This window comes from Microcoleus sp. AS-A8, assembly GCA_039962225.1.
Classification (GTDB): Bacteria; Cyanobacteriota; Cyanobacteriia; order Cyanobacteriales; family Coleofasciculaceae; genus Allocoleopsis.
The window spans coordinates 1-57,671 of sequence record JAMPKV010000027.1 but is presented as its reverse complement, the minus strand read 5'-3'; the positions used below and the strand labels follow the sequence as shown (position 1 = coordinate 57,671).

Annotated in this window: 53 protein-coding genes, 1 tRNA gene, 1 pseudogene and 1 CRISPR repeat array; of the genes and pseudogenes, 17 read left to right on the top strand and 38 right to left on the bottom strand. The window is 46.3% G+C overall.

Features of this window, described 5'->3' with window-relative positions:
- Positions 1–18: 18 nt before the first annotated feature.
- Positions 19–197: a CRISPR direct-repeat array (repeat unit 36 nt; unit sequence TTTCAACCCACCCAGAGGCGGGAGGGTTAATGAAAC).
- Between the two features lie 307 nt (positions 198–504).
- Complete coding sequence (locus NDI48_27265; GenBank protein MEP0834867.1) at positions 505–705, top strand: hypothetical protein; 201 nt, start codon at positions 505–507, stop codon at positions 703–705.
- Here the strand turns inward: NDI48_27265 and cas12k are convergent.
- From cas12k to NDI48_27245, 4 genes are all read right to left on the bottom strand, one after another.
- On the bottom strand, positions 702–2,876 hold the full coding sequence (cas12k, locus tag NDI48_27260) for a type V CRISPR-associated protein Cas12k (GenBank protein ID MEP0834866.1): 2,175 nt from the start codon (positions 2,874–2,876) through the stop codon (positions 702–704). The two genes, NDI48_27265 and cas12k, sit on opposite strands and share 4 nt — an antisense overlap.
- 88 nt (positions 2,877–2,964) lie before the next feature.
- The gene (locus NDI48_27255; GenBank protein MEP0834865.1) at positions 2,965–4,809 is read right to left on the bottom strand and encodes a DUF262 domain-containing protein; all 1,845 of its coding nucleotides are present in this window, start codon (positions 4,807–4,809) and stop codon (positions 2,965–2,967) included.
- A gap of 119 nt (positions 4,810–4,928) precedes the next feature.
- Positions 4,929–5,231 (bottom strand): helix-turn-helix domain-containing protein, encoded by a 303-nt coding sequence (locus tag NDI48_27250; GenBank protein ID MEP0834864.1) that lies wholly within the window; start codon positions 5,229–5,231, stop codon positions 4,929–4,931.
- Positions 5,232–5,242: 11 nt separating this feature from the next.
- Positions 5,243–5,575 (bottom strand): hypothetical protein, encoded by a 333-nt coding sequence (locus tag NDI48_27245; protein MEP0834863.1) that lies wholly within the window; start codon positions 5,573–5,575, stop codon positions 5,243–5,245.
- Positions 5,576–5,650: 75 nt separating this feature from the next.
- On the opposite strand from NDI48_27245, the gene NDI48_27240 reads away from it, so the two are divergent.
- Entirely contained in the window at positions 5,651–6,166 is a 516-nt protein-coding gene (locus NDI48_27240) for a hypothetical protein (GenBank protein MEP0834862.1), read from the top strand.
- A 14-nt stretch (positions 6,167–6,180) separates the two neighbouring features.
- Here the strand turns inward: NDI48_27240 and NDI48_27235 are convergent, their stop codons facing one another.
- From NDI48_27235 to NDI48_27180, 12 genes are all read right to left on the bottom strand, one after another.
- Positions 6,181–8,073 carry a putative DNA binding domain-containing protein gene (locus NDI48_27235; GenBank protein ID MEP0834861.1) on the bottom strand — a complete coding sequence of 631 codons (1,893 nt, stop codon included), beginning with the start codon at positions 8,071–8,073 and terminating at the stop codon, positions 6,181–6,183.
- Between the two features lie 140 nt (positions 8,074–8,213).
- Positions 8,214–9,611, bottom strand: a complete 1,398-nt coding sequence (locus NDI48_27230; GenBank protein MEP0834860.1) for a restriction endonuclease subunit S — start codon at positions 9,609–9,611, stop codon at positions 8,214–8,216.
- A gap of 13 nt (positions 9,612–9,624) precedes the next feature.
- Positions 9,625–11,403, bottom strand: a complete 1,779-nt coding sequence (locus NDI48_27225) for an N-6 DNA methylase (GenBank protein ID MEP0834859.1) — start codon at positions 11,401–11,403, stop codon at positions 9,625–9,627.
- A gap of 66 nt (positions 11,404–11,469) precedes the next feature.
- On the bottom strand, positions 11,470–12,840 hold the full coding sequence (locus tag NDI48_27220) for a hypothetical protein (GenBank protein MEP0834858.1): 1,371 nt from the start codon (positions 12,838–12,840) through the stop codon (positions 11,470–11,472).
- 55 nt (positions 12,841–12,895) lie between these two features.
- The gene (locus tag NDI48_27215) at positions 12,896–13,690 is read right to left on the bottom strand and encodes a DEAD/DEAH box helicase family protein (GenBank protein ID MEP0834857.1); all 795 of its coding nucleotides are present in this window, start codon (positions 13,688–13,690) and stop codon (positions 12,896–12,898) included.
- Positions 13,691–13,983: 293 nt separating this feature from the next.
- Positions 13,984–14,418, bottom strand: coding sequence for a hypothetical protein (locus NDI48_27210; GenBank protein MEP0834856.1), 435 nt, complete (start codon positions 14,416–14,418; stop codon positions 13,984–13,986).
- Between the two features lie 407 nt (positions 14,419–14,825).
- Positions 14,826–15,398, bottom strand: a complete 573-nt coding sequence (locus tag NDI48_27205; protein MEP0834855.1) for a TniQ family protein — start codon at positions 15,396–15,398, stop codon at positions 14,826–14,828.
- A 42-nt stretch (positions 15,399–15,440) separates the two neighbouring features.
- The gene (locus NDI48_27200; GenBank protein MEP0834854.1) at positions 15,441–16,412 is read right to left on the bottom strand and encodes an ATP-binding protein; all 972 of its coding nucleotides are present in this window, start codon (positions 16,410–16,412) and stop codon (positions 15,441–15,443) included.
- A 6-nt stretch (positions 16,413–16,418) separates the two neighbouring features.
- On the bottom strand, positions 16,419–18,320 hold the full coding sequence (locus NDI48_27195; protein MEP0834853.1) for a DDE-type integrase/transposase/recombinase: 1,902 nt from the start codon (positions 18,318–18,320) through the stop codon (positions 16,419–16,421).
- Positions 18,321–18,785: 465 nt separating this feature from the next.
- A complete protein-coding gene (locus tag NDI48_27190; GenBank protein ID MEP0834852.1) occupies positions 18,786–19,130 on the bottom strand; it encodes a ribulose bisphosphate carboxylase small subunit in 345 nt (114 codons plus the stop codon).
- A gap of 72 nt (positions 19,131–19,202) precedes the next feature.
- Positions 19,203–19,592 carry a chaperonin family protein RbcX gene (locus NDI48_27185; GenBank protein MEP0834851.1) on the bottom strand — a complete coding sequence of 130 codons (390 nt, stop codon included), beginning with the start codon at positions 19,590–19,592 and terminating at the stop codon, positions 19,203–19,205.
- 84 nt (positions 19,593–19,676) lie between these two features.
- Entirely contained in the window at positions 19,677–21,107 is a 1,431-nt protein-coding gene (locus NDI48_27180) for a form I ribulose bisphosphate carboxylase large subunit (GenBank protein ID MEP0834850.1), read from the bottom strand.
- A 542-nt stretch (positions 21,108–21,649) separates the two neighbouring features.
- On the opposite strand from NDI48_27180, the gene NDI48_27175 reads away from it, so the two are divergent.
- From NDI48_27175 to NDI48_27165, 3 genes are read left to right on the top strand one after another with little or no spacing between them, the layout of a single operon-like run.
- A complete protein-coding gene (locus tag NDI48_27175) occupies positions 21,650–22,771 on the top strand; it encodes a transcriptional regulator (GenBank protein ID MEP0834849.1) in 1,122 nt (373 codons plus the stop codon).
- A 46-nt stretch (positions 22,772–22,817) separates the two neighbouring features.
- Positions 22,818–23,603, top strand: a complete 786-nt coding sequence (gene panB / locus NDI48_27170; GenBank protein ID MEP0834848.1) for a 3-methyl-2-oxobutanoate hydroxymethyltransferase — start codon at positions 22,818–22,820, stop codon at positions 23,601–23,603.
- 31 nt (positions 23,604–23,634) lie between these two features.
- Positions 23,635–24,213, top strand: coding sequence for a Uma2 family endonuclease (locus NDI48_27165; protein ID MEP0834847.1), 579 nt, complete (start codon positions 23,635–23,637; stop codon positions 24,211–24,213).
- Positions 24,214–24,312: 99 nt separating this feature from the next.
- On the opposite strand, the gene NDI48_27160 is transcribed toward NDI48_27165, so the two are convergent.
- The 5 genes from NDI48_27160 to NDI48_27140 all read right to left on the bottom strand — a co-directional run bounded on the left by NDI48_27160 (position 24,313) and on the right by NDI48_27140 (position 27,393).
- Positions 24,313–25,656 carry a GUN4 domain-containing protein gene (locus NDI48_27160; protein MEP0834846.1) on the bottom strand — a complete coding sequence of 448 codons (1,344 nt, stop codon included), beginning with the start codon at positions 25,654–25,656 and terminating at the stop codon, positions 24,313–24,315.
- Between the two features lie 59 nt (positions 25,657–25,715).
- Positions 25,716–26,060, bottom strand: a complete 345-nt coding sequence (locus NDI48_27155) for a hypothetical protein (GenBank protein MEP0834845.1) — start codon at positions 26,058–26,060, stop codon at positions 25,716–25,718.
- Between the two features lie 147 nt (positions 26,061–26,207).
- A complete protein-coding gene (locus tag NDI48_27150) occupies positions 26,208–26,756 on the bottom strand; it encodes a ComEA family DNA-binding protein (protein ID MEP0834844.1) in 549 nt (182 codons plus the stop codon).
- Positions 26,757–26,761: 5 nt separating this feature from the next.
- A complete protein-coding gene (locus tag NDI48_27145) occupies positions 26,762–27,154 on the bottom strand; it encodes an NINE protein (protein MEP0834843.1) in 393 nt (130 codons plus the stop codon).
- A gap of 47 nt (positions 27,155–27,201) precedes the next feature.
- Complete coding sequence (locus NDI48_27140) at positions 27,202–27,393, bottom strand: hypothetical protein (GenBank protein ID MEP0834842.1); 192 nt, start codon at positions 27,391–27,393, stop codon at positions 27,202–27,204.
- Between the two features lie 208 nt (positions 27,394–27,601).
- On the opposite strand from NDI48_27140, the gene NDI48_27135 reads away from it, so the two are divergent.
- Positions 27,602–27,925 carry a DUF1825 family protein gene (locus NDI48_27135; GenBank protein ID MEP0834841.1) on the top strand — a complete coding sequence of 108 codons (324 nt, stop codon included), beginning with the start codon at positions 27,602–27,604 and terminating at the stop codon, positions 27,923–27,925.
- A gap of 183 nt (positions 27,926–28,108) precedes the next feature.
- On the opposite strand, the gene NDI48_27130 is transcribed toward NDI48_27135, so the two are convergent.
- On the bottom strand, positions 28,109–30,025 hold the full coding sequence (locus tag NDI48_27130) for a penicillin-binding protein 1A (protein MEP0834840.1): 1,917 nt from the start codon (positions 30,023–30,025) through the stop codon (positions 28,109–28,111).
- 871 nt (positions 30,026–30,896) lie between these two features.
- Here NDI48_27130 and tyrS point away from each other — a divergent pair.
- The 3 genes from tyrS (at position 30,897) to NDI48_27115 (ending at position 33,603) form a co-directional block, all read left to right on the top strand.
- Positions 30,897–32,090: a tyrosine--tRNA ligase gene (gene tyrS / locus NDI48_27125; protein ID MEP0834839.1), complete on the top strand. Its 1,194-nt coding sequence runs from the start codon at positions 30,897–30,899 to the stop codon at positions 32,088–32,090.
- A gap of 94 nt (positions 32,091–32,184) precedes the next feature.
- Entirely contained in the window at positions 32,185–32,907 is a 723-nt protein-coding gene (gene pyrF / locus NDI48_27120) for an orotidine-5'-phosphate decarboxylase (GenBank protein ID MEP0834838.1), read from the top strand.
- 18 nt (positions 32,908–32,925) lie between these two features.
- Positions 32,926–33,603: a hypothetical protein gene (locus tag NDI48_27115; protein MEP0834837.1), complete on the top strand. Its 678-nt coding sequence runs from the start codon at positions 32,926–32,928 to the stop codon at positions 33,601–33,603.
- A 5-nt stretch (positions 33,604–33,608) separates the two neighbouring features.
- Here NDI48_27115 and lepB read toward each other — a convergent pair whose 3' ends face one another.
- Complete coding sequence (gene lepB, locus NDI48_27110; GenBank protein MEP0834836.1) at positions 33,609–34,247, bottom strand: signal peptidase I; 639 nt, start codon at positions 34,245–34,247, stop codon at positions 33,609–33,611.
- Between the two features lie 184 nt (positions 34,248–34,431).
- Here lepB and NDI48_27105 point away from each other — a divergent pair, with 184 nt between their 5' ends.
- From NDI48_27105 to NDI48_27095, 3 genes are all read left to right on the top strand, one after another.
- On the top strand, positions 34,432–35,838 hold the full coding sequence (locus tag NDI48_27105; protein ID MEP0834835.1) for an S-layer homology domain-containing protein: 1,407 nt from the start codon (positions 34,432–34,434) through the stop codon (positions 35,836–35,838).
- 113 nt (positions 35,839–35,951) lie between these two features.
- Positions 35,952–36,977, top strand: a complete 1,026-nt coding sequence (locus NDI48_27100; GenBank protein ID MEP0834834.1) for an SGNH/GDSL hydrolase family protein — start codon at positions 35,952–35,954, stop codon at positions 36,975–36,977.
- Between the two features lie 62 nt (positions 36,978–37,039).
- Positions 37,040–38,089: a M42 family peptidase gene (locus NDI48_27095; protein ID MEP0834833.1), complete on the top strand. Its 1,050-nt coding sequence runs from the start codon at positions 37,040–37,042 to the stop codon at positions 38,087–38,089.
- Between the two features lie 87 nt (positions 38,090–38,176).
- Here NDI48_27095 and NDI48_27090 read toward each other — a convergent pair whose 3' ends face one another.
- The 3 genes and pseudogenes from NDI48_27090 to NDI48_27080 form a co-directional block, all read right to left on the bottom strand.
- On the bottom strand, positions 38,177–39,478 hold the full coding sequence (locus NDI48_27090) for a transposase (GenBank protein MEP0834832.1): 1,302 nt from the start codon (positions 39,476–39,478) through the stop codon (positions 38,177–38,179).
- Between the two features lie 57 nt (positions 39,479–39,535).
- Positions 39,536–39,640 (bottom strand): annotated as a pseudogene (locus tag NDI48_27085) (transposase).
- A 179-nt stretch (positions 39,641–39,819) separates the two neighbouring features.
- On the bottom strand, positions 39,820–40,392 hold the full coding sequence (locus NDI48_27080; GenBank protein ID MEP0834831.1) for an ATP/GTP-binding protein: 573 nt from the start codon (positions 40,390–40,392) through the stop codon (positions 39,820–39,822).
- 413 nt (positions 40,393–40,805) lie between these two features.
- Between NDI48_27080 and NDI48_27075 the strand changes: the two genes are divergently transcribed.
- Complete coding sequence (locus tag NDI48_27075; GenBank protein ID MEP0834830.1) at positions 40,806–41,039, top strand: hypothetical protein; 234 nt, start codon at positions 40,806–40,808, stop codon at positions 41,037–41,039.
- Between the two features lie 98 nt (positions 41,040–41,137).
- Here NDI48_27075 and NDI48_27070 read toward each other — a convergent pair whose 3' ends face one another.
- From NDI48_27070 to NDI48_27055, 4 genes are all read right to left on the bottom strand, one after another.
- Positions 41,138–41,509 (bottom strand): roadblock/LC7 domain-containing protein, encoded by a 372-nt coding sequence (locus tag NDI48_27070; protein ID MEP0834829.1) that lies wholly within the window; start codon positions 41,507–41,509, stop codon positions 41,138–41,140.
- Positions 41,510–41,738: 229 nt separating this feature from the next.
- Positions 41,739–42,209 (bottom strand): hydrocarbon-binding protein, encoded by a 471-nt coding sequence (locus tag NDI48_27065; GenBank protein ID MEP0834828.1) that lies wholly within the window; start codon positions 42,207–42,209, stop codon positions 41,739–41,741.
- 941 nt (positions 42,210–43,150) lie between these two features.
- Complete coding sequence (locus NDI48_27060) at positions 43,151–43,522, bottom strand: roadblock/LC7 domain-containing protein (protein ID MEP0834827.1); 372 nt, start codon at positions 43,520–43,522, stop codon at positions 43,151–43,153.
- Between the two features lie 232 nt (positions 43,523–43,754).
- Entirely contained in the window at positions 43,755–44,222 is a 468-nt protein-coding gene (locus NDI48_27055) for a hydrocarbon-binding protein (protein MEP0834826.1), read from the bottom strand.
- Positions 44,223–45,796: 1,574 nt separating this feature from the next.
- On the opposite strand from NDI48_27055, the gene NDI48_27050 reads away from it, so the two are divergent.
- The gene (locus NDI48_27050) at positions 45,797–45,958 is read left to right on the top strand and encodes a hypothetical protein (GenBank protein ID MEP0834825.1); all 162 of its coding nucleotides are present in this window, start codon (positions 45,797–45,799) and stop codon (positions 45,956–45,958) included.
- Positions 45,959–46,109: 151 nt separating this feature from the next.
- Here the strand turns inward: NDI48_27050 and NDI48_27045 are convergent, their stop codons facing one another.
- Positions 46,110–47,471, bottom strand: a complete 1,362-nt coding sequence (locus NDI48_27045; protein MEP0834824.1) for a UDP-N-acetylmuramoyl-tripeptide--D-alanyl-D-alanine ligase — start codon at positions 47,469–47,471, stop codon at positions 46,110–46,112.
- A gap of 371 nt (positions 47,472–47,842) precedes the next feature.
- On the opposite strand from NDI48_27045, the gene NDI48_27040 reads away from it, so the two are divergent.
- Positions 47,843–49,126: a hypothetical protein gene (locus NDI48_27040; protein MEP0834823.1), complete on the top strand. Its 1,284-nt coding sequence runs from the start codon at positions 47,843–47,845 to the stop codon at positions 49,124–49,126.
- An 81-nt stretch (positions 49,127–49,207) separates the two neighbouring features.
- Here NDI48_27040 and pth read toward each other — a convergent pair whose 3' ends face one another.
- Positions 49,208–49,828, bottom strand: coding sequence for an aminoacyl-tRNA hydrolase (gene pth, locus NDI48_27035; protein ID MEP0834822.1), 621 nt, complete (start codon positions 49,826–49,828; stop codon positions 49,208–49,210).
- Between the two features lie 272 nt (positions 49,829–50,100).
- Positions 50,101–50,325, bottom strand: coding sequence for a DUF2811 domain-containing protein (locus NDI48_27030; GenBank protein MEP0834821.1), 225 nt, complete (start codon positions 50,323–50,325; stop codon positions 50,101–50,103).
- Positions 50,326–50,551: 226 nt separating this feature from the next.
- Here NDI48_27030 and NDI48_27025 point away from each other — a divergent pair, with 226 nt between their 5' ends.
- Positions 50,552–50,815, top strand: coding sequence for a hypothetical protein (locus NDI48_27025; GenBank protein MEP0834820.1), 264 nt, complete (start codon positions 50,552–50,554; stop codon positions 50,813–50,815).
- A gap of 64 nt (positions 50,816–50,879) precedes the next feature.
- Here NDI48_27025 and NDI48_27020 read toward each other — a convergent pair whose 3' ends face one another.
- Positions 50,880–52,580, bottom strand: coding sequence for a GAF domain-containing protein (locus NDI48_27020; protein MEP0834819.1), 1,701 nt, complete (start codon positions 52,578–52,580; stop codon positions 50,880–50,882).
- Between the two features lie 332 nt (positions 52,581–52,912).
- Positions 52,913–53,050: a hypothetical protein gene (locus NDI48_27015; protein ID MEP0834818.1), complete on the bottom strand. Its 138-nt coding sequence runs from the start codon at positions 53,048–53,050 to the stop codon at positions 52,913–52,915.
- Between the two features lie 376 nt (positions 53,051–53,426).
- Between NDI48_27015 and NDI48_27010 the strand changes: the two genes are divergently transcribed.
- Positions 53,427–53,513 (top strand) — tRNA-Ser (locus NDI48_27010).
- 100 nt (positions 53,514–53,613) lie between these two features.
- Here NDI48_27010 and NDI48_27005 read toward each other — a convergent pair.
- Genes NDI48_27005 through glyQ form a run of 3 tightly spaced genes read right to left on the bottom strand, consistent with a single transcriptional unit; the run spans position 53,614 to position 57,352 of the window.
- Positions 53,614–55,947 carry a ComEC/Rec2 family competence protein gene (locus tag NDI48_27005; GenBank protein MEP0834817.1) on the bottom strand — a complete coding sequence of 778 codons (2,334 nt, stop codon included), beginning with the start codon at positions 55,945–55,947 and terminating at the stop codon, positions 53,614–53,616.
- Positions 55,944–56,426: a DUF4079 domain-containing protein gene (locus NDI48_27000; GenBank protein MEP0834816.1), complete on the bottom strand. Its 483-nt coding sequence runs from the start codon at positions 56,424–56,426 to the stop codon at positions 55,944–55,946. The genes NDI48_27005 and NDI48_27000 overlap by 4 nt, the downstream gene beginning before the upstream one ends.
- A gap of 44 nt (positions 56,427–56,470) precedes the next feature.
- Entirely contained in the window at positions 56,471–57,352 is an 882-nt protein-coding gene (glyQ, locus tag NDI48_26995; GenBank protein ID MEP0834815.1) for a glycine--tRNA ligase subunit alpha, read from the bottom strand.
- Between the last annotated feature and the right edge of the window lie 319 nt (positions 57,353–57,671).

Here is a 57,671-nt window from a genome sequence, read left to right as displayed (position 1 = left end):
CAACTGATGAACTGGGTATTTCAACCCACCCAGAGGCGGGAGGGTTAATGAAACTCTGTCTACTGATTATTTTGAGGGAGAGTACGAGCTTTCAACCCACCCAGAGGCGGGAGGGTTAATGAAACTTTTTCAGTAGAGCTTGAGCTTGATTATAGAGGAGCTTTCAACCCACCCAGAGGCGGGAGGGTTAATGAAACCGCGCCCGCTGAAACCCTTACCTACACAAGCTGACAAATACCTGACTGTCGGCTGATTTGAAATTGTTCATTTCAGCTCTCTCCCAAGGAGAAATTTAACTGCGGTGAAAGCCTCAAATCAATATCAGATAAGGGTTTTGAAGTTTTGACGGCTCTCTGGGGTTTTGGCCCCCGCTTTCAGCCGTCAGAAAAAGATGAGGGAGGATTCCTTCTTGCTCGAAGGCGATGGGGTAGCTGCCACGACACGTAAGCCTGTATCCTTATAACCAGAGGCTCTAAACCACTGTTATAAAAACATTGCCCTCTGATGCTAGGCGCGACCCTGCACCGTATCTGCGGACAAGTTCCGCAGAGAGAAGCGGACAACTACCAAGGGCGGAAAGCAATTAAACTGCCCTTACACTTATCATCTGTTCGCGAGGAACGAGACGCGCTATTGAATCAATATTATCTTGTCAAGGTACAAATGCTGGATGATGTAAAGAATCATCAAGTTTCAGTCTTCTAGGAAGATAAAGCAATGGCTATTGCTTTTTGCTGCAAATCTCCTTGGGAGGACTGTTTCCTTTGGACGACGGCGATACCCTCTCTTTTGGCGCACTCTCTAATACACTCACATAGTCTTGCATAGCTCCAACGATGGAAGCTGGCTCGATAATGCAAAGCATATTCTTTTTGGCGTTCCTTCTCATTAGGGAACAGTCGCTGTGCTTGCGCTCGAATGCCGCTCTCAACGCTTTCACGAATGCCCTTGAGTTGGGGGATGGCAATGGTTCCTGCTTTACTTTTCAGGGCCAGCTCGACTATTTGAGCCGCGATGAGTCGGTCAACGTAGAGTCCTAGATTGGAGTCGGAGTTGTCCTCCCGATAACAGTTTTGCTGCTGCTGTTTAGCCCTTTGTCGAGCATTCTGTTGATGTCGTCGATGGAGTTGCTGAACCAGGCGATAGGGTTTCCCTTGAACGCGCTTTCTTTTCCTGATGTAGAGCTTGCCGCCATTGGGATGCCGCTTTTCGATGCCATCTTTTAACATCGGTTCCTTCGAGCCATGTCTCCAGATAAATTGGGCTTTTCCCCCGTTCAAGAGTTGCTTGGCACTCTTGCACTGTAGAACTTGTTGTTTGGCGATATCTACAACAGCAATTGCTACAGGTTGATGACGACTAAAACTGACTCCAACTGAGATATCAGGTTGCCCTTCATAAGGTACGGTGTGAGGCCGAGGTGGGGGTGAATGATTCTCCAGACGGTTTAATGTGGAGCATTTGCGTTTAACGGAGCTAATCTGTTGCTGAGTTAGTCCTAATTCATCCAAGTCTTTCTGTTCAAGCTTTTCTTTTCCTTTAAGTTCTTTAATGATTGCCTGTTTTTTTTCTGCTCGTATTTGCTCGGTTCCCTCGGCTGTTAACAGAGGTCTGCTCACAGTGCAATGAAGATAAAGACGATGAGTATTCCAAGGCTCTAGTTGGTCTCCTGGTTGGTCTGCTCCTATTTTCTTTTTGCTCCTGTGTCCACTTTCATCCTTACGCCAAATTAGGCAGGCTGAGCGCAGAGCAAAGAGTCCTTCAGAGAAACGTTCTTCTGTGGGCAATTGAGTATAAGTCTGATAATCAATCAGAAACCGTCGAAATAAGGGGAGCTGACGACGATCACACTGAATCTTAAAGGTATAGTTTTTGCCTTCCTCGGATTTGTTTTTTTGGGGTTCGGCTCCTTTGAATTTAACGCAAATTCTTTCTTTGGGTCGCGGAGAATGCGGCTTATTACTCTTTAATAACTCTGAATGAATCCCATTTTCCGGGTTAGAAGGATTGGATGTATCTTGAGACTGAACAGACCAATACAAGTCACCCGAACTATAAAAGAGAATTGGGTAAGGTAATTCGTTGAACAGAGGCAGTTGCTCTTGAAAAGTCAGTGTATCTAGTTCCGCTTCCAGCTTCTGGGGGTCATCTCTCAATTCAGGAAGAGTACTGATGTGAGCCAAAATCTGTAAGTATCGCTGTCCGGTTGGGTCTCTTCCTTTTGGAAGTCGGCTTTTTAGCTGCTCTTCAAGTCGCTTAATTTGTACTCTTTTTTTGTCTAGACGCTCGGAAAGCGCCGTGAGATTAGGTTCTTCTTCGCTGACTTGAAGTTCATTAATGAGCAGATGATTAATCGCACGACGATTTAGAGGGTCTTCGGCAGTATCATCATGCATGTTCAACAAAATTCCTATGAGATTTCTCGGCTGACTGCTGTTCCTGTTCAGCATCTCTATTGCCTTTTCCAGAATTTCACCAGCTTGAGTACGAACCTCATCAGGATTAAAATCAGTGGTTGCTGACAATTCCAATTCACTTTCTACTGCCTCTAACCAACGCTGCTTGCCCAGGAGTCGAAGCTGTCGTTGTTGCTGTAAGGCTAACCAAGACTTATAGGTGTCACAGGAGATTAACTCAGCGGATGTATAAAACCGTTTTGGTAGTCCTGAATATTGGGGATTCTCTTTGAGGGCATTGAGAATTTTTCGTACCGCTTCGCGAGAAATATCGCCCTTTTTCTGCCATTCCTGAAACTGGAGATGTTGAGCAATCTTTTCGAGCAATTCATTCACTAGAAGGGTGTATTTTTCCATCCATTGCCAAAAGTCTCGACGTGTCTGTTCACTGGCAGAAAGACGGCATTGAATCGTATACATTGACATATTCATCAGATAGACACTCCCAGTCGTCAGGATTTAGTTTTTCAATGGCACCACAGTCACTCATCTCAGAAATTGGCAAGGCTTAATAATTAAGGGGTGTGATTCGTTCGAGTATATGGTGGTGGCCGTTTTCGTACTTCCAACAATTCCCTTCAAAGGGTTTAACAGGGAAATGCTTACCCATTGCCTGGGCGATTAACTCCATTAACGCTTCAATTCGTGCCACGTAAAATCCCTCAAAATCGTCAGAGCGCAGCATCATTGGGTCAATCGCATGAGAGCGTAACATCTCATCAAGTCGAGTGGGTGATGTCCCAGACATCTCAAACTGTTTGAGGTAAACCGAAGGGGCTTTGCCACCAATTTTTTTGTTGGTTTTTGCCGCCAGAGGTGTGCGGTTGACCAAACTGTTGTATTTTTGCGGCTTAATGCCTCGCTTTTTACACCAAGATACTGGAAAGATGTGGTGAGACTCAACCCGTTGTTCAAAATAAAGCACGTCATTAATTTCTTCCCCCGTACTCCAATCAATGGCCCCTTGGAGCCGCAACAAAGCTGATAAACCTTGGTACAAAGCACCGTAACGTTTCCTGACACTGAGCAGTCGTTGTATCGAGAAATGAGCAAAAGTAAGGGTCGTGGGTACTAAACTGCCGGATAAAAACCTTGGCACTTCCAGTAAATCATGGGTGACTCGTGTCTCAGACCCACGGGTATACATTTCTCCCAGCATTCCGGCCCACAGCCAATGTCCTAATCTCGAACGAACCTGTGCGCCTTCTGCTTGTTCTCCCACTACGGTCAAAATGGCGGCTAAAGCCACTAATTGGATTGGGTAGGCTAGGTGATTAGCGTCAAAGATTCTCTGGCTGTACAAGAATCGAGCGGCGTCCTCAAACCCTTTGGTGACGGAGTCTGCCCAAGTAGTATATTCCTCGGTTGACAGCTTCAGGATATCTGTTCGCCGACAACTAATGGCGGGTATTCTCTCGATATTCACACCCGCACGGATGGCTGATGTGCGACGGGTGTAACTGGCAACTAAGGTAACCGCTTGCAGAAAATCCGTGTTTCTCAAGTTGCGTAGTACTTTGAAGGACTTGAGATGAGCCTCTCTGTGCTTCCAATCATCTCTCAAGCTAAAGTTATCCGTACAGTAGCTAGCACTCATCAGGTCGAAGTAATTAAGGTCACACCCACAGGTGTTGGTGTCCTCAAACACTTGGCAAACGGCGGCTTTGGGTAGAGAGTCCCGGAGTTGGATGACAGGCATCTGATAATGTTCAAACTTTTTCAGGACTTCTAGCTCAAACGTATCGATGAGTTTCAGTTTTTTGCTGTCGTACTGCCAGAACTGAGAATACTCGCTTCTCCATTGTGAGAAAGAGAACACTTTTGATAAGGGGAACAGTCTGGCTAAAAATTCTTGTTGTGGGGTAGAAGCATCAATTAGTTCACCGCTAAACGTTCGTAGTCTTCTTGATTCAGGTAAGGTAACGATGGCTTCTAGTCGCTCCTTGTTAGAGTCGAGCGCTTTTTCAATATCCAGGTAGTACCAGTGACGGCTGATTTTATTGCTGTTTGAGCTTTTAACTAGGACAGGTTGCTCGGATAGCAGCACCATGAATAGAGCGGTTAAACGCTGTTGCCCGTCTAGGATTAATAAGTTGGGGGCAGGTGGTTGCTGTAGAGTCGCGCCATCGACTGGGCGGGGTTTGAAGCGGACATGGGAGTTTTCTTGCTGAAGTAGCATAACTGCACCAACGGGGTAAGCCAGAGAAATGCTAGATAAGAGCCGACGCACGCTTAAGTCATCCCAAACCCAATCTCGCTGGAAATCGGGGAGTTGAATTCTGCCTGTTTTGATGTCTTTGAGGATATCAAGTAGGGGGTATTTGGTGATGTCAAAGGTGCTAATCGAGTTCATCGTCTAGCTCAGAAGTGGTTGCAGTCTTTACCAACCATAAAACGCTTCATTTCCAGCGGATTAGCTGTAACTGCAAAACCTAGCCCCAGGATAGGTTTTTATGAAGGTTCGTTAATTTACTATTGACTTTCAGGAGGAAAAATGGATTGAAACCATTCTTCTGGAATGTCTTGATAATTTTCTAAGAGCAAATCTGCCAGTTTGAGTTTGAGGCAAGGATAAGTACCAGGACGCCGATAGTTTTCTCCTCTGGCAAACCAACGAGTTACGGTGCCGATGGTGCAATGGCAGATAGCAGCAAGCTGTTCGTAATTAACGTCCCATTTGGTTAGGAAGGTTCGGGGTGAGATTCCGAGTTGGGTATGAGAAAGCAGAGCAATCAACTCTACTTCGCGTTGTTCTAGGGAGCGGGGATTACTCATAGGGATTTTTCTCAATCTAGCGGTTCGAGGTCTTGTTCCCAAGCGGTATCAGCACTACAGAAACAGCGACTGTAGGAGTCGGTATCGAGGAAAACTAAGTATTTCCATGACCACTGATGGCAATGGTGGGCAAAGGCATAAAAGCGCCCAATTATGACGCCTGTATCAGTGTTGTCTGTGTCAGAGAGAGGTTTCCACTTGACGCGATCGCCATACAGAAACCGGGGCGTTTCCGCGTCGGCTGGAAAGTTTGGAGGGAGGCAGACTGATAGAGGCGGTGCATCCAGACTGATTAAGAACAAGTCAGGAATCACGATTAGTGGGGGTTGAATGAATATGCTCAAAAATACGCGATATACGCGAAATTAGCAATAATAGCAATATTGCTAAAATCAGAGTTCTTACGAGTTTGTGCGAGAATGAAGCCTGAAACTCCCGTGTTTAGCTTATTTGTGGTCGATAAGAGGAAATCTCCGAATTACCAGGAGTTGCGCGGTTTTGTCCCCAAGACGCTTTCTCTAAAATTCAAGGGAATTTGTAAGGGCTTGGGTCGGGATATCAATCTAGGCTTAGAGGAAGCGATACAAGACTGGATCGAAAAGCAGCACAAAGAGGAAGACTCAGCACCATCTGAATCATCAGTAGCTGAAGCTTCAACGACTGCGCCGCTAGTCGTACCGACGATCGCGTCTTTGATTGAAGAAACGCTGAGTAACCAGGACTGGGTGCTTGGGAAACTTGCGGCGGATGTTGAAATGCCTGTGGAACGGATTAATGAGTTGCTAGAAGGTGATCGCGCTTCAGACGTAGAACTCCAAAAACTCGCACAACGGCTGGTTAAACCGGATGGTGAAGCGTGGGAGGAAGGGGAACTGGTGGATATTCGACTGGCTGAGGATTTGAAGCGGAGACAACAAAAAAGGCAATCGCGCTAACTGCACCAAGCTTATTAGGTTTGGGGTATTTGCGAAGTGTCAGAAACTCGCTCAAGTCTCTTATCTGGAAGGGATTTGGTTCTATATGCCTGATAAGGGTGATTCGGGTGAGCAGGATATTTAAGTTCTAGCAAGCCTTGTGACAGCAAGGGATTTACATAGTGGTTTCGGATGCTATCCGGTTCGCGATCCAGCAGGTCAGCTAATGTTCGGAGTGATAGGTAATGTTCGGAGCAGAGTTCTAAAATGACTTTCTCTACTAAGCTCTTGTTTACGCGACCTTTCTGACGGACGGGAGCTGCAATTTCTTGCAAACGTTTGTAATGTTCGGAGCTTGGCTCGTAATGTTCGGAGCTTGGCTCGTAATGTTCGGAGCTTGGCTCGTAATGTTCGGAGCTGGGGAACAGTGAAAGCAAGTCTGATTGACCCTGGCTGGGGAGAGTATAGTAGGTGCCGCGAGCACGACCAAATTGTTCAAGCCAACCCTTGTTCACTAGACGCTTAAGGCATTCACCGATTTCTCTGGGGTGTTCATGTCTGTAACGCTGAATACCGATGTTATTAATCTCCCCAAAGCGGTGCGCTAGCATCAAGACGGTTCGGTCTAGCTCTGTCAAATTACAGTAGTTATCCCCCACTATCTCCTTTAATTCCCTTTCAACATCTTCGGGAATGAAACTTGCCATTGGTAAAGCAACTGATGTCACCTCTAGGTCTAGTTTTTCTGAAACCAAGGGAATCAGCCATTGCTGCTCCCTCCAAGCACGGAGGATTTTCTGAAAACCAGAGCCTGCCTTCTCTCCTAAACCCAACATTTGAAACATCTTTTGCAGGTTGGGGTTACGAGCATCGCTAACACCACCTTCATAAAGACGCTGAAGAGGGATTCTCAAACGACCGGGATTAGAGAATAAAAAGCCGTCTGAGAGTTTAACAACTCCGATGGGACGTGTAGATTGATGGTCGGCATGGATTAGAGTATTGACCAAAGCTTCGCGCAGTGCCTCATGCACATGGGTTTCACCCCGGCGCACAGCGTCTTTGTCAAGTTGAAATGGGACATCTAAATCATTAACTAGACGACCATATACCCGATAGTAGAAGTTATAAAGATTTGGCTCCCATCTTCCATCGAGCGTCAGGCGATAAGTCCATCGTGTCTCTGGATCGTCAGAAAATCGCTCCTGGTAATCAAGTTGGTAGTGAGGAAGACCATCCAGAAGACTACGCTCACGACCAAACATGAGCAAACCAGCTAGTGTTAGTCCTTCTGTACCTGTGCTGCGATCGCGACGCCAACCACCTAGCCGACAGAGCAGCTCCCGATCATCTAGTGCCAGCCAAGGGTGATCGGGTTCCCTAGAGCTAAACCGCTGGCGAAATGATTTTAGTGTTTCTGGATCGAGATCAGCAAGGTCAAAGCCCTCTAAAATCTGAAGGTCTTGAGGGTTATCACTGGCATCCCGTAGCATCTGCCGCACTTCCTCTGAAGTGCAGCGGTAGTCCCCCTCATAATTACGCTTGTAGGTGCCAGTCATGGGATTATGGTCGATATACACAGGTCGCTGGGTACGTGCAGCTCTGGGTACCCAAATAGTGATTAGGCTGTGTCCATCAACCTTTGAAACTTGCACATTAGAGTTGGAACAGATTGGGGCATTGAGCTTTTGTGGGTTGTTATGAATATCCCAGAAGTTTTTCTGTGCGCCATTGGGGTTGCGTACCCCAGAGATTACAAGTCTGCCCTTACTCTCGCTGACACCGAGTACAATATAGCCTCCATCTGTATTAGCAAAGGCGGATACCGTTTCCCACAAATCCTTTGGTAATCCTCCATCGGCAGACTTGAACTCAATATCTTGGTCTTCTCCGATGTCTAGACGTTGTAATAACGTTTCTACATCCATTCAATTGAAAAATAGGTGGTAGACACTCCAGGCAGCAAAGATTGCCTTCTCTCATTCTAGTTTTAGCCTCTGGTTGAGTGCTGGTTCCTTCTGCAAAAGGGAAGCTATTTTCGAGTTCAGAGCGTTAGCACTTCATTGCCTTACTCTATTCCTGGTAGCTTTAGCTGGATAAATTCTTTGTCTTGCTGTTTGGCTTTCGAGCCAAGATACTCAGCAGCATCACCCATCGCCTGCGTAGCGGCTTTGGCTTCCGCTTCGGCTTTTGTCTGTTCTGCGCCAATCTCTTCTAATAAGACGGATGCAGGCTCATCATTGAAGCCTTGAGGAGTCAGTTCACCCCGAAAGGCACGATGCAGCAGGGTTTGAAATAAATGCTCTGCTTGGCGTTCGGCTTCCCGTTGTTGGGTGCGGAGGCGTTCAAATTTCTGGACAATTTGGGCAAATTTTTCTTGGAGAGGAAGGGGTGGGAGTGGAAGAACAATCTGTTTAAGTCCTTCAACACTAATATTGAATTGACCAGCAGTAGTGCGAATAAATGGTGACATTACTTGCCGCCCTACAGATGTTCGTAAATAGGCTGATACAAACCAGGGATTAACTTTTTTAAAATTCAGCCTAGCTCGTATTAAGTATGAAGCGAATAAATATGAATCGTTCAAATTAAAGACAGCAGAGCGTCCAACATAATCAAGGTTGCCATTTGTCCGTACAAAAAGTAAATCACCTTCGCGAAGTGATAACTGCTCTATTTCTTTTGATGATAGTTTGGCATACTTAAGGTTACTTATGTCTATCTCGTCACCTAATATATTTGGAATACGAAGCACTGGTAAGCCATTCGGTTCAGGATAACATTTTGTTGAAGTTCCATATATACAATCAGTTTTTATATCTGAAAGTGTTACTCTGTCCCATCCCATCGAATTAATGATGGGGTCGCCGAACATCTCCAAGAAGACGGATTGCAGGTAGGTGTCGCTGAGTTGTAGGGCGTAGCGTCGGGTGCCTCGGAGTCTGTCGGCTTTTTGTGCGATCGCAGCAATCCGCTTTTGTTCTGCTAACGACGGCAGGGGAATTACAATTCGCTTTATATCTTGGATGACCAGATTGCGATTTGCTGCTCCTTGTGTTAGCTCGGCAGCTTGAACGCGACAAATAGGTGCATTAAGCACTCTCTCCATATATTCGGGTATAACATCTGGACGGAGTTTAAGGAGAGCTACACTTACAAAGATGCTAAACTCTCGCTCAATATCTATAGCCTTGGCAATGCCTGTTGTCCCGACTTTTGTGTAAAGAACATCTCCTCGTTCTGGTTTGCACCTTTTACAAAGTTCCCGGTGTTGTTTCTCAGTGATAAAGCGACAGTCATCGAAAGAGATACCTGTCTCTCGGACATCTTTGACTGAAAGAAATGGAATACCTTCCGACACATAAGTGGGAGTGAAATGGGTGCCATCAGAGATATCGCGACACACCTCTGCCAGCGTTACCCAACGCCAACCATTAGGCAATTTCTTCCCTTCAGTTATCATCATGCTGCAAACAACTTCACTTGGATTCTATGTAGAGCATCAGTTCTTTTACTTCCATCGCCATAACATGCTCTAACTTCAACAACCTCTCCATCGTCACCTGTGGCGACTCATAATAAGGCTCATCCTGCTCAATCTGACGGTAACGACTCGCTGAAAGGTCATATTTATTCGCCTTCACCTGCGCCTTTGTCACCCAAAACTGCCGATTCAATTGATTAATTTCCGCTTGCAGGGGTGCCATTTGCTCGTGCAGTTGTGCCAGTCGTTGCCTATCCGCTTCCAAAGCGACACGGGTCGGCTCATCATCGGCGGGTGCGATCGCATTCTCAAACGTCAGGCGATTGATTTCCTTGAGTAGCTTCAACCGTTCAGCCTTCATCGGCGCAATTTCAGATTTTAACTCACTCAAGCGTTCCGCTCTTTGCGTCGTGAAATCAGGATTAAACCGATTCTTCCAACAGGTGAGAATATCCGGGATATCATTCTCCGCTACAGGTTGCCGCTTTTGATCCAGGGAAAACCCATCGTGTTCCATGTCATAGAACCAAATCTTATTCGTCGTATCGCCACGAGTAAAGAACAACACTGCCGTCGATACTCCCGCATAAGGCTGAAACACCCCAGATGGCATTGACACCACTCCATCCAGGCGATTTTCTTCAACAATCTTATGACGAATCTCCTGGTGTTGCTTGCTCGAACCAAATAGCACCCCATCCGGTACAATCACCGCACAGCGTCCGCCCATATCCAGCGTTCGCAAAATCAGGTGCAAAAATAGCAGTTCTGACTTCGTGCAGTTAGTTGGCAACTCTAGACCCAGGTCTAATTTACCCTTAGCAGACTGCTTGGCTCTTTTCCCATTAGCAGATTTGTCTTCGGGTTTCCCCTCAACAACTTTCTCCGCGATTTTTCCCTTAAAGGGCGGATTCATCAGCACCAAATCATAGCTTTTCTTATCGGTAAATTCTTTCGAGAGGGTATCCATGTAAAAGAACCGGGGATGCTCGATTCCGTGTAGCATCAGGTTCATCGAGCCGATGCGTAACATGGTCATGCCGGAATCGTTGTCATAGGCAGTAAACGCTTCCTTTTGGAGAAACTCACCTTGCTCAGGAGAAAGCAAATCGCCGATTAACTGCTTTTGCCCCTTGTCGTCGTACAAAATATCCGGGCTGGTGTGGGTTTCTAAAATGTACTCATAGGCATTCACCAGAAAGCCGCAGGTTCCCGCTGCCAAATCCGCAATTCTGTCCCTTGGCTTAGGTTCCCTCATCTCCACCATCATCCGGATAATGTGGCGCGGCGTGCGAAACTGCCCGTTACGCCCCGCAATACTCAGCTTTGACAGCAAGTACTCGTACAAATCGCCCTGAACATCCTGATTCTGTTCGGAGATTTTCAGTGCTGCGATCGCGTTGCAGACTTCAATCAACAAGCGTGGATTATTGATTTTGAACTCAGCACCCTGCATGTACTGCTTAAAAGAACTGCCCTCATTCCCCATTTCCTTCAACCAGGGAAAAACCTTAGTTCTTACATACTCCAGGGCATCTTTCGCCTCTTTGTTAGTCCATTCCCGCCAGCGGATTTCTGGTGGCACAAGGGGCTTATAATCTTGGTTTCGCAGTCTTGCCTGTCGTTGTCGGTCGTCTTCACTCTCGTCCAACCGCTTCAGGAACAGCAAAAAGGAAAACTGCTCGATCGCATCCATTGGATTGGACAAGCCCCCAGTCCAGAGCTTGTCCCAGATTTGGTCAACTTTTGATTTTAAGTCGGGGTCAGTGAGCATTTTCAAACCTTTTTATCTGAAACTGAAATGAAGGAACAGCTTTGGCGATAACTCAAAGCTTGCTATCTAGAAGGATTGCTGAACCAGCCCATCATGCTGCCAACTGGTCGATAAACGCCAGCAATTCATCCACTCCCGTCGATACTTCATCTGGTCAGCTAAGGAAGCAATCACCTGACTCAACTCCTGTGCTGTCGCCGTCTGTAGCTTTTTCGATAGGCACAACTCTACTGCTGCTTGCCGTTGAGGGTCTTGATGTACAAAATCAGGCAAACGGCTAACATCATTAGCAATTGATTCCAGTGTCTCCGGTTTTGCCCCATCGCTCAGAATCTCAAGCTTCAACCGTTCCACTTTACCCGTGAAGGTCGCTGCTGCCATATCGACTTCTGGGATAAACCTCAACAACGGGGCAACTTTCACGCTGAGAAACTTGAGTTTGTCTTTGGTGATGTAACTCCAGAAGGAATCCGACAAAGCCTGTTCAACCTCATTCAACTGCTTTTTGACTGTAAACGAGTCAATTGGAATCTGAGCAATCTGCGATCGCAGGTCAGCAATCACCCGTTGACAGTCCTCTGATTCCTGCTCGCCCAGATACGATTTCAGCAGTTGCACTCTCGTGTTAAAGATTCGCTGAAGTATTGGCAGGGACTGAGCTATATCTTCTTGAGGCTCGACCTCAAAATCATTGTCCCAGAAGTCGATAATCCGAAAGTCCTTCTTGCTGCGCTCAGGCAACCACTCTAAATGCTTGCAGGTCTTCTGGCTGCGGGTTCCCCGCCCAATCATCTGCCACAGCTTAATGTAGGAGTACACTGGCTTCATAAACACCAGATTCACCACCTCTGGCACATCCACTCCGGTGTCCAGCATATCCACCGAGATGGCAATTCGAGGCATATTCTGAGTTTTGAACTGGTTGGTTAACTTACCTTTGTACTCCGTTTTATGCGTAACGACTCGCACCAAGTCGGAATACTGAGGATATAGTTTTTCAAACACCTTACACAGGCGCAAAGCGTGAGACTGACTCAGAGCAAATACGATTGTTTTTCCCGGTAACTGCCCCGACTCATCCTTATAGCAGACCTCCATAATTTCTTCCCATTGCTTGCGTAGGGTATCTGCATTGCTAACCTTTTTCTCTAACTCTGAGCCAGAATAATCAACGTCATCCGGGTCAATCCCCTGCTCGATTAGGGCGTTACGATCGGCTTGGCTCATTCTTGCCCCTTGAATCCCCTCGCGTTGCAAGTTCGTCTGAGCCTTATACAGTCTAAAGTCAACCAGGTACTTTTCTTTAACCGCTTGACTGTAGGGGTAATCAGAGGTCGGGATACGGTCAAAGCAGTGAAAGGTGTTGAAGGTGTTGCGATTAACAAATCCCGCTGGGGTAGCCGTCAATCCAATCATCCGTCCGTCAAAGTAGTCCATCACCTCTTGGAAGAGGTTAAAGATTGACCGATGCACCTCATCAAAAATAATCAGGTCAAATAAAGGCAGGAGTGAACTGTTTAAAGCAGTTCCTCAGCGTTTTATCTGTTACTACATAGAGTCGTTTCGTCTTATCAATGTTATTGGTTGTGATGCGATCGCAAGGTTCATTAGGGATATGAGCCTCAAAACCATCCATCAACGCTTGATCGACCAAATTATTCCGATCTGCGACAAACAACACCTTTCGGGTTTGGTTCGCTCTCAAAAACAGGTCAACGATTGACATGGCGGTGCGAGTTTTCCCCGTTCCCGTCGCCATCACCAACAAAGCACGCCGCTTTCCTTCATCAAATACTTCACAAACTTGTCGAATCGCCTCCTGCTGATACACCCGTCCCGCAATCTGAAGATTAACCGACACGTTCATCAACGAAATTTTGTTCTGGCGAATGTAAAGCAAATTCTCCAAATCGTCTAGCGAGAAAAAGCCAGCCACTTGCCGCTTAGCCGTATTCCCCACATCCCAAAAATAAATCTCCTGCCCATTGGTCATAAAGGCAAATGGACGAAAACTCTGATGCTTCTCGATTTCCTTGACGTAATACTCAACCTGCGTCTGAGCAATCTGTGGCTCGAAACTCTGTCGTTTTGCCTCAACAACGGCGATTACATCACCGTTAGCACGATAGAGACAATAATCCGTAACACCATTCCAAAGCTCTGCATTGTACCCATCTACCGGAACTTCAATTCCGACCTGGTTTTTCTCCTTATCTAGATTCCATCCCGCTTTCACTAGCGCTGGATCGATTAAATCTTTTCGAGTATTCGCTTCATTGCGAGACATTCAGAATCTCCGAAAACTGGTTAGAGCAACTGCGCTACTCTTAGTGTTCCCAGTTACCAAGGCGTGAGTAACAATCAACTATTATGGCTTCTGTCTTGACTTTTTGCCAAAAGTATGAAACTCGATTCTTTACCTTAAAGCTATAGGAAGAGTGAGCGAACAGCCTTCAGAGTAAAGCGCGAAGTGCGATCGCCTGACAGCCCTTGGGGCATCCTACGGCAGGCGCTGTCCTCACTAAAGCTCCGGTTTGGGCAATCGCTTCGTGCAAGCCTTGGGCAAATCGCCCCAGTTAATTACTTAGGGGTTTCAATTTTGGCAGTTCTTATCCGCTTGACAATCCTTGCCCAAGTCCAACCGTAATCGCTTCCCATCATCAGCCAGCGAATCCAATCAATTGAAGGCTCGTTTTCGTATCCCCACCCTCGTTCTCTCGTATTGAATTCGTTATTTTCAAAATAATCTAATATCTCATATATATCTCGGATGCTGATTGGGCTTGCCGAGGCAAGAAGTTGGGGTATCCTAAATTTCTGCGTCCCTCCATACTTCTCATATAAATAAATGCCTCGCTCCGCCGCCTGACTCACTGCCTCTGGCGGAAACAGCTTGTCTTGTTCGTCTTGGCTGCTATTAGCTTTAATCCGTCGTTTATCTTGGGGAGTGTTAATTGTGTACTTAATAGCGGTGACTTGAAACCGGAGTATTGGCTCAATGGGAGCTGCATCCATTTTTATTTACCAAAGTAAGGGATGGGATGAGAGCTACTCCTGTTTTCCCAATACTGTTAGCGTAGGTGCTAAAGGCTTATCAGTATAGGTGAGAGAAGCCTCAATGCTTTAATCCTACAACTAGCGGATAATCCGGGGCATCACTCAACACCAACTCTCTGGATCAGGAATGAGCGATCGCCTTACAGCCCTTCTCTTCTCCTGTCGGAGACGCTCCGCGAACGAGACGCTACGCGGTTTGCACTGGGCTTCGCCCCGCTAGGCTAACGTGCCGCTAGGCTAACGCCTCGAAGAGAGCTAACGCTAACATGCCCGTAGGGCTGTACGGGCATCTTACGGCAGGCGCTATCCTCACTAAAGCTCCGGTTTGGGCAATCGCGCCAGCGCTAGCCTGCGGCTCATCGCACTCATTCACAAGAACTACGGCCTAATTCTTGTGCTTTTCTGTCCCGTTCTTGTCGCCTTTCCTTTGCTATTATCTGCCGCTTTTTCATGGAGGTAAACTTCATGCCACAGCGCTTACAACAACCCTGTTCCCACTCAAATGGCAGCGCAAATTTCTCATCACAGGCAGGGCATCTAGATATCAGTGGTAGTTGGTGTTTCTCACAGTATTCGGTTGATTGGAACTGCCAATGGATACGGTGATAGGGAGCTTCACGGTAACATACAGCACATAGGCGAGTTGAGCGAGTCACCATTACCTCACCGTTTGGCGGACACAAGGCTTCAAGCTTACTGACTTCTACACCAATCAGCTTACTCATCGCCTCCAACTCTTTCCGAGTCGGACGCGGATTGAAGCGGAACTTCTCCCAGCGCGATACAGCAGTACCAATCCCCGCTTTTTTACTCAAACTCCCCGGAGCCGATATATTCACAATTTCCTGACGGCGAAATCGTCCGAAGTAGTGGCTAATGCTTTCTCCTTCAAACGGCTCAAGATACCAGGGTGGATGTTGGGGGGCTTCAGTTTCCATTTCTTAAACCTACGAATACTCTCAATCAACAGATGTTTTGACTTAAACCTGTTTAAGTTTGGATATCGGTTGAAATTGAATGCCTAATGCTTGGGATATATTTTGAGGGTTAATTTGAGCCTTAGGATGGTCAAGCCTCCAAATAGCAATCTCACGTAGATGTTCATATAAGGGTCTGAGCTGACCTTGAGAAGCCTCGTGCAGCAGCGCAACGATCTGAGCATTCGAGTCCAATTTCAATGGCTTCGTCCACTTTAACCCTGATTTTTCCCACTCTCCGATTACAGTCGCTGTATCATCCTGAGACAGTAGATTAAACGGGTGATACTTCAAAAATGTATTATGTATATTGATGTATCTTTTCTTTTTATTAGAGTTTGGATCGAGAATATCGTTTAAGTAGGGAGGACCTGTCAAAATCACCGAAATCTTCAGTTTTTCCGAAATTCTTACAAGCTCATTAAAAGCTGCAAATGATAATAACTCTGCCTGATTGACAATCAATATTTTGACCCCATACCCTTTAAGGGTTCCCCATGTCCGCGCACGCAAATCTCGTAGGGGTCTACAATCAAAAGGATTGGAAAGAAACTCCAGAATCAGGAGAAATAAATCGGTAGGGCTGCCATGTTGTTCCATCTCAATATACGCAACTGGGGCAGGAAGCTGTAAAAAATCACCTCGACGCTTTATACGCTTCTTCGTGTAGTAATCTAACGCTTTTGATAAACCCAACCGATCAAAGGTAGTGACACGGGCACAGATTTTGAGGTCACGCCAGTAATCCAGGCGGTCAAATAAATCCTGATCTCGTTGCACTCCTACATACGTCTCAATCCGACCAATTCGCTCAACCTCGGCTTGTTGTTCAGGCGATCGACTTGGTTGCTGCCCAGGCTGCTGGATAGCTACATTCGCCTGAGTATTGCCAGCCCCTTCAGCATCGACTTTTTGCTGGGGCGAGTGGCGTGGTTCCTCCTCCGGTGGCTGGATGGCTGCGTTGGATTTGCTCATCTTCGTTTACCAGTTGTCTTCCATGAACTCATCCCAGTCAGGAACTACAAACAGCGCAGGCTTGACTGGCATTTCAGTTTGTTCATATACAGACTCTACACCCTCAGAGGGTGAGGAGGCGATCGCTTCGGTAACAGTTTTTCCCTTCTTTTTGCCTTTTGAAGAATCCTCTGGATGTAACTCCACAATCTTGGAATGAGTGGACTTACTTGTAATGCGACGTTGTTCAGACTTTCGCCGTCCTTTGACAGTTTTTGCTTGCTCAATCGAAGAGGTGTACAAATCCCGTTGCTGTGCCAGTATTGAGGACTGATCGATCGCTTTACCTTCATCACGAATCTTTTTCTTCCTATCCTCCCACTCCTTCAAAGACAACCGCTCCTCCTCCAAATCCCTAGCCCTGATAGTGCCCAGATACTTCGAGGGTTGACCGCTTTTCTCCCGCGTGTAGGCGAGAATGTAAACGATATTGCTCGGATTGTATCTAAGAGTAACCTGGTAGCCTTCGTAATCCTTTAGGAAATTCGCTGCCTTGTCGTATCGCCAATAACCCTCTTCATCCCTGCTCAAACTAGCTGTATAGACTAGCCCTACAAACTCTATGCTTCCACGCTCTTGAACTTTTCGCTTTGCCTCCTTCATTAAACAGATATCGAGTTCTCGCTCATGGTTAGGCATTCTTAGCTTTCCACCAATTAAGCCTACCCACCATCGTTCTTGACGAGGTGTTTTCTCCTGGTCTTTTCGGACTTTGGGATAAAAATGGTAATTGTGGTGATCGACAAAATGCCGCACTAATCTTCTCTCATACTCCTCGTAGACAACACAAGCCTTCTTCTCTGGATTCTTTGGGCGCTCCTTCAAGGAACCTCCCTTAAAACCCAGTACCAGTGAGGCAAATTCGGTTTTCAGTCCTAAAAATAATCGCTCTACCACTCCACCTTGCTCAGTGTAGAGACGAAGGCGCATTTTAAAGTCTAAATCGGCAGCAATGTGTCTTAGATGTGCCGACTTAAATTCCTTGGCTCTATCAGTGACAATATACTCAGGTAGTCCACAAACGTCCCACTTTTCTCGGAGTTGGTACTCTTCACCGTAATGTTTCGGCAAAATGGCATGTCGGAGTGCTAAGGCAACTTCATGGGAACCTGGAGATTCAAAGCCCATGTGATAGCCCATTACACAACCTGAGAAGGTATCGATGACTGAGGTAATCCAAGCACAATTGATTAGCTCCCCATTGGCGTCTACCAGTAAGTTATCTAACTTGGTATGGTCAGTTTGCCAAACTTGATTGCTACGTGTAACGACGATATCGCCATCAGTTGTTTTGACGATGAGTCCTGGTCCTTGCCCTGGATTCCGAACCTTTCGCTTTTTCTTTTCGATGTGCGGGTCTAAGACCTTGTAAACGAACATATGCGAAGGATATTCACCGTCTTTCAACCCTAACTCCAGTTCAGCATGTCCCTTGACTTGGTTATAGACAAGGTTTGGGGTCATGCCTAGACCTGCTTTTTTAGCCTGCTTATAAGTCTTGGTGATGAACTCTATCCAGTACTCAACACTATGCTTCCAGCGCTTACAGCCTTTGAGTTGACCTGCATCAGATCGAGTCGTTCTAGCTATTGCAGCTAAACCCTCCTTCTCAACCTTCTCTAACCACCGCGTTATCGTTCTAGGATGCTTTTCTAGTCGGTCTGCCCACTGTTGGATTTTCTCTTGCTTGAGTTCGTCAGCAGCTTGGAGAATCTCCTCAATCGCCTCAATCTTACGCATTACCTCCCGTTTTTCATCCAGGTCTTCAATCAGCTCAATCAGGATTTTGTGTTCCTGAGTGGGTGGCTGTTCTTGGTCTGTTTGAGAAGTTTCGGCATCTTGAGCCGGCGATATTTCTGCTAATTCCATAAGATTGCTGGGGAAAAGGCAGTTATCTATTTAAAATTATTTTGGTCGATTTTGGGAAAAAGGCAAATAAATATTTAAACTTAGCAAGTAGATAAAAAAGACACAAAAAAGCCTGAAGCTCAATTTCACAAAGCTTTTCAGGCTACAAAACTAGATTGACACTAAGTGTTTAAACTGGACAAATAGCTGTTTAATGGACAAAAGAATAGGATGGCATCTAAAAATTTGGGAAGTGGTTTACTTTAAAAATAACAAGAGGGGCATTGGTGAGGCAAAAAGGCTGGAAACCTTCATTTAAAATGTTTCCAGCCTTTTTTGGCTATAACAGCAAAAGGGAAATTAATTCTTTAAAGTGGAAATTAATGATTTAATGGACACACGAGTACATAAGCTCTACAAAAGGAGAGGTAGCTTACACCACCTCTCCTCTTATTTCTACCTCAGACTACTCTAGCTAGAAGCCTCTTAGAAGCGACCACGGGCATTGGTATTAGGCTTGTGAATGATGAAGCTCAGCACTTGGCACTGCTTCACATTATCAAAACCCACCACACGGATGTAAGAATCGCGATAGTCAGAACGGCAAGCATCCACTTCAGCCATCACTTCTTGAGTGTTGCGAGCTTTGAAAAGGGGCAGCTTCCACAATGTCCAGTAGTGATGCTCTGGTTCTGAATTGTCGCTGAATTCTACAGCCGGGATATACCCTTGATCCAAAATGTATTGGACTTGCTTGACAATCTGGGAATCGGTCAGCGGGGGTAAGTAGGAAAGGGTTTCAAAACGACGCTCTTTCGGTAAAGTTTGCATGGGTTAGGTGTGTTTTTTGAATTAGGGGTGTGCAACAGGTGACCTTGGTATTCGCCAAATCGGTCACCTAAATTAGCTTTCCGAGTCCGTTGGCTGTTCGGAACTGGACGGGGGTTCAGAAGCGGTGAGTTGTGTAATCCGCTCTAGATGTTGACGTCGATGTTCCATATTTGACTGCTGGATGGCAGCACGCACCATTTCTGGTAAGTAGTCTGCCACTTCCTCCGCCAAGTGCTGCCGCACGGTCATGATCCGAAGCGCCAGATCTTGCTTTTCCTGAAGTAATGCCCGGATGAAAGCTTCTCCATCTTGGACACTAATCTTGGAGGAGAAGCCATGCAGCCAAAGTGACTGAGGTGGGTCAGTTTCACTTAGTTGGTCCATGACGACCCGCAGTGCTTGATAGGTCATATAACTGCTCAACGTCTTGGCAGCGTCCTTGGCAACTCGTTTTAAATCCATCTTCTGACCCCAGCCTTTTGAAGTATGAAGTATTAAGTATGAAGTATGACAGTTCATACTTCACACTGTACACTTCACGCTTGATCAGACGGTGTCCATCGCTTCAAACTCGAACTTGATTTCCTTCCACAGTTCGCAAGCTGCCGCCAACTCAGGACTCCACTTGCACGCTTCACGAATCACATCGCCGCCTTCACGGAACAGGTTGCGACCTTCGTTACGAGCTTGGATACAAGCTTCTAGCGCCACACGGTTAGCGGTAGCACCAGGAGCATTACCCCATGGGTGACCCAGAGTACCACCACCGAACTGGAGGCAGGAATCATCACCAAAGATTTCCACCAACGCAGGCATGTGCCAAACGTGAATACCACCGGAAGCCACAGGCATTACTCCAGGCATGGAAGCCCAGTCTTGAGTGAAATAAATACCCCGTGCGCGGTCTTGTTCAATATGGTCTTCGCGCATCAGGTCAACGAAGCCCATGGTGATACCTTTTTCACCTTCGAGCTTACCAACTACGGTACCGGAGTGGAGGTGGTCACCACCAGACATCCGCAGACACTTAGCAAGAACACGGAAGTGGATACCGTGGTTCTTCTGACGGTCGATTACAGCGTGCATCGCACGGTGAATGTGTAGCAGGACACCGTTGCGGCGGCACCACTTAGCCAGGGAGGTGTTAGCGGTGAAACCACCCGTTAGATAGTCGTGCATGATGATGGGCGTCTTGATTTCCTTAGCGAACTCAGCACGCTCCATCATTTCTTCACAGGTGGGGGCGGTGACGTTGAGGTAGTGACCTTTGATTTCACCGGTTTCAGCCTGTGCTTTCTCAATGGCTTCTTGGACGAACAGGAAGCGATCGCGCCAGCGCATGAAGGGCTGGGAGTTGATGTTTTCGTCGTCTTTGGTGAAGTCTAGACCACCGCGCAGGCACTCATAAACCGCACGACCGTAGTTCTTCGCAGACAGACCTAGCTTGGGCTTAATCGTACAACCGAGCAGAGGACGACCGTACTTGTTCAGCTTGTCACGCTCAACGGTAATCCCGTGAGGTGGGCCTTGGAACGTCTTCATGTAAGCGATGGGAATCCGCAGGTCTTCCAAGCGCAGTGCACGCAGGGCTTTGAAACCAAATACGTTACCCACCAAAGAGGTGAGCAAGTTGGTGACAGAACCTTCTTCAAACAGATCCAAAGGATAGGCGATAAAGCAGATGTACTGGTTGTCTTCCCCAGGCACCGGCTCGATATCGTAACAACGACCCTTATAGCGATCGAGGTCAGTCAGCAAGTCTGTCCACACAGTCGTCCAGGTACCAGTGGAAGACTCAGCGGCAACAGCAGCACCCGCTTCTTCTGGAGGAACCCCAGGCTGTGGAGTCACGCGAAAAGCCGCCAGGACATCAGTATCTTTAGGGGTGTAATCCGGAGTGTAATAAGTTAATTTATAATCTTTTACCCCGGCGTCGTACCCAGCTTTTGACTGAGTGCTGGTTTTAGAGTAAGACATGTTTTCCTTCCTTAGGAGCGACTGAATGTTGCAACAGGTATATGCATTGACAACGGTTGTAGATTCTGCCCTGAATTTTTGGAACAAAAATCTTTTAATAAGGCTTGCCTAATAAGCCCTGCTCAGGGTGCAACACCACACCCAATTTTCCCTTGTTTTGGCTGTTGCCTGGGAGTACCTAACCCAATGCTATTTGACCACAAAATTGACCACTAAAGAGCATCTTTTTGTAAACAAGGCTTAACTGGATAGGTAGCGCTTAATTTCTTAATTGTTTTGTAACTATAGCAAGAATTCAATAAGTTATAATTCAAATCTTCTGTTGTTTTTCATAAACTTTTTTTATATATGAGAAGAACCATCACATCTTGTAAAGTTTTGTTAAAAAAGTGAATTGATGTCCCGTTTAGAGATAGAGAAAAAATATCAGGCTTGGCCTTCTACTCATCAAGCATCCAGAAGCGATTAAATATAGGGATACTTGTAAATATAGGAATACTTGCACAATAGCAAGCTTATTCAGGAAGGCAGAGAGAACCGCGATGGCGTTTTTAACAGCCCATATCCGTTTTTTGATGAGTGTGACATTACTAGGGTTGAGCTTAGCCCACCCAAGAGCGATCGCTCAAACGTTGGTGCAGACGAATAGTGAGTCAGATTTTCCCGAAACTTACACTGACCCAGGCAGGCAGACGCCCGTCTACACGGGCGACCCACCACCGCCATTAAATGAGCCATTGTCCCCAGAACGATTACGCCAAGACACCGCACCTCTGCCGACTGATTTCCGCATCAGTGCCTTGCAACCCGACTTTACCGGCGACCTTTGGGTGGGAGCTTGGACAGGGTTAGCCAGAATTAACCCCAATAGCGGACGCTTGTTAGCACGCATAACGCTGCCGAATTACACGATTGGTGCGTTAGCCCAAGATAAAGTCGGACGCATTTGGGTGGGCACTTATGAAGGATTGTTGCGCGTAGACCCCCGCAGTAATGAGGTGACGGCACAGAATTTCACCTTACCTTCTAACCGCGTGTTGTCATTGTTGCTCGATCGCCGGGGCTATCTTTGGGTAGGAAGCGATCGCGGTCTTACCCTGATCAGTCCCGACCAAGGATTATTGATGACGACCGTACAAAAACTCCCCGGTGTCAGCGCTAACGCCCTAACTTTAGATCAAGATGGTCAGCTTTGGGTGGGTACCCTAGAAGGACTTGTGCGTGTCGATACCGCCAGTGCTTTAGTCATCGGTCGCATCCCCAGCCTGCCTGGAACCACTGTACAAACCTTAGCGCTATCACCCGATGGTAAACTTTGGGCTGGAACTCCCAACAGTTTACTCGTCATTGACCCAGAAACACGAGAAGTCCTACGCTCCGTTACTCCACTGCGAGGACGCAATGTCACCTCTGTGCGCTTTGCTAAAGATGGGACTGTTTGGGTGGGGACAGATAACGGCTTGTTGAAACTAAAACCGGATAGTGGTGCCGTACTGGGTGAAGTTCCCGATCTTCCCTCTAGTCGTGTTCTTGTCTTGTCGCCTGACACTGGTAACAAATTGTGGGTGGGAACAACCGAAGGATTAGCCTGGGTGAGTCAGACCACAGGTCAGGTCAGACCGCATTTAGCCTTCACTCGTGACAATCCTAGAGAAAGTTTTTAACTTGACTGATTAACTCGCTTCATCACAACCACAGCACTAAAATCAAATGGCAGTTACAACCCAGCAACTAATTCAATGGAAGCAACAGGGGCGTCCGATTGTGGTGCTGACGGCTTGGGACTATGCGGTTTCCCAGTTGTTGGATGCGGCTGGCGTCGATATACTCCTGGTTGGAGACTCGCTGGCAATGGTCACGTTGGGTTACCCAACCACACTCCCCGTAACGCTGGAGGAAATGCTGCATCATACTAAAGCCGTGTGTCGAGGTGTTAAACGGGCGTTAGTGGTGTGTGACTTACCGTTTTTGAGTTATCAGGAAAGTCCTCAGCAAGCGATTCATTCAGCCGGTCGCGTGTTGAAGGAAACTGGAGCACAGGCGGTGAAGTTAGAGGGTGGATATCCTCGCATGGCTCAAACCGTCGCTCAGTTAACCTCGGTGGGAATTCCCGTGATGGGTCATGTGGGGTTGACACCTCAATCGGTGCATCAGTTGGGATACCGACAGCAGGGGAAAACAGCGGACGAGGGAGAGCGGATTTTGCAAGAAGCGATCGCACTTTATGAAGCGGGTGCTTTTGCTATCGTTTTAGAGCATATTCCTGATGATTTGTCAATGCGGATTACGCAAAAGCTGCCCATTCCCACAATTGGAATTGGTGCGGGGTCGCATTGCGATGGCCAAGTATTAGTAACATCTGATGTGTTGGGACTTTCAGATCGGATGCCGCCATTTGCCAAGTCTTATGTGAATTTGCGGCAGATGATTACCCAAGCCGTAGAGGATTATAGTCGTGAGGTGCGAGAGCGACAATTTCCGGAGGATGTTAATTAAATAAATTAAATAAAGGTTCTGTTGAGTCAGCATGACCCAAGTTACAACTAAGCGCTTTACATTAGCTGAATATCATCGCCTGATTGAATTAGGTTTTTTAACTGAAGATGATCGGGTGGAGTTGATTCGGGGAGAATTAGTACAAATAGCAGCTAAGGGCACGCGCCATTCAGTTTGCAATACTAAATTGGCACGCGAGTTGGAGCGGTTAGTAGACAATCTCGCTGTTATTCGTGGACAAGAACCCATCATATTGGCTACTAATAGTGAGCCAGAACCAGATGTTGTAATTGTACGAGGACAGCCTGATGATTATTTATTGAATCATCCCTATCCCAAGGATATTCTATTGCTAATTGAAGTATCAGATTCAACTTTAGTGTATGACCAGACTGTAAAGCTATCGTTGTATGCAGAAGCTCAGATTCAAAATTACTGGATTATGAATTTGGTGGCTAATCAAGTAGAACGTTATACTCAGCCTTATCAAGATAGTCAAGGGAATTTTGGTTACCGTATCAGACAGATTGCTTTACGGAATGGAATAGTGACAATCCCTGGTTTTTCCGACTTATTGCTGGATCTAAATTTGGTGTTTCCAGGGTTATGAAGATGACGCAGTGCCAGGTATCGGAAAGCTAGAACGGGCATGGGTTCGTGGAAATCGTCTCGGTAGCAAATACTTACAGAAACCTGAAACCCTAACACGTCACAGTAGACAAGTCTCGACGCGAGAGAAGAGACTTCTCCAAAAAGAGCCACGAGAACTCGCCTCCGCTGAGGGTATATCGAAATAGTTGGATAGCGCAATCAACGAACGTGGGATCTCCACGGAACGATCCCACCCAAGTGGGAGATGCCCTTGGGGCGCATTCAGTGTGAAGGTGATTTCGCTGTAGCTCAGCCATTGCTCCTCTTTCTTCAGCCCCAGCCATTTACTTTCCCACTTTAGCCATCCCACGCGCTCGCCGAACTTTTTAAATATTTCATAGTTGTCTTTGTCCGGTTTACCAGCGACGCTCTCCCAGATACGCTTTTGGACACTAAATGCAAAGCGTCCATTGCTGTATTTTACCCAGAGCTGGTCGATGGTACGTAAATCTGTACAGGGAAATTTTTCGATGGACTCGATTTGGAGATAGCGTTCTTGTTCTCGATTAGCTGCCTTGAGCATGACCGCTACAGTTTCCTGATCTGCCTCTTTCCACTTCCCCGATGCTAGTAAATCCCGCAGCTTAGTGTAGTTTACATCTCGTTCAGATCTGAGGTCATCAGTCTCAGATGGTTGCTTGGATGGAGTTGTGGGAGTAGATTGCTGCTGTTGTCGCTGTCTCTGTGCTTCATTTTGCTGTTGTCTTTGTGCTTCCTGTTGCTGCTGATATTCCGCTTCTTTATCGGCAGTAATCTGTTCTTGAATGGGTGCTACATCTTTACCTCTATGATTGGGAACTTGTGTTTTCGACGTTAAATTGTCTTGACGAGTATCAATCAGTTGACCTTTTTCCCAGATTATAGGGGTCAAATATTCGGGACTACGTTCTAGTTCTAGTCGAATAGCATTACAGCCAAGTTTATAAGCAAATTTAAAAGGTTTTCCAGCACCCAGAGCCGCGTAGAAACCTACTGAGAACTTAATTGCAGCATTATCACCAATTTCCTTGCTCATAGCAATTACATAATCAATGTGTTGTGCAATGGCTTCAGCTTGGAATTTTGAGTAACACGCATTGAGAACGACACACTCAACTTGCTCGGCAAACAACTCGAAAAGTTCAGCCAGTCCCTCTGAATCTACTAACTTTTCTTGACCAATCGCATCTTCAAATACTAAGCCGTCTTGTCCTGCTCCGTGTCCGCTAAAGTGAACAATGTGCGGATCGAAGTCCAACATAGCCTGTTGTATGTCTATTGGACGGACTGCACCTGCTGCATTTATGGGTATCTTGCCGTATCCGGCTAGACGTAACCGTTCCTTAATTTCGCGCTCTTCTTCTTGCAGGCGAAGATTCTTTGTGCCTTTAGGATTAGCTGCCAGCAGTAGAATTGATTTCATTGAAGTGCGATCGCTCATTCCAGAGAATCTTGATAGTTGTTACTGAGTGCTTAGCTATCTCACTTGGGTTCGGCTCGTTTGAACGTAAGTTTAATCGCGCCTTTGCTTGCAGCCTTACCCCCAGTCCCCATTAGCTTGATTTCACCTTCGCCGCTAATTTCTACTGACAGCTCAATTTCATCCAACTGCATTCCGGGGTTGTTCTTTTGAGTTTCCTGTTCAGCTTGGTGGAATATCCGACTCACTGACTTCAGGAAACGAGACATTTTTTGCTCTAGCGCGGGAACAGAAACCTTGACTCCCTTTTCTTGTGCAACTTCTCGATAACTTCTGTGTGGATCAGAACCTTGAGAAGCATCATCCGTAACAATCCAAATTGTCTCTACGTTGGATTCGTCAACCATCCTAGCCCCGTAAGAATTTCTGTGTATACGCTATGCTAATTCAATTTACGTTTTTCTCTCAGCCAGCTCAGGCTAAAAAAAATTAGACGCATCTATCTAAAGTATAAAGTTGGAAAATCCTTGATCTCAGGAGTCTGTGCCTGCGCTTCAAAACCTTAAATAGTACATAAGATCAGAAATTAACTGAGCACTAAGTGAAAGGCGTCGCTGCAAATCGACAAGATTACGATAATTACCCCCTTCACTGCGATTCTGTACAATCGCTCTTGCCAAAAACAAATCAACTCCTGGAATTTTCGTTAATTGTTCAATTGAAGCTGTATTCGGATTAATCGGTACAGGGGTTAAGTCGCTATCCGAGTCGTAGTAACAAAAGCTGAGAATCGGTTGCAATGGTTTGATTCGCCCGACGGAAATCCCTAAAGCAGCGGCAATATCTTCTAGACAGCAAAACTGAACCCCCATTTGAGTCAGTTCAACCAGCGATCGCGCTTGATGAATCGATATTCCTGGCAGTCGCAACCAGTCATCCACACTCGCTTGATTCGCATCAATTTTAATACCCAGTTTGGCTGCCACGACAATTTCTTCTGCCGATTGCAGCCGATAATAAGGGTCACTCTCCAGTCGCGCCCGAATTAGCTGCCAATTTTGGGAAGGTTGTCCTGGGGGACTCAGCCAGTTAAATAGTGCCATGGGTTTTAGGCAATGCGATCCAGTAATTGGCGGCGTTTTTGCTCAAATTCATATTCGGACATTAGTCCATCTTGGCGCAGTCGATCAAGTTCTCTCAAGGCATCGGCGATCGCACTAACCTGCGCTGGGTCAACCGCTACGGTTTGATTAGCTACCGAAGGAGCCGCTTTCAGGCCCAGGTTGAAATTATTGTCAAACTCCTCTGCACCTTGGGCAAGATACCAAAATCCTTCAATTACACTGGCGATATGAGGAACAGGTGTCCACCAAAGCAGCAAATACACGATGCCCCAAAATGGCTGCCCCAGATAAAACTTATGGAACCCGGCAATAGGTATCACCATCCCACTAAACGCTAAGACAGCAGCGACTGTTCGATTTTTCGGCTTGCTCAACATACTTGCTTTTACCCCTAGGAATGGCTTGGCTTAAACAATGGCGAGTGCTAAGGGATTTGCGGCAAGACATTCTTACTCAAAAGTAAGTCACCTTTGGCGATCGCATCTAACATCTCCCCAACCGCTCCACCTGTGCCATATTTATAACCCAGAGCTTGCGCTATCTGGTCTAGTGCCTCCTTTGTTTCAGGTTCAATTCTCCAATGAGACTGTATTTTACCTAGTTGTTTGCGTGGCATACCGACACTCAATTTACTGCAATACTGGCACTCAGTTACAAAATAACATAATGCCTAGCTGCCCAGTGTCGTTAGGTCCCAGCCATCTGGGTGAGGTAAGCGCTCACTTATGAATACGGTAAACCGAAGTTTGCGGAAGTTAAGTGCTGCACTAGAATGTGACTAACAGCAGCCGTGTAACCCACTCATCGGTGAACAGATAAGAGCAATGGGGTTTTTTGACTCAGATATTGTCCAACAAGAAGCTAAACAGCTGTTTGAAGATTACCAATCCCTAATCCAACTGGGAGGCAGCTATGGCAAATTTGATCACGAAGGGAAAAAGATTTTTATCGAGCAGATGGAAGCGCTGATGGAGCGCTACCGTATTTTTATGAAACGCTTTGAGTTATCTGAGGACTTTATGGCTCAGATGACAGTGGAACAACTTAAGACCCAGCTTGGTCAGTTTGGCATTACACCTCAGCAAATGTTCGACCAAATGAACATGACTCTGGAACGAATGAAATCAGAGCTAAAAAAGCAACCCTGAGACTCAGCTATACCGTGCCTAAGCACTAGTCTTTTGTCGCCGTAGCCTAGGCGTAGTGCCAAGAAGTACTTTCAGCGCTTCCTATGAGGTGGCTGTTGGCTAACCCTTATTTATGGGTTTCGTCTGATGTGTGACTTCTGAGTGTGCTCACCCAAAAGTAGAGTGTGTCAACTCGCTCTAGATTTAGGGACGATTAAACTTAGAAGGGGCTGGGAAGCTTTGCACTGGCTCGTTCTTCAACGCTTTTAGCATAAAGTTTCGCCAAATGGGTGCCGCATATTGACCGCCCGTTGCTCCACCGCCGAGGGGTCTGTTGTTATCATTGCCAATCCAAACAGCGGTCGATAACTGCGGTGTATACCCAACAAACCAAACATCTCGCTCCGATGAGGTCGTACCCGTTTTACCTGCGGCTGGGCGTCCGATTTGTGCTGCTTTTCCGGTACCACCATTAATCACGCCTTGCAGCACGTTCGTGAGAGAAGCAGTAGCCCAAGGATCGAGTACTAACCTGGGTTTAGGGGTGTTATCTAACAAAACATTGCCCGTGCTGTCGGTCACTCGGACAATAATTGTTGTGTCAGAATACCAACCATTACTGGCAAAGGTGGCATAAGCTCCTGCCATTTCCAAGGGGGTTAAGCCAATGGCTCCCAGTGGCAAGGAAGTGACTGGCTCCATGGGGCTTTTAATGCCCAGGGTGCGGCAGGTTTCAATCACTTTATCTAGTCCGACAGCTCTCCCGATTTTGACGGCGGGAACGTTAGCCGATACGGTTAAAGCCGTGCGAATGGTCATTGCACCCGAATAACCCCCACCGTAGTTTCGGGGAGAGTACCAGCCGCTACCATCCCGATAGCTCACTGGGGTATCCATGACGGTGGACGAAGGGCCATATTTGCCAGTGGCAAAGGCTGTGTAATAAACAAAGGGTTTAAAGGCAGAACCGGGTTGGCGTTTGGCTTGGCTCGCTCGGTTAAACTGGCTCTTTTTGTAACTCACGCCGCCAACCAGCGCTTTCACAAAATGTGTCCGAGGATCGACGGCAGCTAGGGCAACTTGACCCGCATAAAGCCCACGGTAACGAATATTGGCATAGGAACTGGCAACAGTTTGTTCAGCCATCTCCTGGAACTTGGTGTCAATTGTCGTTTGGACGCGCATCCCACCTTTGAGGACAGCCTCGCGACCAAACCGCTCATTCAACTCACTGACAACGGCTTCTGTGATAAATGGAAGCTTACTCGTCCGCCAAGAAGTTAGCTTGCCTATATTCAGCTTTTGTTTACGAGCCGCTTCTGCTTCGGTGGCTGTAATCCAGCCTAGGGTTTCCATCCGGTTTAAAACAATACCTTGTCGTTCTTTGGCGACTTTGAGGTTCACAAAAGGACTGTATTCTTCCGGAGACTGAATCAATCCGGCTAGCATCGCCGACTCTGCCAAGTTGAGTTGATCAGCCGTTTTAGAAAAATAGCTTTGGGCAGCGGTTTGAATCCCATAATTGTTGTGACCCCAATAGATTTGATTGAGGTACATTTCCAAAATCTGGTCTTTGGTGAAGATTTGCTCAAGTCGGATAGCCATCACCGCCTCAGCAATTTTGCGGCTAAACTTACGCTCTGGCTTGAGAAATAAATTTTTCACCAACTGCATGGTTAGGGTTGAGCCACCTTCAACCACTGTATTCTTTTCCCAGTTGATTAAGAGCGCCCGCCCCACACTATTGGGGTTAATCCCATGATGCATGTAAAAGTGGCTGTCTTCCATCGCGAGTACAGCTCGCTTGAGTACAGGGTTGATTTGGTCTAACTTGACAACTTCGCGATTGGCTTCACCGTGGAGACTGGCTAATTCCTTGCCCTTAATGTCATAGATATAAGTCGTTTCTGAGGGCACGTAGCCCCGTAGCACTCTGACATCTGGAAGATTGCGGAAGCTGGTTGCCAAGCCAACAAGCCCACCGGCAACGATTGAACTCGTTAGCATGGTGATGCCGAGGATGGTTCCACCTGCGACCTGAGCAACTCCCTGTACAAAGTGGAAAACGGATGATGAGCCGCTTTTGGTATCTTGTTTTTGTTGAACGGTGCTAGATGACACGGCGATTTCACTTCCTCACTCAAAAAAAAGACTGAACGCACAAGGGAAAGTAACTTTATATCAATACTTTCTATAGATAATTACAGAAATTTATAGCAATAGCAGGATGACAGAGAAGGTGAATTTCCCAAAAAGCCTCTTGAGGACTACTGATGCCTTGAGACGGTATGCTGACCTTGTGAGCCCAGCGAAGAATCTGTTTGAGGACTTGTGATACTGAACTTTCGTGAATCATAGCGAGTTGGTGCTTAAGTCCGAGTCTTAATAGCTCCCATACAGCGTGGGTACGTAAGCCATAAAATCTAGGGCAATGAGGACGATACGGCTGTTGCCCCCAAGCCATGGGGCACAGTACGGGACTCGATGCGTTTGCGCTAGCCTGCTTAGGAACCTTGGCTGCGCCAATACTTATTGTCGCTCTTGTGTATTCTGAAAGAGAAGTCATACAGTAACGACTGCCAAAGCATTGGCTAAAAGTAAGCATTGCTTCATCATACTAGGTGCATTCTGGGATAAGGGTAAGCTGAGCTATCATGGCTGTTTGGCATTGTAGGCAAAACTGGTTAATTTTAGTGCCTTGCATTATGTATAACAAACGGGAACTTGTCACGCTCTGCCATCATAGTTGTGTGAATCTTGCAGCAATATTTAGAAACTAGCCAGAATCCATTAACCCTCAAAAATGCTCACTTCGTTCCCCTGCTAACACTTCATTATGGCTGTGGACTGGATAGAGGCTGTGCAAGCGCAGCCTTTAAGGGTGAAAATCTCTTAATAATCTCCTCACTCTCATCTCCAGCTCTATAGCCATAGGTTGCGGGGTAGAGTACGTTAAATCCTGCTATTCAATCCTTAAAGATGTCTCAGACGAATGTCAAATTTTGAATCCGCCATTCCCAACGAGCTAGCGTGGCTCTATCGAGGTATCAGTGAAATTTTTCCCAATCAAGCCGATTCTCAAGATGCTAACGAAAATTTAGTTCAGCGTTTAAGGCAAACCGACCGTCCCTTACGGGTAAAGTTGGGAATTGACCCAACAGGAGCCGATATCCATCTTGGTCATAGTATTCCAGTCCGTAAGATGCGGGCTTTCCAGGATGCGGGTCATACCGCCGTCCTGATTATTGGGGATTTTACCGCACGAATTGGTGACCCGACCGGTAAATCTGACGTGCGCCGTCAGCTTTCTGTGGATGAGGTTAAGTACAATGCTCAAACGTATTTGGATCAGGTACGCCCGATTCTGGACTTTGAGACACCAGGACGTTTAGAAATTCGTTACAACTCGGAGTGGTTAGAACCGCTGGGCTTGGCGAAAATTCTAGAATTGTTGGCGACCATGACAGTGGGGCAGATGCTGGCGAAGGAGGGATTTGCGGAGCGCTATAAGCAAGAAAATCCGATTTACCTGCATGAATTCCTCTACCCACTGATGCAAGGGTATGATTCGGTAGCGGTAGAGGCTGATGTTGAGTTGGGGGGAACTGACCAAAAATTTAATATTGCTGTCGGGCGAGATTTGCAACGGCATTTTGGGCAGACGCCTCAGTTTGGACTCTTGACGCCGATTTTAATCGGGACAGATGGGGTGCAGAAGATGTCCAAGTCGCTCAATAACTACGTTGGGTTAAGGGATGAACCCTTGACGATGTATCAGAAGCTGGAAGGGACGAAAGACAATCAGGTGGATTCGTATTTTGAGTTGCTGACGGATTTAGCCTTGGACGAACTACCGACCAATCCACGCGATCGCCAACAACTGCTCGCTTGGACAATTGTCTCTCATTACCACGGCAAGAAAGCGGCGGATGAAGCCAAACAAGGGGGGGCTATCCCTGAATTCTCTTTGGCTGCGGTTACATTTCCCGCTAAGTTGTTCTATATCCTGAATGCCAGTGGACTGTGTGAATCGAGTGGAGAGGCGCGGCGACAGATTCAAAATGGGGGGGTGAAACTAGAGGGCGATCGCATTTCTACGGTTGACCTCACCTTTGATTCCCCAGATGCCTTAAATGGCAAAGTGTTACAAGTTGGGAAAAAGAAATTTGTCCGTCTAGTACCATAAAGGGGTTGTACGTTGCAGGTTGACAGGTTAAAAGTTATCTTCTCAACCTTTAGCCTTCAACGTTCCACCTTCCTTCACCTTTCAACCCTTCAGGATGCCTGTAGAAGACCGGATTATTGTTCCTTTAGATGTTCCGACTGAGCAAGAGGCGATCGCACTCGTCGAACAGTTGCCGCAAGTCACGTTCTGGAAAGTAGGGCTGGAACTGTTTGTCAGCACAGGGCCTGGAATTATTCGTTTTTTGAAAAATCAACAAAAGCGGGTATTTCTCGACCTAAAATTTCATGACATTCCTAATACCATGGCAGGGGCGACACGTCAAGCGGCAACTTATGGCGTGGATTTAATCACCATTCATGCCACAGCGGGTCGCCGTGCGCTCGAAGCGGTGAATCTGGCAGCGAGGGATGGGGCACAACAGGCCGGTTACGCGTCCCCGAAGTTAATCGCCATTACCCTGCTGACGAGTCTCACCTCACGGGATTTAGCCTTTGACCTAAAAGTGCCTGTGGAACTGCCCGAATATGCCCTGCAAATGGCACTATTGGCTCAAGAATCGAGTTTGAACGGAGCCGTTTGTTCTCCTGTGGAAGTGGCTCAACTGCGCCGCGTTTGTGGGGATGATTTTTTGCTGGTTTGTCCAGGGGTGCGACCGAGTTGGGCACAAGCTGATGACCAACAACGCTCCATGACGCCATCAGACGCCATCAAAGCCGGTGCCGATTACCTCGTCATCGGGCGACCCATTACGGCAGCGCCGGAACCCGTTGCCGCTTGGGAGAAGATTTGCGAGGAACTAGGGGCACTTGGTGTCTAAAGACTGAGGATGAAAAATATGGGGTTGCCCACAAGGGGTGAGGCAAGAAATCTTGCTTATATGAAGCTGATGATGATCGGCTGGCTGGGGATACAAGGCACAGCCATCGCCCTACCTGCCAAACCTCTGCCCCCATCTCCCTCTCCTCCTCTGCTCACGGCTCAATCCCCAGTTTCCCCTCCCTCCTCAAAATGCCCAGGGGACGTGGAAACCTTAACCTCCCTCATGCTCAAGGATTTACCCAGCTACGCCAACCGGGTATTGCAACGCTCTCGACGCTCACTCAGAAGACCTGCAAGCGCCAGCAGCGTTCTTGTGGCAGGCCGCCCAGAGTTTGAACCTCTGACTTTAGGGCCAGGGCCTTATACTCCTCCCGCTTCAGCCATTGACTTAGAACCCCCACAGCAAGTCTTCTTTACCACCTTAGAGCGGCAGTATCGAGGAGGCAAAGCGTCTTACATGCAGCTTTACCACTGGTTATTTTTGACTCAAACCCCACAGGGCTGGCGTGTAGCCACCATGTTTTCTCGAATTGGTTCTTCTTCAGGACGCCCCCCGACGCCGCCCCAGGAAAGCAGTAAAGGCGTTGTTGGTCAGGCTGTGAGCATCTGGCTACGAGATTGTCGTGCTGGAGCCATCCGAAACTCATCATCTCCACAGAGGAATCCAGGGGCAGGAAACATAGAGAAAAGGTGATCTTGTCAAACCCGACCCATCCGCTTGAGAGGCCAGAAGCGGAAACAAGCGTGACCAATGACGTTTTGTTGAGGCAAAAAGCCCCAAGCGTGAGAGTCTCTGCTGTTATTCCGGTTATCTCCCATCACAAATAGATGGCCTTCCGGTACCCGTACTGCTTCCATTTGATAATCTGGCGGTTCGGCAATGTAGTCTTCCTTGAGCGGGACATAATTGCGGTAAACCTTGCCGTCTTTGACTTGAATAATTTGCCCAGGTGTGGCCATTACGCGTTTGATGAAGGCTTGGTCTTTAGCGTAACCCTGAAGCTGGAGTTGTTCGGGCGGATCGAAGACGACAATTTCTCCGATCGCAGGAGCTCGGAAATGGTAGGACATTTTTTCCACAACTAGGCGATCGCCAACTTCTAACGTTGGTAACATTGACTCCGAAGGAATAAAGCGCGGTTCTGCCACAAACGATCGAATGATTAAGGCCAAAACCAGTGCGATTAAAACAATTTGCAGATTTTCCCGGAATTGTCGCCAAATGTTCGGTGGTTCTTTCACCACCGTTGACTTTTCATCTGTCATGGTGTCTGGCGTAGCCTCTGCCAAACCGAGAGACTTAGGATGCGCCGCCAATTTTTTTTCTTCTGAAGTCATAAACCAAGTATGAAGTATGAAGTGGGAGGCATAGCGTTTTTCCTGCATTCCTCCCTTGCAAATGCTTCATTGTTTCATCCTTCAGACTTTTTTTCATCCTTCATCGTTTACACTTTAGACTTCTTGAATCACAAACCGTTGGGGAATTTGCGCTAGCGTAAGAAATAAGACGCTTTGTACTTCAATGCCTGTGCAGTCTTTTCAACGCCCTGTCCTACTGGCTGGTTTCGCCCTTTGCTTACTGAGTGTGTTGACTTCCTGTGCCTCCGGTCTAACTGGCGCAGCACTGGAGAATGCCTTGAAAGCAGACCCGAATCTGAAGAATGACACTACTCTTTTTGGTCGGTCATCTCAGGGTAATGGTCAGTCCGTGACTTCGGTGCAATTGCCAAACGATTTTCCCACCGAGATTCCCCGTTATCCCAACGCTGAGTTACAGAATGTTGAGCCGTTAACAGGGTCGATGCCTCAAGGCTACCGAACCCGTTGGTCATCCTCTGACCCCATCAATAATATTGGGAACTTTTATCAACGGGTATTGAGTTCAAACGGATGGCAGATTACCTCTCAGGATTCAGCCGGGGGGAAGTTAGTCGCACGTCAGAACAATCTGGAAGTAACCCTAACAATTCCCTCTGCTAACACTCAACCCTCCCCTTCAGAAACACCACCTGTTACGGACAAGTCTACGGCCAGCACGACGGAATTTGGCATTGAGTACATTCGGACTCAGGCGAATGCCACATCAGTGTCCCCATCGCCGAGTCAGCCAGACGTGGCGCAACCTGAAAAAACTCCAGAGGTGACCAATTCGCCCACACAGACTTCATCCACACCATCCGAGGGATTCACTGACTTAGAGAAACTCCCTCAAGCCTTGCGCCAGCAAATAGAGGATTTAGTCGAATTGGAAGCCTTAAGGGTGGATAAATCTGCCGCCAAACAAAACTCGAATGCTAGCGGCACTCCCTTTGAAGCCAATAAATCCATTACACGTCGTGAGTTTGCGCGTTGGTTAGTTGCCGCGAATAATCAGATTTTTGCCAATCGTCCGGGACAGCAAATCCGTTTAGCCTCAGAAACCTCTCAACCCGCCTTTGGGGATGTGCCCCGCAGCGATCGCGATTTTTCCAGCATTCAGGCATTGGCAGAGGCGGGTTTAATTCCCAGTTCTTTGAGTGGCGATAGTACAGCCGCCTTGTTTCGTCCCAATGCTCCCTTAACGCGGGAAACGCTGGTTTTATGGAAGGTACCTTTAGATACCCGTCAAACCTTGCCCACAGCCTCACTGGACATCGTTAAGCAAACTTGGGGCTTTCAAGATGTAGCCAAGATTGACCCGAAGACGTGGCGGGCTGTAGTCGCCGATTTTCAGAATGGTGAACAATCCAATATCCGTCGTGTATTTGGTTACACAACCTTGTTTCAACCCAAGAAAACCGTGACTCGCGCTGAGGCGGCGGCAGCGGTTTGGTACTTTGGTTCTCAAGGGGAAGGGCAATCAGCAAAAGAAGCGCTGCTGCTCAAGAATCAACCCAGTCAGCCATCCCCAAAACTGGAAACGACACCCTCTACTGACAATAGCCCATAGGAGGCAATGACAAATTCTCTACCCTTGTCTCGCTGCTGCCCCTACTATTTTCAGCCCATGTATTTAATGTCAAACTAAAGAATCTGTCAAACCGAGCCAGGGTGAAACCTACCATGAACAAGCAAATTGCAGCCACAGGATTTGTTCTCTTCTCTTTCCTGTTGCCGCTTAAGGCGGCGGCGGCAACGTTTACACAAATGTATGTGTTTGGTGATAGCCTCTCAGATCCGGGGAATGTATTCAATGCTACGCTTCAAGCGACAGGAGCTGGCTCTCCTCCACCGCCTTATTTTGATGGACGTTTTTCTAATGGCCCCAATTGGATAGATTACCTCGGTCAAGACCTAAACTTAAACCCAACTCCTTATACAGAAATTAGTCCAGCAACTAGTCCAACTCAAGGGATAAACTTTGCTTTTGGTGGTTCTACCACAGGAACAGAGAACACGTTCAATCCAAATTTGATTGGATTACAGCAGCAAATTGGTTTATTTACAAGCCTCATCCCACCCAATCAAACGGCTGATCCGAATGCCCTTTATGTTCTATGGGCGGGTGCCAATGATTATCTGCCGACGCAAAGTAATTTTACACCCTTCACCACACCGGATACGACCATCGGCAATTTATCCTTGGCTTTAAGTACTCTCGCGGCACTGGGTGCGAAAAATTTCTTAGTTGCCAACTTACCCGATTTAGGAAGTCTGCCGGCTACCAGATCGACCCCGATTTCTGATAGCCTCAATAATTTGGTCAGCCTTCATAACACGAGCCTAAACACAACCCTGAATACGTTAAGTCAAGCGCCCGGTTCTGATTTGAATATCAAATTGCTCGATGTGAATTCCCTGTTGAAGAGCGCTATCTCAAATCCTGCTCAATTTGGCTTCACCAATGTTACTGATGCTTGTCTCAACAACTTAAATTGTGTTATTGGCGGTCAAACGGTACAAAATCAATACTTGTTTTGGGATAATATCCATCCCACAACCGAGACTCATCAACAAATTGCCAAATTAGCCTTTGACGAATTAGAGTCCCAATCCGTCCCTGAACCAGCGACGATAGCGGGTACAGTCATTTTCGGTGCTTTGGTTACAGGTTGGAGGCTGAAGAAAAAATCTCAACCCGTGAGTTGAGTTAACAATTAAGTGTGCAAGCAGTAGACTAACTGGCAGAAGCAACAGCGATAGAATCCAGTATGTCTTCGTTTGATTACGACCAACTCTTCCAAACGATTGAAGAACTCGTTTTACACCATTCTCCAAGTGGTGTAGAGGGGGAAATTGACCAACTGCTGATCAGTCGATTTCAAGCGTTGGGAGTCCAAGTGTGGCAAGATAGAGCCGGAAATGCGATCGCCAAAATTCCGGGGCGCACTTCCGAACGAGCCATTGCCATTACCGCGCACAAAGATGAAATTGGCGCAATTGTCAAGAGTGTAGGCGATGAGGGACGGGTTGAAGTCCGCAAACTCGGCGGTGCTTTTCCTTGGGTTTATGGAGAGGGTGTCGTTGATTTATTGGGTGACAAGCAAACGATTAGCGGTATTCTCTCTTTTGGGTCGCGCCATGTGTCTCATGAATCCCCGCAAAAAGCCCAGCAGGAAGATAAACCCGTACATTGGGAAGATGTTTGGATAGAAACGAAGTGTACCCCAGAAGAACTAGAAGCGGCTGGCGTGCGCGTGGGAACCCGGATGGTGATTGGGAAACATCGGAAGCGACCAATACGCCTGAAAGATTACATTGCCAGCTATACGCTGGATAACAAAGCATCCGTAGCCATTCTTTTAGCCTTAGCACAACAACTCAAGACTCCCAGCGTGGATACTTATTTAGTCGCCTCGGCAAAAGAAGAAGTCGGCGCGATCGGGGCACTGTATTTTACTCAAAATCAACCCTTAGATGCCTTGATTGCTTTGGAAATTTGCCCTTTGTCGTCTGAGTATCCCATAGAAGCGGGGGAAGCACCCGTGTTGCTGTCTCAGGATGGCTATGGCATTTATGACGAGGGCTTAAATGGGGAGCTGCGGCAGGCCGCAAAAGCCTGTAATGTACCCCTACAACTGGCAACCATTAGTGGATTTGGCAGTGATGCTTCCATTGCCATGAAGTTGGGTCATGTGGCGCGTGCCGCCTGTTTGAGCTTTCCCACTCAGAATACTCATGGGTATGAGATTGCTCATTTGGGTGCGATCGCCAATTGTATCCATCTTCTTAACACTTACTGCCAAACCGACTGGGCGTAACCGCTTCATCAACGATAGCTTTGTTTTTATGGGGATGAGTCAGTGTGTTCGAGGTTTGACACTCCGCCGAATAAATTACGGCGGATTCTAAGCGGATACTTCGGGACGGGTTAAAACACCGTCCCTCCGCGTCTTCTTAGCTGACCAAAGAGAAACTCTTTGGGGTGCTGTCAAAGGCACCCTAGACAGTCCGCTCAGATTTATTCCAAGCATTCCGCTTACTTTCCTCAAGATATTGGATGCACCATTGCAATCTGCGTTGATGTACCAATTGAGGGCAGTTCTATATAAACCGCGTTTTACTCGCTTTCCTGATGGCTTCCAGTTATCGGGTTTTTCACCGTATGAAGGAAGATAGTCACCATCAACAAAGGAAGCTTTTGAGGTGTATGATTCCTCAGTTTCTACAAATCGAATCCCATACTGTTCGCACAGTTGAGAGATTCGTTCTTTGAGTCGAGCCGTAGGAACCTGTACCCATTTTTGATTGTTCTTAGAACCCAGGTTGGATTCATGTTTCTGTCCTTGGTTCCACCCAAAAACAATGGTTCCAATATTATTCTCAAGGCAATGGTTAATGACCAATATTGCTGCTTTATTAACAGCATCGCGCATCTGACGGTTTCTTTGTTCCGTTAGATGCGCTAATTTTTTAGACCAGAAACCTTGGGGTTTATTATCTTTAATCGTGGAAACCTTTTTGTTGTACCAGCGATTCAAGGATTTAACATGTTTCCCGTCAATGATAAAACTGGTTCCTGTCGTAGAAACACAGGTTAACCAGTTGTCCATACCTGGGTCGATTCCCAAGGCGTTGTCGGGATTGAGGTGAGCTTCTACCGTTTCTAACTTGTACACGAATTCAGCGTAGAAGCACTGATTTCTAGGGAGTAGCCGCAATTCCCGGATGTCCTTAAACTCCAAGTTGCTCGGCAGGGCAAGAGTGAATGAATCCATGCCGAACCAAGCTTTTACCTTGCTTCCCAGCGGAATTCTAATATTGTTGCCTATCAGCTTTAGAGCTTGTTTGGGATAGCTGACAATATTTAAACCGCGCTTACGGTATTTGGGAGGTCTAGGTTTTTCTACTAGCTTCCCTTGCCTAAATAACTTATTGAGAGCCTTGAAAGACTTAAAACCTTCAAAGACGCTGTGACAAGTTTGTTGGGCAGCTTGAGAGTACATAGCCTGAAAATGCCGATTATTCTTTAATTCGTTATCCAATTCGGCTTTGGTGACGTACTTGTGAGCCTTGAAGTATATTTGACGGGCATAATATACCGCACAGTTAAATACCTTGTTAGACTCACGACAAAGATACTCAATTATCGCTTGAATATCTTTGCTTGTATGAATTAAACTTTGTTGACATCCAAACAATAAAATCACCTTCTTATTGTTAATTATTGTATCATGTTCTTGCGGAATAAATTCCGCTGTCTTATCAAAATTCTTAAAGCCGTAGGCATAGGGTTTAATCAACTTGAGGTTGTTGTTAATTCCCTCGACAACAACAGTCGTAGTCCTGTTATCAAAATAAGCAATAACCTGATTAAGCTAAGGAATAATAGTACTTTAGTTGTTGGGAAAATATTTTTTCGCTTTTGACAGCTATTTCCCCAATTTAAATAATATTGAATTGAGAGGGGTGCTCCAACTGTTTTTAAGTTTCAAGTGAAACTGTTGCGCCTTTAATTTCAGCCATCCGAAAACTTTTGCGTTCGCTGGCATTACTTATTTCTCTGATTCCTTTTTAGAGCTTGATTGCTACCAGTACGTTCAACCACAAGGGTCATGCAAGCCATTAGAACTTCAATAATTGAACCCCGTTCATTGGGATTAACGTTCATAACTGAGGGTCGATTTCTCTGATTCATGTAGCCCAGTTTTGCCATAATTTCCTCCGTAGAAGAGACTCCTGGGCAGTCCGTATGGGTTAGACCAATGATCATCGGGATTGCCACTCGCTGGTTCATATAGGATATTATCTGGCGAGCGTAGTGAAAATCATTGGGTCGATGGGCTGCTACCAGCACAATATAAGTATGAGCGCTCTTAATCAAATAATCCCACATAAAATTAAAGCGAGATTGACCAGGGGTACCGTAGATTTGCACCTCCAGGGAAGAACCAAATGTAAATCGACCATAGTCAAAGGCAACGGTGGTTTTTTTCTTTAGCAGGGCTGTGTGATCAGTAGCACCGCGTTCTGTTTCTATGACTTCAATTTCACTAATCGTTCGGACAAAGGTGGACTTGCCAGATCCTGGGGCTCCTGCTACTACTAAACGCATGATTTTCATTGGCTCAAAGCTCCTAAAAAACTAAGCGAAATTACACCATGAAAGATAAGTTGGGGTCTCTCGTATCCATAAAATCAACTGAATTCGACCCCTGCTTGTTTCGTCCATCCACTGATGTGAGTTAATGCCTCTTGCTAAAGTCTTACTCTTGAAACTTTGCAGGAGGTAGGGTCGTTCTGAGGTGTTAAATTTGACTTATCTCAAAGCAGGGTTTGCGACAGAAACTGTACTATATAAAAAGATTGCTAGGCTGCTAAGCATTCAATTGGCTCTTGCGATCGCCCTTTGGCGTTGCCTTCTCTTTCCTTACGGTTCTCCTGGAGGAGTAGGGGACGCTTTCACCGTATTCGGCTACAACTGCGGGGGCACACGCTTCACGGCAATCCCCCTTTAGGCGGTGCCGTGAAGCGTTGGTGTTAGCGAAGTGGCGCATTAGCAAAGCAGACGGGCAACGCCCCACAGGAGTCGCTACCCCAAAGGGGAAGGCAATCACTTACTTCACAGCACTAGCGAGTCTAGGCGATCGCCCCAAGCGGGCAGCACGAAGTGATCGCAAACGCTATCACTGTGAAGAGTTTCCAACTGCACCCCCTTATACCGATTTCCTAAATCGTTGCTACAGATACTTCTCTATGTTCCCCCCTTGATAAGGGGGGCTAGCCGGAGCTTTAGTGAGGAGGTCAATTTGTAGCGCTATTTTATGAAATTGGTATTACTTAGTGAGAATTGATCGCGTAAGTCCTGACTACAGCAAAGCGGGCTTGACATCAGCAACAGTGCGCTTAATTTCTAAGAGCAACACCCCTTGCTTTGCTTGCTTGCCAGCTAGGACAAGAAACACCGCCTCGTCACCACAACTGGTCAAAATCGTAAAACCTTCGTCACCCTCAACATAGATGCGATCGGTTACACCGGCTAAGAGTTCCTTACCAATGCGCTCACCCAAGGAGAGCATGGCAGCAGACATGGCGGAAACTCGTTCTTCATCCATGCTACCGGGTAAGCTAGCCGCTAGGGGTAAACCGTCTGGGGTAACTACTGCCGCACCTTGAACGTCCGGGGTGGTGGCGACAAATCTTTGTACGAGCATCCCAAGTTTGTGAGTATCGATTGCCATTGAAATATTTCTCCTTAACTATCAAAGATTGGCATTTGATTAATGGGTATTCCTAGGAAAGGCGTTGCTGATTTTTGGGATGATTGAGTAGAGAGTTTCTCGGTTTGAAGTAACCGCTCATCCCTTAATGCAGCAACGTCCCAAGTCCTTTCTATGTGAACAACGTGAGGGGAAGAGTTAGCCTTGCAGCGCGGATGCAAAGGTATGCTCTATCGAGATGCGCCTGGAATTAGAGAGGAACAAACTCAAACACGTCGTAAGCGCCACCGTGGAGTACTGATTCGGTATGGGTGCCCTTGAGTTTCTTTTGCAGCAGTTCGCTCATAATTCCCCAAACAATACCCAAGGTAAAAGTACACCGGGGCGGTGTTCCATTGCCACCGACAGCACAGAGGGTTTCTGAGGTGTAGACCTTGATCACCTCGTCAGTTATCTCAATTTTATCAATGATGCACAGACGAGAGCCTTCTGCACCCAAAACCTTGGTGATTTGTTGGGTCGCACCTTCTAAATTTTGTGTTGCACCTTTCAAACCCAACTCATCAGCGAGTCTTTTGCCCCGCATCCGACCTGCGGCAACCAGAGTGACTCCTGTCGCCTTCTCTCCTAGGGCTTCTGACATCCCTTCAACCACTGAGCGAAAGGCATCAACACTACTAAATTGTCCGAGTTTATCGCGCTTGATATCTATCATATTCATCCTTGTTTAGAGCTAGAGTTTGTCACGATTAAGGATGTGACTCTCACTTTTCAAGGCATTTACTAATATCCATAAGGGCCTAAAAATAATCTACCGTTTAGAAGCGATTGTTTTTCCCTAATTTTTTGGGATTTTTGAAGACGTTGTCTTCAGTCGTCAAGCAAACACATTTTTAGGCGTTGGCTGTTTTTTGGAGAAAATCTAGATTGAATTACTCTCCTTTGGCTGTTTGTTCAGCGTTGTTTTTATCTCTTTCTTTTATAGCATCTATATACAAAGAATGTGGCTATATTTCTTGAGTATTTTGATTAAATTTATATTTGTTTTATATTGGCTTTAAGTTACTTATCCGGATTAAAAACGCATTAATTTTTATAGCAAATATGTTTATTAAATAAAAAAACAAAATTAACTGAAATCAGGGTTCAGCAAAATATCTAATTAATTTTGTTTCCCTTTTAAATTTATTTAATTAATTTATTTGAAAACTAATAAAATCCATATTTGGGAGATAACTGTACATACTTAAAGAATACTTGTATGTAAATGAACGGAAAAATAAATAACAGCAAAACCCCCTGTTTTGCTGTCCGTTGAGCTTCGGCGAGCTACAGGGGGTTTTGCATTTATTGATGTTTACTTACTTAGTGATGCACTCACATACCAATGTCTGCCACAGAATTTTCCAAATTTTTAGGGATTTGTCGGGGTCTGGGGGAGTGAAAAGCACCGCCCTCAGCGATTGCACATTTAAATTGCATACTCTCTGGCTTAGAGTAAGCCTACAATTTAAAGGCTGAGCCACTCATAATCTTTTATTTGGACTGGGAATACCTGCCATCCTGGGCACTCTTGGTATTCGCGTTACAACTACTGCTAAGAAAGGAGCGAGTGGTCTTAAAAAGCACTTCACTAGCTAGATAGACATCCAAGGAATGTGATTACAACAAAGCGGGCTTGACATCAGCAACAGTGCGCTTAATTTCTAAGAGCAACACCCCTTGCTTTGCTTCCTTGCTAGCTAGGACAAGAAACACCGCCTCGTCACCACAACTGGTCAAAATCGTAAAACCTTCGTCACCCTCAACATAGATGCGATCGGTTACACCGGCTAAGAGTTCCTTACCAATGCGCTCACCCAAGGAGAGCATGGCGGCAGACATGGCGGAAACTCGTTCTTCATCCATGCTACCGGGTAAGCTAGCCGCTAGGGGTAAACCGTCTGGGGTGACTACTGCCGCACCTTGAACCTCCGGGGTGGTGGCGACAAATTTTTGTACAATCATCCCAAGTTTGCGAGTATCGATTGCCATTGAAATATTTCTCCTTAACTATCCAAGATTGGCTTTCGGTTAATAGGTATTTCTGGGAAAGGTGTTGCTGATGTGGCGGCGGATTCAGTAGAGATTATCTCGCTATGAGGTCGCCGCTCATTACTTAATGCAGCAACGCCTCCCAGTTTTTTTTCGATGAACAAGGTGAGGGGAAGACATTGTTTGCCGTTCACGAATGGCAAGGCAATGCTCTATTTAGATGTGCTTGCGCTCAAATCTGAGTAAATTCAAACACGTCGTAAGCGCCACCATGGAGTACTGATTCGGTATGGGTACCCTTGAGTTTCTTTTGCAGCAGTTCGCTCATAATTCCCCAAACAATACCCAAGGTAAAGGTACACCGGGGCGGTGTTCCATTGCCACCGACAGCACAGAGGGTTTCTGAGGTGTAGACCTTGACCACCTCGTCAGTTATCTCAATTTTGTCAATGATGCACAGACGAGAGCCTTCTGCACCCAAAACTTTGGTGATTTGTTGGGTCGCCTCTTCTAAATTTTGCGTTGCACCTTTCAAACCCAACTCATCGGCTAGTTTTTTACCACGCATCCGACCGGCCGCAACCAGAGTGACCCCTGTCGCCTTCTCTCCTAGGGCTTCTGACATCCCTTCAACCACTGAGCGAAAGGCATCGACACTACTAAATTGTCCGAGTTTATCGCGCTTGATATCGAGTGGCATTTTCTATTCCTTACGTAGGACTACAGTACATCATGATTCAGGGGGACTCTCACTTTTGACGATATCTACTAATACCTAATTCGGTATAGAAATACTCTGTCTTTTCTGAAGCGATCGCTTTTCCCTAACTAACTAAGATTTGTTGAAGATATGCATCTTCATCTGTTAAGGCAATATTTTTCTTTGGCCTAGGAATTATTTAATCATTTAAGTCATTAAAGCCTCCTTCCCTGTGGCTGTCTTACGCTGGTGTATTACATATCTTTTTTAGCAGCTATCGTTCCTAAATGTCATTAGTTTTTTTGAGTGAATTTACCTAATTTATATGTGGGTTTGATGAAGCTTTTAGTTTTCATTCAGAGATAAAAATAATGTGAAGTTTTATAAATCTAAATTCATATTTTAATGTTTATAATTCAGCAAGCATCGGCCGACAGAATTAGTTTATTGCTTTAATTTGCAAGCTTTTCAGGCATTTAGCCTCAGATATTTTGATTAAATCGGGTGGGTCTGCTAGTTAAGTAATTTATCTTTTTTTTGTATTTAATTAATACAGCAAGAGTTTTATTAATTATTTTGTAAGCATTGAAGAGAGTTTTTTAGATTAATTTGTTTAGGGGCTTAAGAAAAAATAAAATAGTCGAAATCTTCCTGATAGTCCTACATAAGTCTGAATAAATTATTAGTATAGGCACATTAAAAATACAATAAATACCCCCTCATTTTGTCTCTTCGTCAAAGTTTAAAAGACTACAGGAGGTGTTATGTTTATTGATGCCTACCTAGTTAATGAGGTACAAAAATAAAATATTTAATACTTACATTGGGTAAGGGCGGGTGCGAGGAGTCGCGTTCATCTTCATGTGGTTAAAATATGGCATCAGGTGAGGAGTTACAAGAACACTTTATTATTTACAACTCTTTTACTGATACCAAATCTGGGGTTAATGCCCCCTTTTTCTGCCAACCTGCACAATCTTGTAGAGACGTTCCGCCGGAGCGTTTCTACGATTAGGCAGACAATCCAAACATTCTTACTACAATAAAGTTTCTTCCCGTCAGCCACAGCGCATTTAACTTCTAATTACAAAACTCCTGCTTTGTGGATATTACGTCGTAATACCAACACTACTTACAACCACAGTTGCAACTATCCGGACTGTTTCGTCAGTATTTTGGGAAAATTGACAGGCTCCCCTGAACAGCTCCTTCTGTCCTCACTCTCATCTCCCTTCTGCCTTCTGTCCTCACTCTCATCTCCCTTCTGCCTTCTGCTATAGCTGCCTTCTGCCTTCTGCCTTTTGCCTTTTGCTATAGCTGCCTTTGTCCGCTCACAAAAGCCGGGGAGAGAACCAACTGGTGAGTTCATGAGGGAACTTGTCTGCCTGAGCAATAGCCAGAAGATTTATGCTTCACTGTCGTTCTGGTGAAGTGAGCGTCTGTCAATTTCTGGCTTGCAACTTGTCCATTATGTTTTGTTCTGCACTAAATTAAATTCTTTAATGCTGTTAACCCACAAAAAAATTTGCTAAGTTATATAATGTAATACAATAACCTATTAAACTATATAAGCTATGAAAAATCGTGGGCGAGTCACAGCCTATTTACCCGAAGAAATCCAGAAAGCCTTAGAAGAGTGGGCAGAAGAAGAAAGTCGCTCATTGAGTAGCCTCGCTACCTATCTACTGACTCAGGCTGTGAAAGACCGCCAACAACCGAAAGACAAGAAAGAATAATCTAGGGCTTACCGCCGCTAGCGCTAGAAAGTCCGCCGCCGAAGCTTTAGTCAGGACGGACTGACACAAATTCAAGGTTTGAAACCTACATAGTTAGAGCTGCGTCAAACCTTAACGATTGGACAATGATGTCAAAAAGGTAAAAGGTGTTTCAACCAGAATGTTCTGCCCGAAATTGATTGACAATTCGATCCAAGCCAACGGAACGTGAGGCTTTGAACAAAAGGCGATCGCCCGGTTGCACCAGTTCTAGCAAACGCTGAACTACAGCATTGTGGCTGGAAAAGCACTCGGCTGACAAAGGAGCCGCGCCAGTAGCAATCGATTCGGCTTCCAAATCATCAACTAAAACCAGTAAGGCATCAAGATTGAGTTCCTGCGCCGTCTTACCAACTTGCTGATGAAATTCAGGCGATCGCTCTCCCAATTCTTTCATTGTCCCTAGCACCGCAATATGCCGCTTACCAGGAGTTTGAGCCAGTAGGTGCAGCGCGGCTAGCATGGATTCCAGCCCAGCATTATAAGTTTCATCTAGAATCACAATATCATTGGGCAACTCGTAGCGCCGTGATCGCCCAGAGGGTAGTTCCACCTCTAGCCCCTGAGTCAGGGGTACCCAATCCACCTTCAGGAGTTGCGCCACAGCAAGTGCCGCCAGATAGTTCAAGGCGTTGTGGCGACCCGCAAGGGGAAGAGGAAACTGCATTCCCTCAAGTTCTAGCGTTTCTGAGTCGAGTAAGCGCCCCTGGAAATCACCCCCTTCTAGCCCATAGGTCAAGGTTTGCCCCTGCCAAACCGTCGCAGCCGTGTTCATTAAGCGTTGGTTATCGTGATTGAGAACTGCAACACCTGTATCCGACATTTCCGCTAAGAGTTCACACTTGGCTTTGGCGATCGCCTCCTCAGAACCCAAAAGGCCGATATGGGCTGTCCCCACATTTGTGATCACACCTACTGTCGGATGGGCGATTTGAGCCAACTCCGCAATTTGTCCAGAACCGCGCATCGCCATTTCAATCACGGCATAGTCATGCTCTGGCCCCAATTCCAGCAAGGTTTTCGGCACGCCAATTTCATTGTTGTAATTAGCTTGAGTTTTCAGGACGTTTCCTTGGGTTGACAAAACAGCCGCGATCAGCTCTTTTGTTGTCGTTTTGCCCACCGAGCCGGTTACGGCAATCACTGGGATATTGAACTGGTCGCGCCACCATCTGGCAATCTGTTGGTAGGCTTGGAGCGTGTTTTCTACCTGTAATTGCGGAACCCCGTTAAGCTGAGCCTCTTGGCTGTGCTCCGAAATGACGGCGATCGCCCCTTTCTCGATCGCCACACGGGCGAAGTCATGCCCATCGAAGTTTTCTCCTCGCAGCGCCAAGAACAGATGACCGGGTTGGAGATTACGGGTATCCGTGGTAATACCAGTACAGTGTGAACAAGCCGCTTCATCCGAAAGATTTAGGGGTATGGCGGCAATCACATCAACGAGTTGAGTCACAGACAGGTGACAAGGCATCGGTCTATCTTTCCAAATTTAATAAATGTATGCTTTGCTGGAATAAAGTTTTGTAATCTATGAGAAGGGGGTCGTAAGGATTGCTTTACCGAATATCTTGATAACTGCGCTATGCCTTTACTAAATCTTTACAATTTTCTCCCATATCTTTTCATCCCGGTGAAGATTTGAGCAGGATATCCTAGTCAGTGGCATAACCTACTTTAAGATAGGTTAGCCTTGAGTATACCCGCTTAGGCTGGGTAATATTGTAGTGCATCATCTTTTTTGTTTGATGCCTACCAGAGACTAGGTCAGCTCTAAATGACATCTTCTCAAAAAAACCCTGTATAAATCGCCCTAGCGTCTGCACGTAGGAGGGCTCGTGTGAAGTGACTACTACTTGGACAGAGTCTGATATCCGACAACCTAGCTTAGAAGAACAGCAACTGTACGATCATTTACTCTACTGCGTACAGGTAGAGTCATGTAGCCAATTGATTGAGCGCTTCCGAGCTCTCTTTCTCGATGGAGTGAGATACGAAGAGCCGCAAGTCTGGTTGGCCTTAGAGAAGGTTGCTATGAACAAGCGAGCTGAACAAGAGTTCAAGTTTGTACTCAACCGCTGCTGCCACATTCTCATTAATCGCTGGCAACTACAACCACAACTACAGAGGGCCATTCCTGAGTTGGTAGCGTTATTCGAGAATCCACCCGATCCCACCAGAGTTCAATCTCGTGGAGCCAGACGCCTGCGGCATCTCGTACAGCTTTTCACTGAAACAGAGCAATATTTAACATTGCGGCGTTTGTCAACGGTGATGAGTGAATCAGCCGAGGCTTATAACACTGATTCGATACCTGTAGGGACTCTTATTCAACGCTATCCATATCTTTATGAACACTGTCTCCTGAGTGAAGATAGCAGTTACGAACATCAGCAGACCGTTCGGCAAATTCAATCACGGTTTCAGCGGCGCTTTGAGTTAGATTTGTCTCAGTATGTCACCTATCAGGTGCGACGCGCCCAAGCGATGCGCTCCCAGCCAAAAGACACCTTGGAGAAAATCATTCAGCCTGTTCGAAATCCCACCCTGTTAACTGAACGAGAATTGGCAACGGCCCTCAAACAGTTTGTTGGAAAAGTGCAAGGTTCTGACACTTACCGAGATGTCGCCCAAAGCTTCCTCACTCACAGTAGTCAGACGACTTCGTACAAAGCTTTTAAAGACGACTTGTATGAGTACTTGACTCTTTCAATCGATCCAAGCTACGGAAAACGTCAGTTTAATGATCGCTTGTATACTCATCTCAGCGACACCTTGCCTCAGTGCAATTCCCAAAAACCCACGGAGTTCTTGCTAGTCCGAACCTGTAGCCAGCTATTGAACTTCTTAGTGGTGGAAAGTCCTCAACGACCTAACCACTTTATTTTTGTTGATCTGATTACCAACTTGGGGGCAACCTTCACGACTGGCTTGTTACTCAAGATTGTGCTGCTATGCCGCAAAGTCAAGCCTTACTTGGAAAAACGGTTTTCTATTTTGTTTAACCACTACGAGTCTTCCAGCAAAGACGGTGTGCCTTGGTTAGTCAAATCCTTGGAAAACCTGAATCTGGCTTTTAGTGTTCATTTCGGTTCAGCAGACCTTTCCTGCTTGAATCAAATTATGTGATAAAAAGGGTTGAAGGTTAACAGGTTAAAGGTTGTGTGTGAACGTTTAACTTTTCAACTTTCAACTCTTAACTTTCAACCTTCAACCCAACTCTACGGTGCGATTATTGTAGAGACTCATCGCCTTTTCGACACCTTGCTTGAGTGCCAGTTCTACGGCATCAACCACAAGTTGGAGAACTTCGGACATCATTTGAGTTTCTTGCGGTGAAAATTTTCCTAGGACATGGGACACACTGTCTTTCTCAGCCCCAGACTTGCCGATACCAATCCGCAGGCGGGGAAAATTTTGTGTGCCCAAATGTGCGATCGCCGACTTCATACCATTGTGTCCGCCAGCTGATCCCGAAAGACGGAGTCGCAGACGCCCCACGGATAAATCCATATCGTCGTAGATAATTAGCGTTGACTCAGGCGGCAGCTTGTACCAATCTGTCGCGCTACGAATCGCTTGGCCTGAGCGATTCATATAGGTGAGTGGCTTGAGCAAACGCACCTTATCTCCGTTCACACCCCGCCCTTCTCCAATCAAGGCTTGAAATCGGCGATTTTCGCTCCAAGAAATCTGCCAGGTTTTCGCCAACGCATCAACAGCCTCAAAGCCAATGTTGTGCCTTGTTTTATCGTATTTGGGTTCAGGATTCCCTAAACCCACAATGAGCTGAGGAATAACCAACTTAGATGTTGTGATGCTCTCTGCCATTAATATTCAAAAAATTTTAATCACTTTAGGAGCAATTGCTTTGTTGTCACATTAATTGAGTTTCTGCCAACGAGCAGGCGCGTGAACAGAGAACACTTGTGATTTTAGCAACCCAGGGAGTAACCCATCGCTCGCCACTTCTGCATCCAAGAGACAGTGAGAAGTTGAGCGACGGGTTTCTTCATAACTAGGTAGGAGAAAGATCAATTGTAAGCGGTCTGAAACTGGACCCTCATTACCCTTAAGCTCCGAATCAATACCTCGTCTCTGGCTCAAGCCGGATACTGAAACAGAGATTCTAGATAGACACGAGCACAGGCGCGATATGTTTGGGAAGTTTCTGGCATTTTACCATTTCCGTTTTGAAGCAAGAACAGAGATAGGGCTGCGGCAAAGACCCGATCTTGATCCCACGTAGGATGATTTTCTAAGTAGCGCTTGAGGGATTCGTGCAGATCTTCAGGAATTTCGGCCAGGATGCTGACGGTTGCGTTCATGTGTACCTCTCGTTTCATGGCGTATGGGGACAAAGTAGCTTGGCTTTCAGCGCCTTTTACCTTCGGCTTTACAGCTGAAAGCCCACGGAAAATGAGCTTGAAAAAGCACCCTCTCTAACTCCCGTTGGGCTCTTTTCCAAGAGAAACTTTTAAGGGTTGGTCGCACCATTGTCGGCTGAGATGGGGTGGGGTTGTCAATGCTGCGAAATATTACAACCTTTCTCAAATGCCAAAAATAGTCACCAGAGAATCAGGGTTTGAAGCTGATCTCCGTTACATATATTCATCTAAACTCGTCTTTTCCCCCAGATTAGAGACTCGCCTGGGAAAATCCCCAGGAAAACAGGAAGACTTGATCCTACCGTATCTGCCTGTGGAAAATCAGGAGCAACCTGTGGAAAATATTCCATACCTGTGTGGAAATGCTGGGGAATTTGTGGGGAAAACGGAAGCGAAAGATAAGAATTGCAAACACAGGTATGGGGATTGAAAAAGAATGAAGCATGAAGTGAAAAGGAAGGTTTTCGTACTTCATCCTTTCTAATTCAGGCTTTTTATGCTACTGAGTGAGCATCAACGGGTAGGCTATGACCCAAAACCGTAAAAACCTGTCGTTGCTCAAATAATTCGACCAAGTCCCCGTTGATTTTGTTTTTGGCAGCTTCTTGCCGCAAGATTTTGAGGGCGGTCTCTAAAGGTAGGCGGCGTTTATAGGGGCGATCGCTAGCGGTGAGAGCGTCGTAAATATCTGCAACCGTGAGCATCTGTGTTTGGAGTGGAATTTCCTCTTGCTTTAACCCCTGAGGGTAACCACTACCATCGAGCTTTTCATGATGTCCGTAAGCAATGGTAGGCACATCTTTGAGATGCTTTGTCCAGGGAATCCGCCGGAGAAAGTGGTATGTGTGGGTAACATGTGCCTCAATACCTAAACGCTCTTGGTTGGTTAGGTTCCCTCTAGGCACCAGCAACTGAGTCATCTCTGCTTCTGTAATCAGAGGTTTAGTTTCCCCGTCAATATCTCGATAAGTATATTGAGTGAGAGCAGCCAATTGTGCCGAAGTTTCTTCAGAAAACGCCTGAAAATCTCTCCGGATGACAACATCAGGTTCATTTAGTTCTCGGATAAACTCCCAATAGTATTCGATTGCTTCAATCGTTTGAGTTAGCTGCTTATCTAACTGTTCGAGTTTCTGGCAGTGAGAACAACCTGTATTGGTAGTGTCATCCCCATGCTTATGGCTTGGATGCTCAAGTAAGTACTTAAATTTATTTTGAGCGCATTCCATTTCTAAGGTGCGGCGTGCCAGAGCAAAGCGGTGGCGAATGATTTCAAGCTGGTCGGGATAGAGCTTTTTTCGTTTGCCGAGAATAGCTTCGGGGATTCCAACTTTGCCAAAGTCGTGCAGTAGGGCAGCATAGCGAATTTCTTGAATTTGGCGATCGCCAAACTGAATTAACCGCAGTGGCCCACTGGTAATCGAACTGGCCTCTTCCGAGAGGCGCACCGTGAGTTCAGCCACCCGTTCCGAGTGACCAGAGGTCGTCGGGTCTCGTGCTTCAATAATCTGTACAGAGGCTTTAACAAACCCCTCAAACAGATTCTCAATGCTTTTTTGTAGGTGATTGCGTTCAATGGAAATTGCCGCCTGAGAAGCGAGCGATCGCACAATTCGTTCTTCCCATTGTGAGTAAGGCTGGGTTACCACGATCGCATTCTCAGTGGTGAGAACGAGATCGGGTTTCACCTTCCGATTAATTAGCTGTAGCACACCAATAATTTCCCCATCTTGGTCTTGCATAGGCAACACTAACGCCGAGCAAGTGCGATAGGGCATGGTAGTATCAAAACTACGGTCTAGCTGGTAAGGGACATCCGGTGGTAAATTATAAGCATCCGGCAAATTGAGGCTTTCACCGGTGAGTGCCACATAGCCCGCTAAACTTTTGCGGGTCAAGGGCATCGCAAATTCCTGAAAAGGATTATTCGGTATAGAATCATTCTGGGCAACCTTGAAGAGTAAGGTCGGGGACTCTTCGTTGCGGTTGATCAGATAAACACTACCGGCATCACTACAGGTAATTTCTCGGCTCTTGGATAAAATAAGATGCAATAATTCATCTAAATTATTGGTGCTGGAAAGGGCTGTGCCAATGGCCAATAGCTGTTCGATGAGTTCTACTCTTTCAGCAGAGGCTTCTTGTAAAAGTTCTTGGCTTTCAAGGGTCAGAATCGGGGAGTAAGAGGGTGTCATGAAGGTTTGACGGATAAATCACTAGTGATGGGTACTCATGGATTGTTCGAGTCGTTGAAGGCTTTGCCTGGTACGACTCAGATGTGAGCGGCGGGTTTATCCATAATTGAATTAAAGCCTGGTTAGGTTGCTCATAAAACTGCGGATCTATGCACCCAACTCAGGAAAGTCATCAGCCATACTCTTATTTTCACCCTGACCGGACGCTTCGCTCTCAGGTTTGAAAAACTTGATTAATACTTTACATGTTTGAAGCTATTTTAGCGTGCTATTCGGCTGAATTCTGGTGTTTTTTTTTATTCTTTAGTATAAATTCGCTTCCCGTGAGCAAATTAACCTTCTTGGACATAGCGATTTAAGTAAATCCCTATAACGCTCAAGAAAATTCCATCCAACAAATTATAGAGACAGGCTTTTTTCTGAGTATGTTCCTGTTGCTGATATACACCACAGGTGAAGTAATTACTCATTCCAGGGATATGATAAATCCGCGCAACCTAAGAATTTGAGACCAGAGTACTTCCATTGGCCCACAGTCTATGCCCATCCATTTCCTGTGCATTGCTCAGTGAGAGGCATCCCTAAATACCCGATGTAAACCTTCTCCTTTCTTAAGGCATGGAAATCTGAGCCGTCCCAAATTATGCCAATTAAATATAGAACCAATAGCCGCTTGTGCTTGATACACAACCTCCTATTGGGTACAGATATGTTCTTTCACGCTGGTTGCCCTTTCGTAGGCACTGAGTTACTATAGAATCTTGGCTTCTATAGTGGTGTGACACTAACTATCCAGATGCCTATTAACGTCCGTCTAGAATAAACAAAACAATCAAAACCCTATTTGGAGAGGTGGCAGAGCGGTTGAATGCGGCAGACTCGAAATCTGTTGAAGGGTCACACCTTCCGGGGGTTCGAATCCCCCCCTCTCCGTTCAAATAAAGAATCAAGCAAGCAAGGACAACTTTTTGCTGCAAACATTTACCGTGATTGACACAGTAAATCCACTACCGTCAAACTCGCTTTGGGAATGTTACAGAAGTTGTGCGTCTTTATGGGTTGCCTCAATGGTTGTTTGAAAACCCTCTTGAGGCGTCCACTGAATCGCCCCATCGCGACCTGTCCAATAAAGGGGTATCTTGGCATTTTGCAGAAGCTTAGCTGTATCCAAGTCCACTGTTTTGGAAGAAGCGATCGCAACTTTTGGTTGGACAGCCTTTAAAAACTCTGGTGCTAAACTTTCTCCAGACCACCACAGGATTTGCACCTGTGGAAGATTACGGCTTGAGACTAACTTTTGTTGAACTTCTTGCTTCATTTCTCCCAAGAGCAACCAACTTTGATAGCGAATTTGCAACTGTAGCACCGGGGGATCAGCGTTGATTAATTGTAAAGGTGTAGAACCCACAAACATCCGTTGCCCAGTGGATACTCGCTGATAGTTACCTTTTTGAGTTTGAATGGTACTGACAATTGTCTTGGTTTCAGCAGGTGGGGACTGGGGAGCTGCGCTATCGTAAAGGGTCCTAACTGGCAAACTTGGCAATATTTGTAACCAGCCACTCCTGAGACGAGGTTCACTATCGAGTGCAATTGCCCAATCAATTTGATTAATTCCTTGCTTTTGGAGAAATGGTAGTACTGTAAAACTGACGGTATCGGCATCCCCACTATTAATTAGTGTCACTTGTCCTTGATCTTGAACCACTAAAACTTGCTCTTGGTCTGTAGCTAATACCGTAACTTGGAACTGTGATATTTTGGTCTGCCAAACGGGCAGTGCTACTAACATTACAGCCACCAAGCCCACTAGCCACCATCGACGTTGCCACTTATGGTTAATACTGCTGAACCCAATCAAACCGTATAGTATCAACAGTTGCATCCAGGAGATTTTTCCAACTGCCACTGAACTTCCCGGCAAGGCGTTGAAAAATTCCACCAGTCCTATCAGGAAATGAGTGGGATAGTAGACCAACCAAGCTAGAGCGCTGCCAGCAACTGGCGAGATTAAGGCAACCAGTGCATCAATGATGCTACCGATACTGATAACAGCAATCAATGGGGCAGCAATAATATTTGCGGCTATGCTATAGGGCGCAAACATGTTAAAAACATACAGTTGTAGAGGTAATGTCCATAAAGAAGCAGCAATAGTAATGGCTATTAAGGAGGCGATTGCCAGTGGCATCCAATCCAGTTGCTTGATCAGAGGAGGTGCTGTGACTAACAATCCCAGCGTTGCCAAAAAGCTCAACTGAAATCCTAAATCCCAAACCCACAGGGGATTGAAGAGTAGCAGTAAGGTTGCAGCAACCAACAGTGAGCCTAATGGTTTAACCTTCCGTTGGGTCACTAGAGCAACTAGCGCTCCAAACCCCATAATCGCAGCTCGCATCACCGAAGGCTGTAATCCTGTGAGACAGACAAAAATAATTAGAGCTGTCGTCCCAAACCCTAACTGAGCTCTCACCGAAAGACGCTTGGTTAGCACCAATACCAAACCCAGAATCAAAGAAGTTTGGGTTCCAGAAGCGGCTAAAGCATGAGCTAATCCTGTCTGAATAAAGGAGTCACGGATATCGTAGGGGATATCTACCGCTCGATTTCCCAACACAAAAGAACTCACAATCGGTCCGGCTGGACTACCTAAATGACGAACTTGGGCACGGATGATACGCTGCCGTAGCTTCCACCATCCCCACGGCTGCCCTTGCCCTTCCTCGAATAAGCTAACTTGCCGCCCGCTGAAACCCGCAAAAGCTCCCTCTTTTGTCAGATAAGTCTCAAAATCAAAAGCACCTGGATTCGAGGCGGGTTTGGGTTTATATAAAACTCCTGTGATGGAAATAGTTTGGTCTGGATAAAGACCCGTTGCTTGGAGGATGGGTACTGTCACATACAACTTACCCGTGACTTCCTTACTAATAGCACCGGTCTTATCGCGGCTTTCCACCTCACTCAATTGCGTTGCTTCCAGCCAAAACTGGGCTTTAGAGGAGCGGGTAAGACGAGGCACACTCTTGACCTTGCCTTGAACTGTAACTACCTGCTCCTGCACAAGGTTATGAGCGGAGCGAACAAACTGGCTGACATCATTCGACGTTGGTTTTGGCACTCGCGATTGAAAATACACGATTGCTAGAGCCCCAACCAGTCCAGCCACTAGCCAAAGTCTCGCTTTGGGTCCGGTTCGCCAGAATCGAGGGATGGCGATTGCTGCCACTACGCCTAAGACAAGGACTCCTAAGCTCAGTAAACCATATTCTGTCCAAGGACTAGCACGAGTTGGTGAGCCGAGAAGCGCTGTCAACACTAGGCCAAAAATATAAGCCAAACTCAGTAAAGCACCACTGGCAGGACTCATCCGATTGCTAAACCTAGCTTCAATCCTAGTACTGCATGAAGAAACAGTAGGCAAAGTGCCACACTGCCTAAGTAGGCGTGGATAGTACGCATCACAGATTTGTTACTTCCAAAACCAGCCAGGGAAATCACACCATTGGTTGCTAACAAGATCAGCACGATTGAGCCTGTCCAAAAGTGTGGGCTTTCCAGAATAGGCTGATTTTGCATCACTAGTGATAGAACTCCTCCTGTGTACCCAGTCGCGATAAAAAGAAACATCCAAGGGGCAATTTTACGATGCTCGGTTCGACTTTTCATCGCTAATGCCGTATCAGTGATCATTCTTCCTCGCCATCCTGCCAATCCCACAAAGCTTCCCATGACAAATACTACAATCCCCATCATCCCTGGATGTCCCCAATGGACAATGGGTTCAGGAATTCCCATACTCCGAAATTGGCTCGCGATCGGCTCTAGCACTTCACTCAGATTTGTCATCTATATTAGAACCTTACTAATTACAAACTTTGGATGGTTTAGATTCAATCGGTCGTAATTAACTTCTTGAGCGGAAAACCAAGAGTTTCTCTTTGCTGTAAGTATAGATGAGCGACTTGCCGCGCTAGGTTGCGAATTCTACCAATGTAGCGAGTCCGCTCTGTAACCGAAATAACCCCCCTAGCGTCCAGTAAGTTGAAGGTATGAGAACACTTTAAAACATAGTCAAGTGTAGGTAGAACCAGTCCTTGCTTGCTGAGTTGTTCTGCCTCCTGCTCATACAGAGAAAATAGCGTAAATAACAAATCTGGGTTAGATGCCTCAAAGTTATAAATACATTGTTCAACTTCGCCCTGAAGGTGAACATCTCCGTAACTAATACGGTCATTCCAGCGAATTTTCGTAAAAGCATCAACATCTTGAAGATACATCACCAGCCGCTCTAGTCCATAGGTAATCTCAATCGAGACCGGGCGACAATCAATTCCACCGCACTGTTGAAAATAAGTGAATTGGGTAATCTCCATTCCGTCTAACCAGACTTCCCAACCCACACCCCAAGCTCCGAGTGTAGGGGACTCCCAATTGTCCTCTACAAATCGAATGTCATGGTCTTCAGGATGAATGCCTAGGGCTTTAAGGGAGTCTAAGTATATTTCCTGAATATTATCGGGTGACGGTTTGATCAGAACTTGGTACTGATAGTAATGTTGATAGCGATTAGGATTTTCGCCATAGCGTCCATCTGTTGGCCGTCGGCAAGGTTCAACATAAGCAACTGACCAAGGCTCTGGACCAATCGCTCTCAAAAAGGTGTGGGGGTTCATCGTACCTGCACCCTTTTCTGTATCGTAGGGCTGGGTAATCAGGCAACCGCGAGCGCCCCAAAACTGATGCAATGTAGTAATAACTGACTGAAAATTCACGCCGACCTCCGTGCAAGAGACTTAAATCGTATATTCATTTTTGCTCAAAGACCAAGCCAAAGCTGAGTTTGGAGCCTTCGAGAAAAAAAATGGAGGAGGGGTTGACAGTAGGGGAGATTATCGATATATTGGTAAATGCGCGCTAAAGAGGCCAACGCCCCCGACCGCGCCCGAACCTAGAAAAACCAATAGTTTGAAAGCCAAAATAAGTACCAATCCTCGTCAGAAATCAATCAAGTTTTGGGTTAACCCCCAAGGCTGAAAAAAAGAAGAGGATTCCGGAAATCAAAAGTTTTCGGAGCCAAAAGTAACTTTCTAT

What these genes read in the sequence shown, in the direction of transcription:
- NDI48_27080 (MEP0834831.1), bottom strand. Translation starts at nt 40,392, where the DNA reads ATGAAAATCATGCGTTTAGTAGTAGCAGGAGCCCCAGGATCTGGCAAG.
- NDI48_27105 (MEP0834835.1), top strand. Translation starts at nt 34,432, where the DNA reads ATGCCTGTGCAGTCTTTTCAACGCCCTGTCCTACTGGCTGGTTTCGCC.
- cas12k (MEP0834866.1), bottom strand. Translation starts at nt 2,876, where the DNA reads ATGTATACGATTCAATGCCGTCTTTCTGCCAGTGAACAGACACGTCGA.
- NDI48_27070 (MEP0834829.1), bottom strand. Translation starts at nt 41,509, where the DNA reads ATGGCAATCGATACTCACAAACTTGGGATGCTCGTACAAAGATTTGTC.
- NDI48_27230 (MEP0834860.1), bottom strand. Translation starts at nt 9,611, where the DNA reads ATGATGATAACTGAAGGGAAGAAATTGCCTAATGGTTGGCGTTGGGTA.
- NDI48_27205 (MEP0834855.1), bottom strand. Translation starts at nt 15,398, where the DNA reads ATGGAAACTGAAGCCCCCCAACATCCACCCTGGTATCTTGAGCCGTTT.
- tyrS (MEP0834839.1), top strand. Translation starts at nt 30,897, where the DNA reads ATGTCAAATTTTGAATCCGCCATTCCCAACGAGCTAGCGTGGCTCTAT.
- NDI48_27045 (MEP0834824.1), bottom strand. Translation starts at nt 47,471, where the DNA reads ATGCCTTGTCACCTGTCTGTGACTCAACTCGTTGATGTGATTGCCGCC.
- lepB (MEP0834836.1), bottom strand. Translation starts at nt 34,247, where the DNA reads ATGACTTCAGAAGAAAAAAAATTGGCGGCGCATCCTAAGTCTCTCGGT.
- NDI48_27265 (MEP0834867.1), top strand. Translation starts at nt 505, where the DNA reads ATGCTAGGCGCGACCCTGCACCGTATCTGCGGACAAGTTCCGCAGAGA.
- NDI48_27065 (MEP0834828.1), bottom strand. Translation starts at nt 42,209, where the DNA reads ATGAATATGATAGATATCAAGCGCGATAAACTCGGACAATTTAGTAGT.
- NDI48_27055 (MEP0834826.1), bottom strand. Translation starts at nt 44,222, where the DNA reads ATGCCACTCGATATCAAGCGCGATAAACTCGGACAATTTAGTAGTGTC.
- NDI48_27145 (MEP0834843.1), bottom strand. Translation starts at nt 27,154, where the DNA reads ATGTTGAGCAAGCCGAAAAATCGAACAGTCGCTGCTGTCTTAGCGTTT.
- NDI48_27250 (MEP0834864.1), bottom strand. Translation starts at nt 5,231, where the DNA reads ATGAGTAATCCCCGCTCCCTAGAACAACGCGAAGTAGAGTTGATTGCT.
- NDI48_27095 (MEP0834833.1), top strand. Translation starts at nt 37,040, where the DNA reads ATGTCTTCGTTTGATTACGACCAACTCTTCCAAACGATTGAAGAACTC.
- NDI48_27175 (MEP0834849.1), top strand. Translation starts at nt 21,650, where the DNA reads ATGGCGTTTTTAACAGCCCATATCCGTTTTTTGATGAGTGTGACATTA.
- NDI48_27220 (MEP0834858.1), bottom strand. Translation starts at nt 12,840, where the DNA reads ATGGACTACTTTGACGGACGGATGATTGGATTGACGGCTACCCCAGCG.
- NDI48_27190 (MEP0834852.1), bottom strand. Translation starts at nt 19,130, where the DNA reads ATGCAAACTTTACCGAAAGAGCGTCGTTTTGAAACCCTTTCCTACTTA.
- NDI48_27180 (MEP0834850.1), bottom strand. Translation starts at nt 21,107, where the DNA reads ATGTCTTACTCTAAAACCAGCACTCAGTCAAAAGCTGGGTACGACGCC.
- NDI48_27140 (MEP0834842.1), bottom strand. Translation starts at nt 27,393, where the DNA reads ATGCCACGCAAACAACTAGGTAAAATACAGTCTCATTGGAGAATTGAA.
- NDI48_27215 (MEP0834857.1), bottom strand. Translation starts at nt 13,690, where the DNA reads ATGTCTCGCAATGAAGCGAATACTCGAAAAGATTTAATCGATCCAGCG.
- NDI48_27005 (MEP0834817.1), bottom strand. Translation starts at nt 55,947, where the DNA reads ATGAGTCCTGCCAGTGGTGCTTTACTGAGTTTGGCTTATATTTTTGGC.
- NDI48_27195 (MEP0834853.1), bottom strand. Translation starts at nt 18,320, where the DNA reads ATGGAATTAGCAGAAATATCGCCGGCTCAAGATGCCGAAACTTCTCAA.
- NDI48_27030 (MEP0834821.1), bottom strand. Translation starts at nt 50,325, where the DNA reads ATGAACGCAACCGTCAGCATCCTGGCCGAAATTCCTGAAGATCTGCAC.
- NDI48_27015 (MEP0834818.1), bottom strand. Translation starts at nt 53,050, where the DNA reads ATGAGTAATTACTTCACCTGTGGTGTATATCAGCAACAGGAACATACT.
- NDI48_27060 (MEP0834827.1), bottom strand. Translation starts at nt 43,522, where the DNA reads ATGGCAATCGATACTCGCAAACTTGGGATGATTGTACAAAAATTTGTC.
- NDI48_27255 (MEP0834865.1), bottom strand. Translation starts at nt 4,809, where the DNA reads ATGAACTCGATTAGCACCTTTGACATCACCAAATACCCCCTACTTGAT.
- NDI48_27165 (MEP0834847.1), top strand. Translation starts at nt 23,635, where the DNA reads ATGACCCAAGTTACAACTAAGCGCTTTACATTAGCTGAATATCATCGC.
- pyrF (MEP0834838.1), top strand. Translation starts at nt 32,185, where the DNA reads ATGCCTGTAGAAGACCGGATTATTGTTCCTTTAGATGTTCCGACTGAG.
- NDI48_27115 (MEP0834837.1), top strand. Translation starts at nt 32,926, where the DNA reads ATGGGGTTGCCCACAAGGGGTGAGGCAAGAAATCTTGCTTATATGAAG.
- NDI48_27225 (MEP0834859.1), bottom strand. Translation starts at nt 11,403, where the DNA reads ATGCTCACTGACCCCGACTTAAAATCAAAAGTTGACCAAATCTGGGAC.
- NDI48_27150 (MEP0834844.1), bottom strand. Translation starts at nt 26,756, where the DNA reads ATGGCACTATTTAACTGGCTGAGTCCCCCAGGACAACCTTCCCAAAAT.
- NDI48_27050 (MEP0834825.1), top strand. Translation starts at nt 45,797, where the DNA reads ATGAAAAATCGTGGGCGAGTCACAGCCTATTTACCCGAAGAAATCCAG.
- NDI48_27185 (MEP0834851.1), bottom strand. Translation starts at nt 19,592, where the DNA reads ATGGATTTAAAACGAGTTGCCAAGGACGCTGCCAAGACGTTGAGCAGT.
- NDI48_27210 (MEP0834856.1), bottom strand. Translation starts at nt 14,418, where the DNA reads ATGGATGCAGCTCCCATTGAGCCAATACTCCGGTTTCAAGTCACCGCT.
- NDI48_27240 (MEP0834862.1), top strand. Translation starts at nt 5,651, where the DNA reads ATGAAGCCTGAAACTCCCGTGTTTAGCTTATTTGTGGTCGATAAGAGG.
- pth (MEP0834822.1), bottom strand. Translation starts at nt 49,828, where the DNA reads ATGGCAGAGAGCATCACAACATCTAAGTTGGTTATTCCTCAGCTCATT.
- NDI48_27025 (MEP0834820.1), top strand. Translation starts at nt 50,552, where the DNA reads ATGCCAAAAATAGTCACCAGAGAATCAGGGTTTGAAGCTGATCTCCGT.
- NDI48_27135 (MEP0834841.1), top strand. Translation starts at nt 27,602, where the DNA reads ATGGGGTTTTTTGACTCAGATATTGTCCAACAAGAAGCTAAACAGCTG.
- NDI48_27160 (MEP0834846.1), bottom strand. Translation starts at nt 25,656, where the DNA reads ATGAAATCAATTCTACTGCTGGCAGCTAATCCTAAAGGCACAAAGAAT.
- NDI48_27155 (MEP0834845.1), bottom strand. Translation starts at nt 26,060, where the DNA reads ATGGTTGACGAATCCAACGTAGAGACAATTTGGATTGTTACGGATGAT.
- NDI48_27200 (MEP0834854.1), bottom strand. Translation starts at nt 16,412, where the DNA reads ATGAGCAAATCCAACGCAGCCATCCAGCCACCGGAGGAGGAACCACGC.
- panB (MEP0834848.1), top strand. Translation starts at nt 22,818, where the DNA reads ATGGCAGTTACAACCCAGCAACTAATTCAATGGAAGCAACAGGGGCGT.
- NDI48_27100 (MEP0834834.1), top strand. Translation starts at nt 35,952, where the DNA reads ATGAACAAGCAAATTGCAGCCACAGGATTTGTTCTCTTCTCTTTCCTG.
- NDI48_27000 (MEP0834816.1), bottom strand. Translation starts at nt 56,426, where the DNA reads ATGACAAATCTGAGTGAAGTGCTAGAGCCGATCGCGAGCCAATTTCGG.
- NDI48_27235 (MEP0834861.1), bottom strand. Translation starts at nt 8,073, where the DNA reads ATGGATGTAGAAACGTTATTACAACGTCTAGACATCGGAGAAGACCAA.
- NDI48_27020 (MEP0834819.1), bottom strand. Translation starts at nt 52,580, where the DNA reads ATGACACCCTCTTACTCCCCGATTCTGACCCTTGAAAGCCAAGAACTT.